Origin of the sequence: Kitasatospora sp. NPDC056783 (genome assembly GCF_042789895.1) — a bacterium.
Taxonomy (GTDB): domain Bacteria; phylum Actinomycetota; class Actinomycetes; order Streptomycetales; family Streptomycetaceae; genus Kitasatospora.
The window spans coordinates 1-46,022 of sequence record NZ_JBHUAF010000019.1 but is presented as its reverse complement, the minus strand read 5'-3'; the positions used below and the strand labels follow the sequence as shown (position 1 = coordinate 46,022).

Below are 46,022 nucleotides of genomic sequence, written 5' to 3'. Positions count from 1 at the left end.
CGGCATGCTGCAGGCGCTCGGGGTGCGGCTGCGGGACGCCGACGGCGTCGAACTGCCGCCCGGCGGAGGGGCGTTGCGCCGGCTCGCGGAGATCGATCTCGGCCCGCTCGCCGGGGCGCTGGGCGGGGCCGAGGTCGTGGTGGCCTGTGACGTGGACAACCCGCTGCTCGGGCCGCGCGGCGCCGCCGCCGTCTACGGCCGGCAGAAGGGCGCCGACGACGGGGACCTGACGGTCCTGGAGGAGGGGCTGACCCGGTTCGCCGACCTGGTCGCCGAGGCCACCGGCCGGGACGTCCGGGAGGCGCCCGGCGCCGGAGCCGCGGGCGGGGTGGGCTTCGCCGCCCTGGCCCTGCTCGGCGCCACCATGCGGCCCGGCATCGAGCTGCTGCTCGACCTGCTGGGCTTCGACGGGGCCGTGCGCGGGGCCTGCCTCGTGGTGACCGGCGAGGGTTGCCTGGACGCGCAGACGCTCCACGGCAAGGCCCCCGCCGGGGTCGCCGCGGCGGCCGCTCGGGCCGGGGTCCGGGTGGCCGCCGTGGCGGGCCGGCTGGAACTGTCCGAACCCGAGTGGCGGGCCGCCGGCTTCGCCGCCGCGATCGCCCTGACCGACCTGGCCGAGCAGCCGGGGGACAGCGTCACCAGGGCCGCCGAGCTGGCCGAACTCGCGGGGGAGCGGCTGGCCGGCCGGCTGCTCCCGTGCTGAACCCGGCCGATTCCATCCATTGACGTTTTGTTGAAGGCGGGCCTAGGCTCCCGGCAACCGCTCACCACCTCCCGCGTTCCACGGCCAGAGAGCCGGCCCCGGAAGCGGCCTCCGAAGCGATCCCCGACGCACCCCCCGACGCACCCCCGACGCGTCTCCACGCACTCCGGCGCGTCCTCGGTACATCCCCGTAGAGCCCTCGCAGCACCCCCGCAGCACCCCCGCAGCGCCCTCGAACCATCCTCGACTCCCAGGTTCCGGAGGTCCTCATGCCTTTCAGCCGGCCGACGGTGATCCGCTCCCGACGGGTGGTCCTGCCCGACGGCGAGCGTCCCGCGGATGTGCTGATCCGGGACGGGAAGATCGCCCGGACCGCCCCGCACGGCTCGCTCACGGCCGACGGGGGCGATCTCACCGATCTCGGTGACACCGCCCTGCTGCCCGGCCTGGTCGACACCCACGTGCACGTCAACGAGCCCGGCCGCACCGAGTGGGAGGGCTTCGCCACCGCCACCCGGGCCGCCGCGGCCGGCGGCGTCACCACGATCATCGACATGCCGCTCAACTCGATCCCGCCCACCGTCACGGCGGCGGGACTGGGGGTCAAGCGGAGGGCCGCGGAGGGCCAGGCCTGGGTCGACCTCGGCTTCTGGGGCGGAGCCGTCCCCGACAACCTCGCGGACCTCGAACCGCTGTACCGGGAAGGCGTGTTCGGCTTCAAGAGCTTCCTCGCCCCCTCCGGGGTGGACGAGTTCCCGCATGTCGAGGCCGCCGATCTGGAGGCCGCGCTGGCCGAGCAGGCCCGGATCGGAGCGCTGGCGATCATCCACGCCGAGGACCCGGCCGTGCTCGCCGCCGCCCCGCGGCAACCCGGCGTCCACTACCGGGACTTCCTGGCCTCCCGGCCCGCCGGCGCGGAGACCGCGGCCGTCGCCCGGCTCCTCGACGCGGCCCGCCGCACCGGCGCCCGGGTGCACATCCTGCACGTGTCCTCGGCCGCCGTGCTGCCGCTGCTGCGGCAGGCCCGCGCGGACGGCGTGCGGGTGACCGCGGAGACCTGTCCGCACTACCTGACCCTCGCGGCCGAGCAGGTGCCGGACGGCGACACCGCCTTCAAGTGCTGTCCGCCGATCCGCGACGAGTCCAACCGGGACGCGCTCTGGGAGGCTCTGGCGAACGGCGAGTTCATCGCCGTCGTCTCCGACCACTCACCGTCCACCCCCGATCTCAAACTGCTGCCCGAGTACGGCGGCAGCGGCGACTTCGCGGCCGCCTGGGGCGGCATCGCCTCGCTCCAGCTGGGCCTGCCGGCCGTCTGGACCGAGGCCCGCCGGCGCGGCCACACCCTGGCCGACGTGGTGCGCTGGATGTCCGCCGGGCCGGCCCGACTGGTCGGCCTCACCGGCACCAAGGGCGCCATCGCCGCCGGCCACGACGCGGACCTGGTCGCGTTCGACCCCGACGGCGAGTTCGCCGTCCGGGCGAGCGGGCTGCACCACCGCAACCCGGTGACGCCCTACGCGGGCCGGACCCTCACCGGCGCGGTGCGCGGCACCTGGCTGCGCGGCCGCGAGGTGGACCCCGCGGCCCGGCCCCACGGCCGGCAGCTCACCCGGCCCGCCGCCCAGGGCGCCACCGCCTCCTAGGCCTCGTCCGACGCCGTTCCCTCCCCATCGTCGGTTCGCCCGCACCGTCCACTTCGCCACCCCCGTTCCCAGCACCACCGCCCTCCGCGCCACCGCCCTCCGCGCCACCGCCCTCCGCGCCACCGCCCTCCGCGCCACCGCCCTCCGCGCCACCGCCCTCCGCGCCACCGCCCTCCGCACCACCGCCCCGTCCGATCGCGTCCCAAGGAGAGTCCGTGACCACTGCCGACACCCCGAGTGCACCGTTCACCGAACTGGTCGACCTGGCTTCCCGACTGCTCGGCGCGGGCGTCGTCGCCACCAACGAGGACACCTTCGCGGACGCGGAGAACCTGCTGGTCACCAAGCCCGCCGAGTTCCGGCCGCACACCTTCGGGCACAAGGGCCAGATCATGGACGGCTGGGAGTCCAAGCGCCGCCGCGGGGTCCGCGCCGAGCGGCCGCACCCCACCGACGAGGACCACGACTGGGCGGTCGTCCGGCTCGGCGCCGCCGGAGTGATCCGCGGCGTGATCGTGGACACCGCCCACTTCACCGGCAACTACCCGGAGTCCGCCTCGGTCGAGGCCGCGTCCGTCCCCGGTCACCCCTCGCCCGAGGAACTGCGGGACGCCGACTGGACCACGGTCGTGCCGCGCACCCCGCTGAAGGGCGACACCGCCCACGAGTTCGCCGTCGCGGACGGCACCCGCTACACCCACGTGCGGCTCAACATCTTCCCGGACGGCGGCGTCGCCCGGCTGCGGGTGCACGGCGAGGTGCTGCCCGACCCGCGTGACCTGGCCGGCCTCACCTTCGACCTGGCCGCCCAGGAGTTCGGCGGCGTGGCCGAGGCGGCGTCCGACCGCTACTTCTCCTCCCCGCACAACCTGAACGCTCCCGGTCGCGCCTCCGTCATGGGCGACGGCTGGGAGACCCGGCGTCGGCGTGACAAGGCCAACGACTGGGTGCGGATCGCCCTGGCCGGGGGTGGTGAGGTGCTGGCCGCCGAGGTGGACACGTCCTACTTCGTCGGCAATGCCCCCGGCTGGGCCGACCTGCTCGGCTTCGACGCCTCGACCGGGGCCGACCCGGCCGACGGCGAGTGGTTCGAACTCCTGCCCCGCACACGCCTCCAGCCCGACACCCGGCACCGCTTCCGGCTCGCCGCCGGCCGTCCGGTGACCCATGTGCGGATCAACGTCTACCCCGACGGCGGGCTGGCCCGCCTGCGGCTCACCGGCCGCCTCACCGGGGCCGGTCTCGCCGCCCTCGCGCTGCGCTGGTTCGACGCCCTCCCGGTCGCCGAGGCCGTCGGGGCCCTCACGGGCGAGGGGCTCGACGCGGACGAGGCCGTCGCGCTGACCGGTGCCCGCCCGCTGGCCGGCCGGGCGTCCGAGGCCCCGGCCGTGGCCGTCGTGCGCGCGCTGCTCGCGAACTGACGATTCGTCACATCCTCCACGTACCGCCTTATCGACACCTGAAGGACCCCCCATGTCCAAGATCCTGACCACGGAGTCCGGCGCCCCGGTCACCGACAACCAGAACTCGGCGTCGGCCGGCGAGTACGGCCCGCTGCTGATCCAGGACCAGCAACTGCTGGAGAAGCTGGCCCGGTTCAACCGCGAGCGCATCCCGGAGCGCGTCGTGCACGCCCGCGGCTCCGGCGCCTACGGCTACTTCGAGGTCACCGACGAGGTCGCGCGGTACACCCGGGCGGGCTTCCTCTCCGAGGTCGGCAAGCGCACCGAGGTCTTCCTGCGCTTCTCGACCGTGGCCGGCAACCTGGGTTCCGGCGACGCGGTGCGCGACCCGCGCGGCTTCGCGCTGAAGTTCTACACCGAGGACGGCAACTACGACCTCGTCGGCAACAACACCCCGGTGTTCTTCGTCAAGGACCCGGTCAAGTTCCCCGACTTCATCCACTCGCAGAAGCGCGACCCCTACACCGGCGTGCAGGAGGCGGACAACGTCTGGGACTTCTGGGCCCACTCGCCGGCCTCGACCCACCAGATCACCTGGCTGTTCGGCGACCGCGGCATCCCCGCCTCGTACCGGCACATGAACGGCTACGGCTCGCACACGTACCAGTGGGTCAACGCCGAGGGTGACGCCTACTGGGTGAAGTACCACTTCAAGACCAACCAGGGCATCCGCTGCCTGGACGCCGGCCAGGCAGCCGAGGTGGTCGGCGGCGACGCCGACTCGCACCAGCGCGACCTCCACCAGGCCATCGAGCGCGGAGTGTTCCCCTCCTGGACCCTCCACGTCCAGCTGATGCCGGTCGCCGAGGCCGCGGACTACCGCTTCAACCCCTTCGACCTCACCAAGGTGTGGCCGCACGCCGACTACCCGCTGGTCAAGGTCGGCCGCCTGGTGCTCAACCGGAACCCGGAGAACGTCTTCGCCGAGGTCGAGCAGGCCGCCTTCTCGCCGAACAACTTCGTGCCCGGCATCGGCCCCTCCCCGGACAAGATGCTCCAGGGGCGGCTGTTCGCCTACGCGGACGCCCAGCGCTACCGCCTCGGTGTCAACCACACCCAGCTGCCGGTGAACGCCCCGCGCGCCACCGAGGCGAACAACTACGGCCGGGACGGGCTGATGGCGGCCAACGGCGCCGGCCGCGGCAAGAACTACGAGCCCAACTCGTTCGGCGGCCCGGCCCAGACCGACGAGGCGCTCGCCGCGCCGGTTCGGGTGAGCGGCCACACCGGCTCGTCCACCACGCCGGCGCACACCAAGGACGACGACTTCTTCCAGGCCGGCGAACTGTACCGGCTGATGTCGGCGGGCGAGAGGAGCCGGCTGGTCGACAACCTCGCGGGCTTCCTGGCGCAGGTCTCGCGCGACGACATCGTGGAGAAGAACCTCGCCCACTTCCACGCCGCGGACGAGGAGTACGGCGCCCGGCTGGCCGCCGCCGTCGCCAAGCTCAGGGCGGGCGAGGAGGGCTGACGGTCCCGCGCGACGAGCCCCACTTCCCGCGCGGTCGGGGAGGGGGCCGTCGTGGTGTCCGCCCGGACCGTCGTGGTGTCCGTCCGGACCGGCCGACGGCCGCTGTACGGAACGTCCGCGGATATGCACGGACGGCAGTCGTCGCGGTCGCCGGGTCGATAGGCTGGTGCCTGCCCGCGGGCGCTCCGTGGGGGACATCGGAAGGGGACGACATGTCGACACCAGCCCCGGGTCGTCACGCCGCACTGGACCAGGGTCCGGCGGGCCCGTTCACCTCCCTCCAGCACGCCCTCAGACTGTTGGAGGCGGTCGACCGCCTCCCCGACGGCGCCACCCTGGTGGCCCTCGCCCGGGAGACCTCGCTCGGGCTGCCCACCGTACGGCGACTCGCCGAGATCCTGGAGGTCGAGGGCTATCTCCAGTGCCAGGACGGGGGTTGGCTGCTGGGCGGCACCTTCGCGCTGCTCGGCCAGCACAACCGGGAGCAGTTGGTGAAGGCCCGGCTCAACTGCAAACTCGCGGAGCTCCGGGACGAGTTGGGCGCTGCGGTGTACTTCAGTCGCTACCACGACGGCGAGTTGACGGTGGAGGCGGTCTCGGCCGCCGACCACGCGCCGGCGGTGCTGGAGTGGGTGGACTTCCGGGCCACGGCGCACGCCAGCGCGATCGGCAAGTGCCTGCTCAGCCAGCTGGACTCGGACGCCCGGCGCGACCACCTCTCCCGGCACCCGGTCGCCCGGCTCACCTCCCGCACCGTCACCGACGCCGACCAGCTGATGCACCGGCTGGAGCGGCAGCCGGCCACGGTGCCGGTGCTGGACATCCAGGAGTACGCGCTGGGCACGGTGTGTGCGGCGGTGCCGATCACGGCGGGCAGCACGGTCGGCTGCCTGGCCACCTCGATGCCGGTGGGGAACGTCCATAAGCTGAAGGCCGCCGCCGAACTGCTGGCGGCCCGGGCGGCGCCGCTGATGCTGGCGATGGCGGTCTGAGCGCCGCCCGGCCGCGGGGCCCCGGTGGACGCGTGCCGTCCGGCGGGGCCTTCGGGCTTTCCGGCGGCCCGAGCGCGCGTTTCGAACCAGCGTTCCGAACCTGTGTTCGTCAGGTCGTCGTATGGTGCGCGTCACTTATTAGACTCGATGTCGATAAGACCCGCCGAAACCCTTGTCCCCGCGGCTACCCGCGAGTACGTTTCCCTGAGTCGAGCCCCCGCTCCCAGGTCAGGAGGGTCTGCCATGTCCCGTTCCACTCCCGTCCCCACCCTCGCCGCCCCCGCCGAGCGCGTGCACGACGGTCTCGTCCTGGAGCCCCGGGACGTCCGCTTCGACTGGGCCCGGCTGCCCCTGCACTGGATACCGGACGAGCCGATGGCCACCCACGTGATCAACGTGCTGCACCTGCTGCTGCCCGAGGGGGAGCGGTGGTTCGTCAAGGTCTTCAAGGAAGCGCTGCCGCTCATCCGGGACGAGCAACTGCGCGAGGAGGTCCTCGGGTTCATCGGACAGGAGGCCATCCACGCGGAGGCGCACCAGGAGGTCCTGGAGCACCTGCTCGGCCAGGGGCTCGATCCGCGGCCGTACGTCCGGCAGGTCTCCTGGCTGTTCCGTCGTGTCCTCGGCGACAAGCCGGGGCTGACGCCGGCCCAGCGGCGGGAGAACATCATCGAGCGGGTCGCCTTCATCGCGGCGATCGAGCACTTCACCGCCTTCCTCGGCAACTGGATCCTCAACTCCCCGGGGCTGGACCGGGCCAAGGCCGACCCGACGATGCTGGACCTGCTGCGCTGGCACGGCGCGGAGGAGGTCGAGCACCGCAGCGTCGCCTACGACCTGATGGTCCACCTGGACCCGGGCTACCTGCGCCGGGTGCGCGGGATGGCGATCTCCGGGCCGCTGCTGGTCCACCTCTGGGTCCGCGGGGCCCGATTCCTGCTCGCCGCGGACCCGGCCCTGGGCGGGCGGCTCAAGCCCACCTGGCGGGAGGCCGGCCGGATCTCCAAGCGCGGACTGCTGCCGGACCCGGTCAAGTCCCTCCGCTCCGGGCTGCGTTACCTGCGGCCGGGCTACCACCCGACGCAGGAGGGCTCCTCCAGCCAGGCGCTGGGCTACCTCGCCACCTCCCCGGCCGCGCGCGCGGCGGCGGGGCGCGGGTGAGGGGGGCGCGGGTGAGGGATGAGGGGCGGCGGTGACGGGGGGACAGGGTTCAGCGAACAGAAAACGTCATCTGTTCGCTGAACTCTGAACTCTGAACTCTGAACTCTGAAAGCTGTCCGCTGAACTCTGAACCCCGCCCCCCGTCGACCCCCCCCGTCGACCCCCCGGCGGACCCGCCTCCGTCAGCTCCGCTCCTGCCCCGCCCGCCGCCCCGCCCTCCCAACGCCCAAGGACCCCGCCGGATGGACCTGCTCACCCCACCCCCCGACCTCTACGGCCGCCCCCGCGCCGACGGCTTCATGCGCTTCATCACCGCCTTCGCCGACCGCTACTCCCCGGCCCTCGGCGGCCCGCTGCTGCGCCGCAACCCCCGCCGCCCGCTCAGCCGCCCCACCCCCTCGCTCCACCTGGTCGTCACCGAGCGCCGCCGACTGGCGGCCGACGTCGTCGAGCTGAGCTTCGCCGACCCCTCCGGCGGCCCGTTGCCCGGTTGGCAGCCCGGCGCCCACCTGCGCCTCGCCCTGCCCTCCGGCCGCGAGCGCCACTACTCCCTCAGCGGCGACCCGGCCGACCGCACCACCTACCGCATCGCCGTCCGGCGACTTCCCGAGGGCGGCGGTGGGTCCGTCGAGGTCCACGACACCCTGCACCCCGGCACCCGGCTCACCGCCCGCCGCCCGCGCAACGGCTTCGCCTTCTGCGCCGAGCCGACCGTCCTCCTGCTGGCCGGCGGCATCGGCATCACCCCGCTGCTCCCGATGGCCCGCGAGGCGCGGCGCCACGGCCTGGACTGGAGACTGGTGCACGTCGGCCGCAGCGCCGACACCCTCCCGTACGCGGACGAGCTGCGCGCCCTCGACCCGCGCCGGGTGGTGCTGCGCACCGACGACGAGCACGGCGGTGCCCCCACCGGCGCGGAGCTGCTCGCCCACGCCCCGCGCGGGGCCGCCGTCTACTGCTGCGGCCCGGCCCCGATGCTGACCGCCGTGCAGCGGGCCCTGGACGGGTCCCCGGCCGCCTCCCTGCACTTCGAGCGCTTCGGCGCCGCCCCGGTCACCGGCGGCGAGCCGTTCGCCGTCCGCCTCGGCGCCGACGGCCCGACCCTCGACGTCCCCGCCGACCGCTCCGCCCTGGACGTGCTGCGCGAGGCCCGCCCGGGCCTCCCCTACTCCTGCCACCAGGGCTTCTGCGGCACCTGTGAGGTCCGGGTGCTGGCGGGTTCGCCCGACCACCGGGACCGCCGCCTCACCCCCGAGCAGCGCGCGGCCGGCGCCCTGCTGCCCTGCGTCTCCCGGGCCGCCGAGGGCGAGACCCTCGTGCTCGACCTCCAGTAGAAGGAGCCCCGCCATGGCGACCGCGACCCCCGCCTTCCGCTACACCGAGCACGACCTCGCCCGCTTCCGGGAGACCCAGCAACTCGCCTACCACTGCGCCGAGCAGGTCGCCGCCTGGATCGAACCCGGTGTCACCGAGCGGCAGGCCACCGCCGAACTGCGCCGCCGCCTGGTCGCCGCCGGGGTGCAGGACTTCTTCCACGTCCCCTTCGCCTGGTTCGGCGACCGGACGGCCTTCCGGCACTTCCGCACCCCGCTCCAGTTCTTCGCCGGCAACCGCCGCCTGGAGGAGGGCATGCCGTACGTGCTGGACTGCGCGCCCGTGGTGGACGGCTACACCGCTGACATCGGTTACGGCGGCAAGGTCGGCGAGAACCGGGTCTGGGACCGGCTGGCCGCCGACCTGGAGGTCTACCGGAGGCTGATCCTCGACGAGGTGCGGGCCCGAAAGCCGCTCTCCGAGGTGTACGCGGCGGTGGACGCGCAGATCGCCGCGCACGGCTACGACAACCGCCACCAGGTCTACCCGGGCCGGGTGATCGGCCACCAGGTGACCCGCAACACGGCGCGCGGCCCGGCCGGGGTGAACGTGTTCGGCTTCGGCGTGCGCACCCTCCAGACCCTCGGCCGCGAGCTCGTCTCCGAGCGGCTGCACGGCCGTTCACCGCTCTGGGCGGACGGCCGCTCGTCCCGGCACGCGCCGACGCCGGGCCTGTGGGCGGTCGAGCCGCACATCGGCTTCCGGGGGGTGGGTATCAAGTTCGAGGAGCTGCTGGTGGTCACCGAGGACGACGCCTACTGGCTCGACGACGATCTGCCGCACGTCCGCCGCTGGAGCGCCGGCGCCGCGCGGACCGCCGCGGTCCGGACCGCCGTCGCCCTGAGCGCCGCCGCTCCGACCACCGTCACGTCGACCACCTCGGAGGCCACCCGATGAAGCGCCCGTCGAAGCCCGAGACGCTGCCCGAACAGCTCTCCGGGGCACTGCCCGTGACGGCACGACAGGTCAGCCGCCGGACCGTCCGCTCAGGCGGCCTCCCGCTCGCCGTCTTCGAGCAGGGCGACCCGGCCGCCCCCACCGTCCTCCTCGTGCACGGCTACCCCGACACCCACACCGTCTGGGACGACATCGCCGCCGACCTCGCCCGCGACCACCACGTGGTCCGCTACGACGTGCGCGGCGCGGGGGAGTCCGGCGTCCCCGCCACCCGGGACGGCTACCGCCTGGAGCAGCTCGCCGAGGACCTGTTCGCCGTCGCCGACGCGGTCAGCCCGGACCGCCCGGTGCACCTGCTGGCCCACGACTGGGGCTCCATCCAGTCCTGGGAGGCCGTCACCGCGCCCGGCGCCGAACGCCGGATCGCCTCCTACACCACCCTGTCCGGCCCCAGCCTGGACCACATGGGCCACTGGCTGCGCCACCGGCTGCGCCGTCCCACCCCGCGCCACCTGGGCCAACTGCTGCACCAGGGCCTGCACTCCTGGTACATCACCGCCTTCCACCTGCCCTACCTCGCCCCGGGCATCTGGCGCCTCGGCCTCGCCCGGGCCTGGCCGCGGGTGCTGCGCGACCTGGAGCACGTCACCCCGCGCGCCGACCACCCGCAGCCCACCCTGCGCCGCGACGCGGTCCGCGGCATCGAGCTGTACCGGGCCAACTTCCGCCCCACGCTGGGCAGTCCGCGCGAGCGGCGGACCGAGGTGCCGGTCCAGCTGATCACCCTCACCCGGGACCGGTACGTCGGCACCTACCTCTCCGAGGGGCTGGAACGCTGGGCGCCGAAGCTGACCCGTAGGACGCTGCACGCCGGCCACTGGTCGGCGCTGCTGGAGAAGGGATCCACCGTGGCCGCACTGGTCCGAGAGTTCACCGCCAGGGCCGACGAGGGGCAGGCCCGGCCGGACGGCGACGACGGCCGGCTGGTCGTGGTCACCGGCGGCGGCAGCGGCATCGGACGGGCCACCGCGCTCGCCTTCGCCGAGGCCGGAGCCCGGGTGGTGGTCTGCGACCTCGACCTCGAAGCCGCCGAGCGCACCGCCGAACTCGCCTCGCTGATCGGCCCGAAGGCGCACGCCTACCGGGTGGACGTCTCCGACGGCGCCGCGGTGGACGCCTTCGCGCAGACCGTCGCCGCCGAGCACGGGGTGCCCGACGTGATGGTCAACAACGCGGGCATCGGCCACTCCGGGACGTTCCTGCAGACCACCGAGAAGGAGTGGCAGCGCATCCTGGACGTCAACCTCTGGGGCGTGATCCACGGTTGCCGGGCCTTCGGCACCCTGATGGCCGACCGCGGCCAGGGCGGTCACATCGTCAACGTCTCCTCGGCCGCCGCCTACCTGCCCTCCAAGGCGCTCACCGCCTACGCCACCAGCAAGGCCGCGGTGTTCATGCTCTCCGACTGCCTGCGCGCCGAGTTCGTCGGCCACGGCATCGGCGTCTCGACCATCTGTCCCGGCATCGTCAACACCAACATCACCCGCAGCTCCACCTTCTCCGCCACCACCGCCGACGAGCAGGCCGCCAAGCAGGCCCGCGCCGCCAAGCTCTACGCCCGCCGCGGCTTCCCCCCGGAGAAGGTCGCCACCGCGATCGTCACCGCCGCCCGCACCGGCAAGCCCGTCGTCCCGGTCACCCCCGAAGCCAAGGTGGCCCGCCTCCTCTCCCGCCTCAGCCCGGGCCTGCTGCGCCTCGCCGCCCGGCTCAACGTCACCTGACCGGCCGGGACCACCCGGGCGGGCGGCACCGTGCGCCCCGCCCGTCCGACGGGGGCCGCTCGGGGCTGTGAGAGCATCGAGGTCCATGGAGATGACAACGGCTCTGTGGTCCTTCGCCCTCGTCGTGGGACTGCTCACACTCACCCCCGGGCTCGACACCGCGCTGGTGCTGCGCACCTCGGCGCTGGGGCGGCGCAGCCAGGCGTGGGGGGTCGTGCTGGGAATCCAGACCGGCACGCTGATCTGGGGGACGCTGACCTCGGCCGGGGTGACGGCGCTGCTGACCGCCTCGCAGGTGGCGTACGACATCCTGCGCTGGGCGGGTGCGGCGTACCTGGTGTGGATGGGCATCGGGATGCTGCGCGACCGGGGCGGCCGGGCGGCGGCCGAGGAGGAGCCGGAGGAGGGCGGGTTCGCGCACGGCTGGCGGCGGGGCACCTTGACCAACCTGTTGAACCCCAAGGTCGGGGTCTTCTACGTGGCGGTGCTGCCGCAGTTCATTCCGGCCGGCGCCCCGCACTTCGCCGCCGGAGTGGCGCTGACCTGCGTGCACGTCGTCGAGGGCGTGCTCTGGTCGGCCGTCCTGGTCGGCTTCGCCCAGGTGCTGCGCGGCTGGCTGCGCCGCCCGTCCGCGCGGCGGCTGATGGACCGGGTGACCGGCACGGTCGTGGTGGGCTTCGGCCTGAAGCTGGCACTGACGAACTGACCCAGGGCCCGGACCGGGCTCAGGCCAGAGGCCCGGCCCGGCCCGGGCTCAGGCCGCGTGAGGGCGGGACGTCGGGCCGTCCGCCGTCTCGCGCCCGTCGTTCCCGCTCCCCGCCCCGTCGTGGTGGATCGCCCCGTCCGAGGCGCTCAGCGGCAGGCAGCCGCCGCCACGCCGGTGGGCGATGATCTCGGCGGCGACCGAGACCGCCGTCTCCTCCGGAGTGCGGGAGCCGAGGTCCAGGCCGATCGGGGAGCGCAGCCGGGCCAGTTCGGCCTCGGTGAGTCCGGCCTCGCGCAGCCGCGCCGCGCGTTCCCGGTGGGTGCGGCGCGAACCCATCGCCCCGACGTAGCCGACCGGCAGCCGCAGCGCGCGTTCCAGCAGCGGGATGTCGAACTTGGCGTCGTGGGTGAGCACGCACACCACGGTGCGCCCGTCGATCCGGCCGAGCTGGGAGTCCAGGTAGCGGTGGGGCCAGTCGACCACCACCTCGTCGGCCTCGGGGAAGCGGCGGGCGGTGGCGAAGACCGGCCGGGCGTCGCAGACGGTCACCCGGTAGCCCAGGAACCTGCCGATCCGCACCACCGCGGCGGTGAAGTCGATCGCCCCGAACACCAGCATCCGCGGCGCGGGCACGTACGACTCGACGAAGCAGCCGACGGTGCCCGGTCGCCGGTCGTCGCAGGGGCGTCCGTCCAGGCCGAGCACGAGGCGTCCGGTGCGTCCGGCCTCCAGCATCGCCCGGGCCTCGGTGACGAGCGCCCGCTCCAGCCCGCCGACCGTCGAGGGCGCGGGGGAGAGCGAGCCGACGGCGCCGGTGGCGGTGACCGCCAGGGTGGCGCCGAGCGGCCCGACCGGCCCGTCGGTCACCCGGACCAGCGCCACCGGGGTGCCGGCCGCGATGTGGGCGATCCCGGCGTCCAGCCCGGCGTCGGCCCCCGGCACCACCGGCTGGACGAGGATGTCCAGGACGCCGCCGCAGGTCAGCCCCACCGCGAAGGCGTCCTCGTCGCTGTACCCGAAGCGCTCCAGCACCGGTTCACCGCTCGCGATCGCCGCCCGGCACAGCTCGTACACGGCCCCCTCGACGCACCCGCCGGAGACGCTGCCGACCGCCTCGCCGTCGGCGTCCACGGCCAGTGCCGCCCCGGGGTCGCGCGGTGCGCTGCCGCTGACGCCGACCACGGTGGCCACGGCGAAGGAGCGCCCGGACGCGTGCCAGGCCAGCAACTGCTCGGCGATGTCCTGCATGGGGAGAGGCTCCTTACACGGTCTCGACAGTAGCGGGAGGCGCCGCGGTACGGGAAACGGCACCGTACGGCAAGCGCCGCCGTACGGGAAACGATCCCGCACGGCGGCGGTCGCGCCCCGGTGCTTTCCCGTACCGGCCCCGCCCTCGGCCTTCGCCCTCGGCCCCGCCCTCCCCTGCCCCTCCCCGGCCCCTTCCCGTCCTCAGCCCGGCCGTTCGGTGGTCAGGTGCTCCGGCCGGACCGGAATCCGGTGGAGCGCCAGCCCGGTGGCGTCGCGGATGGCGGCCACGATGGACGGCGTCGCCGAGACGGTCGGCGCCTCGCCGACCCCGCGCAGCCCGTACGGCGCGTTGGGGTCGGGCAGTTCGAGCAGTTCCACCGGGATCGGCGGGGTGTCCAGGATGGTGGGGATCAGGTAGTCGGTGAAGGAGGCGTTGCGCACCCGGCCGTCCCGCACGATGATCTCCTCCATCACCGCGAGGCCCAGCGCCTGGGCGCAGCCGCCCTGGATCTGGCCGACCACGGAGAGCGGGTTGAGCGCCTTGCCGACGTCCTGGACGGCGCTGAGCTCGACCACCTTGACCAGGCCCAGTTCCACGTCCACGTCCACCACCGCGCGGTTGGCGCAGAAGCTGTACTGGACGTGGCCGAAGCCCTGGCCGGTCTCCTTGTCGAACGGCTGGGTGGGCCGGTGGCGGTGCTCGCGGGTGGCCTCGACGGCTTCGTCGCCGAGCAGGTCCACGATGGGGACCAGGGCGCCGGCGCTCCGAGAGACCACCGTGCCGCCGGCCAGCGCCAGGTCGTCGTGGGTCCAGCCGTAGCGCCGGCGGCCCCGGTCGAGCAGTTCGCGGCGCACCGCCTCGGCGGCCAGCTTCACCGCGCCGCCGGTCATGTACGTCTGGCGCGAGGCGGAGGTCGAACCGGCCGACCCCACCCCGGTGTCGGCCGGGTGGATGGTGACCTGCTCGACGCCCAGCTCGGTGCGGGCGATCTGGGCGTGCACGGTGACGCCGCCCTGGCCGACCTCGGCCGCCGCGGTGTGCACCAGCGCGACCGGCTCGCCGCCGATCGCCTCCAGCCGTACCCGCGCGGTGGAGTAGTCGTCGAAGCCCTCGGAGAAGCCGACGTTCTTGATGCCGACCGAGTAGCCGACACCGCGCACGATCCCCTCGCCGTGCGAGGTGTTGGACAGCCCGCCGGGCAGCCGGCGCGGGTCCGGGCGCCCGGCGTCCAGCGGCGGCGGCAGCGGCATCTCCTTGGCCCGCCGCAGCAGTTCGGCCACCGGCGCGGGCGCGTCGACCGGCTGTCCGGTGGGCATGAGGTCGCCCTGGGACATCGCGTTGAGCTGCCTCAACTCCACCGGGTCCATGCCGAGTTCGGCGGCCAGCTTGTCCATCTGCGACTCGTAGCCGAACGCGGCCTGCACCGCGCCGAAGCCGCGCATCGCCCCGCAGGACGGGTTGTTGCTGTAGAGCGCCAGGGCGTGCATCCGCACGTTCGGGACCACGTACGGGCCGTTCCCGAGCGAGGCCGCGTTGCCGGCCACGGCGGGGGAGGTGGAGGCGTACGCGCCGCCGTCCAGCACGATCCGGCAGTCGGAGTAGACCAGCTTGCCGTCCCGGGTGGCGCCGTGCTCGTAGTGCATCCGCGCCGGGTGGCGGTGCACGTGGCCGAAGAAGGACTCGTCCCGGGAGTAGACGATCTTGACCGGCCGGCCGGTGCGCAGGGCCAGCAGACAGGCGTGGATCTGCATCGACAGGTCCTCGCGGCCGCCGAACGCGCCGCCGACGCCCGCCAGGGTGAGCCGGACCTTCTCCTCCGGCAGGCCGAGCACCGGCGCCATCTGCCGGCGGTCGGCGTGCAGCCACTGGGTGGCGATGTAGAGGTCGACGCCGCCGTCCTCGGCGGGCACCGCGAGGCCGGACTCCGGGCCGAGGAAGGCCTGGTCCTGCATGCCGACCTCGTAGTCGCCGCTGACGACGACGTCCGCCATCGCCCGCACCTCGTCGGTCACCCCGAGGCCGGCCACCAGCCGCTGCTCGTGGCAGATGTTGCCGTGGGCGTGGGACTTGTACTCGTGCGGCTCGTGCACGTAGCCGTACGTCCCCGGGTCGAGGCACTGCTCCTCGGTGACGATCGGGGTGAGCACCTCGTACTCGACCGCGATCCGCTCCACCGCGCGGCGGGCCGTCTCCGGGTGGTCGGCGGCGACCAGCGCGATCGGCTCCCCGTGGTAGCGGACCTTGTCGACGGCCAGGGCCGGCTGGTCCTGGACCTCCAGCCCGTAGTACTTCGTGCCGGGGATGTCCTCGTGCGTCAGCACCGCGTGCACGCCGGGCAGTTTGAGCGCCTCGGAGACGTCCACCGAGAGGATGTTCGCCCGGGGGTGCGGCGAGCGCAGCGCGGTGCCCCAGAGCATGTCCTCGTGCCACAGGTCGGAGGAGTAGGCGAACTCGCCGCGGACCTTCAGGTGGCCGTCCGGGCGCAGCGGCGAGCCGCCGATGCCGTCCTTGGAGGCCTGGTCGATCTTCTGGAGGTTCTTCTGCCCCTGGATGGTCCGCGCGTTCATTTCCCGGCCTCCGTCCCGGTCCCCGCTGCCGCCCCGGTCCCCGCTGCCGTCGCCGTTCCCGCCCCCGCGCTCGCGCGGGCCGAGGCCAGCCGCACCGCGTCCATGATCTTCTCGTACCCGGTGCAGCGGCACAGGTTGCCGGACAGCGCCTCGCGGATGTCCTCGTCGCTCGGCCGGGGGTCGTCCGCCAGCAGCGCGTCGGTCTGCACCAGCAGGCCGGGCGTGCAGAAGCCGCACTGGACGGCCCCGGCGTCGACGAACGCCCGCTGGACCAGGCCGAGTTCGCCGTCCCGCCCGCCCAGGCCCTCGACCGTGCGCACCTCGCGGCCCTGCGCCTGGCCGGCCGCGACCAGGCAGGAGCAGACCGGGACGCCGTCCAGGTAGACCGTGCAGGAGCCGCATTCGCCCTGCTCGCAGGCGTTCTTCGAGCCGGGCAGGCCGACCCGCTCGCGCAGGACGTAGAGCAGGCTCTCGCCCTCCCACACGTCGTCGGCCTCGACCGGTTCGCCGTTGGCGGTGAACGTGACCCTCATGCCGCGCTCCTGATCTGCTCGCGGTAGTCGTTCCAGGTCCAGGTGAGGGTGCGGCGGGCCATCACGGCGAGCGCGTGCCGGCGGTAGTCGGCCGTGCCCCGGACGTCGTCGATCGGCGAGGCCGCGTCCTTCACCAGCTCGCCGAAGCGCCGCACCACCTCGGAGTCCAGCGGTTCGCCGGACTCCCACAGACCGCGCCCGGCGAGCACGTCCTGGAGGTACTCCTCGGCCTCGGCGGCGCGGCGCGGCGTGGGCGCGGCCGAGCCGATGCCGGTACCGACGGTCGCGCCGCGCGGGTGCAGGGCGAGGCCGAACGCGCAGACCGCGATCACCATGGCGTTGCGGGTGCCGATCTTCGAGAACTGCTGCGGCCCGTCCGCCACCGGGACGCGCACGGAGCGGATCAGCTCGTCCGCCGCCAGGACGTTGCGCTTCACCCCGACGTAGAACTCGTCGATCGGGATCAGCCGGGTGCCGCGCACCGAGGCCGCCTCCACGAACACGTCCCGCCCGGCCGCCAGCAGCGCGGGGTGGGCGTCGCCGGCGGGGGAGGCCGCGCCGAGGTTGCCGCCGACGGTGCCGCGGTTGCGGATCTGCGGCGATCCGACGGTGCGGGAGGCCAGCGCCAGCCCGGGCAGCGGACCGGACAGCTCCGTGATGATCCGGGCGTACGGGACGGCGGCGCCGAGCCGCACCACACCGTTGTCGTCCGACCACGCGGCGAGCTCGGCGACCCGGTTCAGGTCGAGGAGCGCGGACGGCCGTCGCACGTCGAAGTTCAGCTCGACCATGACGTCCGTGCCACCCGCGATGGGCAGCGCGGTCGGGTGCTCGGCCTTCGCCGCGAGCGCCTCCTCCCAGGTGGCGGGCCGAAGGAACTCCATGCGGATGCCTCCTCACGTCGTCGCCGCCCGGGGTCCGGCGGCGTGTCGCCAGTGAACCGCCGCGACCGGGCCCACCGGCAGTCACCGATGGCATGAAGCCCCGGCGGTGAGCCCGTCCGGCATCCTGTACGTTCCTCTAAGGAGGAGAGTCCCGCAGCCCGGGTGTCCGCCGGGTGCCACCTTCGACCGTAATCCGGCCGTGGTGCGCGGGCCACGGCCCGGGCACACTCCGTTTCGGCCAAGCCCTATCGTTACCCCCTTCGCCCCTCCCCCCCCAGCCCCGTTAAGGAGTCCGCGGATGCGCGTCCGTGACCTGCTCGCCCCCGGCGCCCCGCGACTGCGCCTGCTCGCGGCCGAGGAAGAGCTGGACCGGCAGATCGGCGGCGTGATGACGACGGACCTCCAGGACCCGGGCCGCTACCTGCACGGCGGCGAACTGGTGCTCACCGGCATGCTCTGGCGCACCGTCCCGGCCGACTCCGAGCGCTTCGTGCGCACCCTGGCGGCCGGCGGCGCGGTGGCCCTGGCGGCCGGCGAGGCCGAGGTCGGCCCGGTGCCCGAGGACCTGGTCGAGGCCTGCCGCCGGCACCGGATGCCGCTGCTCGCCGTCCCCGACGACATCGCCTTCGGCACCGTCACCGAGTTCATCGGCCGCCAGGTCTCGGCGGACCGCGCCGCCGACCTCTCCGCCCTGGTCGACCGGCACCGCCTGCTGGTGTCGGCGGCCGGCGCCGGGGGACTGGACGCCGTGCTGGACCTGCTCGGCGGCGACCTCGACCTGGACTGCTGGGTGCTCACCCCGACCGGCGCGGTGATCGCCGGCCCCGCCGACCGGCTCTCCGCCCAGGACCGCGACCAGCTGGTGCGCGCCCACCTCGCCGCCCAGCGCCAGCGCCGCCGCCCCCCGCACCGGGTCCGGCTGGCCGCCGGCGCCTACTCGCTGCTGCCCGCCCCGGCCTCCGCCGAGCAGGACGTCCCGCGGGACGCCGCGCGGACCGGGTCGCTGCTGGCGGACTGGGTGCTCGCGGTGGCCGGCGACGTCACCGAGTGGACCGCCAAGCGCCGCCAGCTCGCCGAGAACCTGGCCCGGCTGGTCGCCGCCGAGCGCCACCGCCGCGACGAGGGCCGCCGGCTGCGCCGCCGCCTCGCGGACGAGGTGCTCGCCCTGCTGCGCCGCGACGCCGACCCGGCCGAGATCGGCCGCACCCTGTACGCCTCCACCGCGATGGCCGCCGGCTACGAGGGCCCCGAGTCCGGCGTCCCGGGGGCGGAGGGCCCCTGGCTGGTGCTCAACGCCGAGGGCACCGGCCTGCCGGAGGGCACCGTTCGGGCCGTCCTGGAGGAGGCGCTCGGCGGCACCACCGACCGCGCCCTGGTCGCCGGGGCGGGGACCGGCGCCGTGGTGGTGCTGCCCGCGCCGGACGGCCCGGTGCCCGCCGACGTCCTGCGCGACCTGCTCGCCCCGCTGGATGCCGGGCTCGGCCCGGAGGGCCGGATCACCGTCGGCGTCTCCGCCCCGGCCGCCGGGGCCGGGGGCCTGCGCGGCGCCCTGGAGGAGGCCCGGCACGCCGGGCGGATCGCGGCCTCCCGGATCGGCCGGGTCTGCGTCGCGGGCCCCGAGGAACTCGCCTCGCACGTGCTGCTGCTGGCCGCCGTCCCGGACGAGGTGCGCCGCGCCTTCCGCGGCCGGCTGCTGGACAAGGTGATCGCGTACGACATCGAGCACCAGGCGGACCTGGTCCGCACCCTGGAGGCCTTCCTGCGCTCGGACGGTTCCTGGACCCGCTGCGCGGCGCAGTTGCACGTCCACGTGAACACCCTGCGGTACCGGATCGGCCGGATCGAGGAGCTGACCGGGCGTGACCTCTCCCGGTTGGAGGACCGGGTGGACTTCTACCTGGCGCTGGAACTGGCCTGACGGCGGGCCCGCGAAGGCTCCGCCCCCGCGACACCCTTGCGCACCCCGCGACCCATAACCCCCGCGACGCGGAAGGGCCCGCCGCGAAAGCTTCGCGACGGGCCCTTCCCCTACGGTCCGCTACCGCGGGCCGACCTGGCGACTACTGCGCGGGGATGATCGAGGTCAGCCACTGGAAGGCGCTCGGGACCATCTTCTTCCACTGCTCGGTGGTGTGCGGGCCGGTGCCCTCCTCGACCTGGACGGTGGTCGGGGCCTTGGCCGCGGCGCGGATCGCCTCACCGTCCTCGTAGCCGTCGCCCTTGGAGCCGCTGACCAGCAGAGCGACCTTCGGCGGCTGCGGGGCGGCCTTCAGGATGTTGACCGGGTTGTTGGCCTCGCGCAGCTTCGGGTCCTTGCCGACCAGCGAGTCCGGCTCCTGGGCCGGGTCGTTGTAGCCGGACATCGCGATGGCCGCCCGGTAGCGGTTGGGGTGGGCCAGCGACAGCTTGGCCGCGCAGTGCGCGCCGGCCGAGTAGCCGGCGATCGCCCAGCGGTCCGGGGAGGGGTCGGCGCGGAAGTTGTCCAGCACCATCTGCGGGACGTCGCGGCTGACCCAGGCGTCGGCGTTGACCTTGCCGGGGACGTCGGTGCAGCCCGCGTCCTGGTTCAGCAGTTTCGTGCGGGGCGAGACCAGGATGAACGGCGCGACCTTGCCCTGCTGCATCAGCGGCTTGAGCTGGTCGGAGACCTTGAGGGTGCCGTACCAGGTGGAGGAGGAGCCCGGGAAGCCCGGGATCAGCTCGACCACGGGGAACTTCTTGTCCTTGAACGCCGGGTCGTTGTACTGCGGCGGCAGCCAGACCAGCACCTCGCCGTCGACCCCGGACACCTGGCCCTTGAGGTCGGTCTTCAGCACGTCGTTCGGGACCAGCGGGTCGTTCACGCCGCCGAAGCTCTGCTTGACCTTCGGCGGCTCCTTGGCGGCGTCGGCGCTCTGGCCCGGGGTCGCGGCCGGGTCGACCGGCGCCACCACGGGAACCGCGCGGACGTGGTCACCGGTGCCGAGCAGGTCGTCCCAGTTGCCGTAGATCAGGTTGGCGTTGTTGACCATCACGAAGACCATCAGGACGGCCGTGACCTGGCAGAACATGATCATGACGATCCGGGTGAGGTAACGCACCGGCTGCGGGCCGCCGACCCTTCCCCAGAACAGCAGCGCCACCGTGATGGACACCGGCACAAGGATGACGGTGAGGAGGAAGAATGGCGTACCTGTCAGTTCCATCGATTCTCGTTATCGGGTCGCACGTCGCCCGGGGCCCACTCGCCCGAACGCACGTCAATGGCATCAGACGTGGTGAACCGATGATCGGTTGCCGTCCGAATCTGTGCGGAACCTGAGAGGAACATCACGTTCTCGTGATGAACCTCCTTCGGAGCGGCGCCTAGTCTGCCACCCGGACACGCACGGTCCGGACCAGGTGTCCAGCGAACTACCAGGAAGGGTCCCCCGTGGCACCATACCTCCCAGGCCGTTCGGGCCGCCGGGCGAGGCGGTGCGAGCCCGCACGGCCCGGGCAGGGAGACTATGGGGATGAGCATCACCCGCTTTCGCCCGTCCCGCCGCTTCTGGCCCGTCTGCGCCGTCCTGGCCGTAGCGGTCACCGCGGCCGGTTGCAGCAGTACCGGAGGCAGACGCGCCGAGGAGGCCCGCGCCAAGGCCGCGGCCACCGGCGGCAGCGCCGTCACCACCCCGCGCTGGAAGGTCGCCATGGTGACCCACGCCGGCGCCGGCGACGCCTTCTGGGACACTGTTCGCAAGGGCGCCGAGCAGGCCGCCGCCAAGGACAACATCACCTTCCTGTACTCCAACGACGCGCAGACCCAGAACCAGGTCCAGCTCGTCCAGGCCGCCATCGACCAGAAGGTCGACGGCCTGCTGGTCACCCTCGCCAAGGGCGACGCCATGGCCGACGTCCTCGGCAAGGCCAAGGCCGCCGGCATCCCCGTGATCACCATCAACTCCGGCCAGGAGTACTCGCAGAAGTTCGGCGCGCTCACCCACGTCGGCCAGGACGAGGCCACCGCCGGCCAGGCCGCCGGGGCCGAGCTCGCCTCGCGCGGCCGCAAGAACGTGCTCTGCGTGATCCACGAGCAGGGCAACGTCGGCCAGGAGCAGCGCTGCTCCGGCGCCCAGTCCAAGTCCGGCGGCGCCTTCCAGGTGCTCTACGTCAACGGCGTCGACATGCCCGACGCCCGCGCCGCGATCTCCGCCAAGCTCCAGGCCGACCCGGCCATCGACACCGTGCTCACCCTCTCCGGCCCGATGGCCGCCACCGGCCTCCAGGCGGTCCAGGACGCCCACCGCGGCGTCGAGCTGGACACCTTCGACCTGGGCACCCAGGTGGTGTCCGGGCTCAAGTCCGGCAGCGTCGGCTTCGCCGTCGACCAGCAGCCCTACCTCCAGGGCTACACCGGCGTCGACCTGATCTGGCTGTACAGGTACAACCTGAACATGCTCGGCGGCGGCCGGCCGGTCGAGACCGGCCCGCAGATCCTCACCAAGAACGACGCCGACGCGCTCGCCGAGTACGTCGCGAGGGGGACCAGGTGAGCACCCCCGACCTCCTGGCCCACGACGGCCTCGCCGGCGGGCGCCCGGCGGCGCTGCGGCGGCTGCTCGCCCGCCCCGAGCTGGGCTCGCTGATCGCGGCCGTCGCGGTCTTCCTGGTGTTCGCCGTCGTCGCCGAGCCCTTCCTGCGGGTCTCCTCGCTGGGCACCGTGCTGTACGCGGCCTCCACCATCGGGATCATGGCGGTGCCGGTCTCGCTGCTGATGATCGGCGGCGAGTTCGACCTCTCGGCCGGTGTGCTGGTCACCACCGCCGCGCTGACCTCCTCGATGGTCTCGTACCAGTTCACCGCGGTGACCTGGGTCGGCGCGCTGGTCTCGCTGGCGACCACGCTGGCCGTCGGCGGGTTCAACGGCTGGATGCTGGGGCGCACCAAGCTGCCCAGCTTCATCGTCACGCTCGGCACCTTCCTGATGCTGACCGGCGCCAACCTGGGCGTCACCAAGGCGATCTCCGGCACCGTCTCCACCAAGTCGATCGCCGACATGCGGGGCTTCGCCTCCTGCCGCTGGCTGTTCGCCTCCGAGGTGAACATCGGCGGGCTGGCGATCAAGGCCACCGTCTGGTGGTGGCTGGGCCTGCTGCTGGTCGGCAGCTGGGTGCTGCTGCGCACCCGCTTCGGCAACTGGGTCTTCGCCGTCGGCGGCGACGCGGACGCGGCCCGCGCGGTCGGCGTGCCGGTCGCCCGCACCAAGACCGTGCTCTACCTGGGTGTCGGCTTCGGTGCCTGGGTGCTCGGCCAGCACCTGCTGTTCTCCTTCGACACCGTGCAGTCCGGCGAGGGCGTCGGCAACGAGCTGATCTACATCGTCGCCGCGGTCATCGGCGGCTGCCTGATCACCGGCGGCTACGGCTCGGTGGTCGGCTCGGCGCTCGGCGCGCTGATCTTCGGCATGGTGAGCAAGGGGATCATCTACGCCCAGTGGAACCCGGACTGGTTCAAGTTCTTCCTCGGCGCGATGCTGCTGCTGGCCGCGCTGCTGAACGCCTACGTCAAGCGCCGGGCCGAACGGGGGCCGCGATGAGCACGGACCTTTCGACGCTCCCGACGGCCTCCGCGGGGGACGAACTGCTGTCCCTGGACGGCGTCGGCAAGAGCTACGGCACCGTCCGGGCGCTGCAGGACGTCTCGCTGACCCTGCGGGCCGGCGAGATCAGCTGCGTGCTCGGCGACAACGGGGCCGGCAAGTCCACCCTGATCAAGATCATCGCGGGGCTGCACCAGCACGACGAGGGCCGCTACACGGTGGACGGCGAGGAGGTCCGCCTCGACTCCCCGCGCCAGGCCCTGGACCGCGGCATCGCCACCGTCTACCAGGACCTCGCGGTCGTCCCGCTGATGCCGGTCTGGCGCAACTTCTTCCTCGGCTCCGAGCAGGGCATGCGCCGCTGGGGCGGCCTGCGGCTGGACGCCGAGGGCATGCGCGCCACCACCCGCGAGGCGCTCGCCAGGATGGGCATCGACCTGTACGACGTCGACCGGCCGATCGGCACCCTCTCCGGCGGGCAGCGCCAGTGCGTGGCGATCGCCCGCGCGGTGCACTTCGGCGCCAAGGTGCTGATCCTGGACGAGCCCACCGCCGCGCTCGGCGTCAAGCAGTCCGGGGTGGTGCTCAAGTACGTCACCGCCGCCCGCGACGCCGGGCTCGGGGTCGTGCTGATCACCCACAACCCGCACCACGCCTATCTGGTCGGGGACCACTTCACCCTGCTCAAGCGGGGGCGGATGGCGGGCAGCCACCCGCGTGCCGAGATCGGCCTGGAACAGCTCACCACCGAGATGGCCGGCGGCTCCGACCTCGCCGAGCTCTCGCACGAGCTGGCCCGGCCGGCCCTGCCCGGCGTCCGCGACACCGATCGCGGCTCTTCCGGCCCCGGCTCTTCCGGCCCCGGCTCTTCCGATTCCAGCGATTCCGATCCCCATGAGGAGCGTCCGCGATCGTGACCGGCTCCCAAGGCAGCACCCGTCCGCCCGTCCTGCCCACGCTGCTCGGCCTCGGCCCGCGCGCCGAGCGCCGCCGCCGCGCCCTGCCCGCGGGGATACTGCGGCTGCCCACCATCGGCGTCGACATCGGCGGCACCAAGGTGGTCGCCGGGGTGGTGGACGGTGAGGGCAAGGTGCTGGAGAAGCTGCGCACCGACACCCCGCACAAGAGCAAGAGCGCCAAGGTGGTCGAGGACGTCATCGTCGAGCTGGTGCTCCAGCTCGCCGACCGGCACGACGTCCACGCCGTCGGCATCGGCGCGGCCGGCTGGGTGGACGCGGACCGCTCCCGGGTGCTGTTCGCCCCGCACCTCAACTGGCGCAACGAGCCGCTCCAGGAGGCGCTCAGCGAGCGGCTGCGCTTCCCGGTGATCGTGGAGAACGACGCCAACGCGGCCGCCTGGGCCGAGTGGCGCTTCGGCGCCGGGCGCGGCGAGGACCACATGGTGATGCTCACGCTGGGCACCGGCATCGGCGGCGCGGTGGTCCGGGACGGCTACGTGGACCGCGGCAAGTACGGCCTGGCGGGCGAGTTCGGACACATGCAGGTGCTGCCCGGCGGCCACCGCTGCCCGTGCGGCAACCGCGGCTGCTGGGAGCAGTACTCCTCCGGCAACGCGCTGGTGCGCGACGCGCGCGAGCTGGTCGCCGAGGAGTCCCCGGTGGTGCAGCCGCTGCTGGCCCGGGCGGGCGGCACGGTCGAGGGCATCACCGGACCGCTCGTCACCGAGGCCGCCCAGGACGGCGACCCGACCGCCACCGAGTTGCTCTACGAGGTCGGCACCTGGCTCGGCGTCGGCATCGCCAACCTGGCCGCCGCGCTGGACCCGGGCCGCTTCGTGATCGGCGGCGGGGTCTCCGAGGCGGGCGACCTGCTGCTCGGACCGGCCCGGGACACCTTCCGCCGCACCCTCACCGGGCGCGGCTTCCGTCCCGAGGCCACCATCGTGCACGCGGCCCTCGGCAACGAGGCGGGTCTGGTCGGCGCGGCCGACCTCGCCCGCCAGGTGGCGAGGCGCTTTCGCACCATCAAGCGGCGGCGGGTGGAACGCAGCTCGCTGTAGCGGGGAACGGGGCGGGGCGGAGTCGGCGAACAGCTGACGGCTGACAACTTTCAGCGAACAGATTTCGTCATCTGTTCGCTGAAATCCGTCGGTTGTCAGCTGTTCCTCTTTGGTCGCGGGCGCCGCCGCCAGGACCGCCCTCCCTCCGTTCCCGTCCCCTCCGTTCCCGACCCCTTCGGCCCGTCAACTACCGATTGGTAGCGGCGCGGTGTGGTTGTCGTATCACCCCCTCTGTGGAACAACTGAGTTGACGCCGACTCAGGAGGAATCGGATGAGGGCTCTCACCCGTCTCGCACCACCGCTGATGCTCGCCACCGCGCTGGTCTGGTCCAGCGTCGGACCGGCCGCGGCCGCCGGCGCCGCGGCCCCGCCGCCGAAGGTGCCGGAGGCGGTGGGCTGGGGAGGGGCGGTGGCCACCGTCGACGCCGACGCCACCGCTGCCGGGATCGCGGTCCTGCGCGACGGCGGCAACGCGGTGGACGCGGCCGTCGCCGCCGCCGCGGCTCTCGGAGTCACCGAGCCGTACTCCTCCGGCATCGGCGGCGGCGGGTACTTCGTCTACTACGACCACGCGACCGGCCGGGTGCACACCATCGACGGCCGCGAGACGGCCGGCCGCACCGCCGACACCGGCCTGTTCCTGGAGGACGGCAAGCCGCTGGCCTTCGCCGACGCCGTCACCAGCGGTCTGTCCGTCGGGGTCCCCGGCACCCCCGCCACCTGGGACGCGGCGCTGCGCCGGTGGGGCACCCGCTCACTCGCCCAGAGCCTCGAACCGGCCGAGCGGATCGCCGACCAGGGCTTCGTCGTGGACGACACCTTCCGCAGCCAGACCGCCGACAACTACGCCCGGTTCAAGGACTTCCCGGCCACCGCCCGGATCTACCTGCCGAACGGAAAGCCCCCCGAGGTCGGCAGCGTGCTGCGCAACCCCGACCTCGCCGCCACCTACCGGCTGCTCGCCAAGGACGGCGTGAAGGCCTTCTACCAGGGCGAGTTGGCCGGGGAGATCGCGGGCACCGTGCGGCACCCGCCGGTCGACCCGGCTTCCGGCCGCGACGTTCGCCCCGGCAAGGTCGACACCACCGACCTCGCCGCCTACCAGGTCCGCGACCAGGCGCCCACCCACGTCTCCCACGGCGCGTACGACGTCTACGCGATGGCCCCCTCCAGCTCCGGCGGCACCACCGTCGGCGAGGCGCTCAACATCCTGGAGGACGGCGGCGACGTCTCGGCGTACAGCGGCACCCAGTACTACCACCACTTCCTGGAGGCCTCCCGGATCTCCTTCGCCGACCGCAACCGCTGGGTCGGTGACCCGGCCTTCGACGACGTCCCCACCAAGCAGCTGCTGTCCGAGCGCTACGCCGCCTCCCGGGCCTGCCTGATCAGCCCGGACCACGCGCTCACCAGCCCGCTCGCCCCCGGCGACCCGCGCCACCCGGCCCGCTGCGCCGACACCGGCCAGGCCGTCGCCGAGCCGTACGAGGGCCCCAACACCACCCACCTGACGGTCGCCGACCGCTGGGGCGACATCGTCTCGTACACCCTCACCATCGAACAGACCGGCGGCAGCGGCATCACCGTCCCCGGCCGGGGCTTCCTGCTCAACAACGAGCTGACCGACTTCGACTTCACCCCGCTCGCCCCGGGCGTCCCCGACCCCAACCTGCCGGGGCCGGGCAAGCGGCCGCGCTCCTCGATGTCCCCGACGATCGTGCTGCGCGACGGCGAGCCGCTGCTCGCGACCGGCAGCCCCGGCGGCGCGACCATCATCACCACCACCCTCCAGGTGCTGCTGGGGCGGCTCGACCGGGGCCTGAGCCTGGAGCAGGCCATCGCCGCGCCGCGCGTCAGTCAGCGCAACACCGCCGCCAGCCAGGCCGAGCCCGCCTTCCTGGCGCTGCCCGAGCGGTCCGCGCTGGAGGGCCTCGGCCACAGCTTCGTCAGCACCGGCGAGATCGGTGCCGCCACCGGGGTGGAACGGCTGCCGGACGGGCGCTGGGTGGCCGCCGCCGAACCGGTGCGGCGCGGCGGCGGCTCGGCCGCGGTGGTCCGCTCCACGCGCTGATCCACGCGCTGATCCACGCGCTGATCCACGCGCTGACCGGGCCGGTCTGTCGGTGCCGGGCGGTATGTTCGGGGTGGGCCCGCCTCCTGCGGAGCGGCCCACCCCGTTCGCATGTCCGTACGCCCGTCCGCACCGAACCACCGGGAAGGCCGCCCGCCGTGACCGTCCGCATCGCCACCTGGAACATCAACTCCGTCACCGCCCGGCTGCCCAAGCTCCTGGAGTGGCTGGAGAGCGCCAAGCCCGACGTGCTCTGCCTCCAGGAGCTCAAGTGCGCGGCCGACGCCTTCCCGTACGAGGCGGTGCGCGAGCTCGGCTACGAGACGGCCGCGCACGGCACCGGCCGCTGGAACGGCGTCGCGATCGTCTCCCGGCTCGGCCTGGACGACGTCGAGCGCGGCCTGCCCGGCCAGCCCGGCTACCTCGCCGACGGCGCCCTGCTGCCCGAGGTGGAGCCCCGCGCCATCGCGGCCACCTGCGGCCCGGTCCGGGTCTGGTCGGTCTACGTGCCCAACGGCCGCGAGGTCGGCCACGCGCACTACCGGTACAAGCTGGAGTGGCTGGAGGCGCTGCGCGAGGCCACCACCGAGGACGCCGCCGGCTCCCGCCCGTTCGCCGTCCTCGGGGACTTCAACATCGCCCCGACCGACGAGGACGTCTTCGACACCGCCGCCTTCGAGGGCCTCACCCACGTGACCCCGGTCGAGCGCGCCGCGCTGGCGGCCCTCGGCGAGATCGGCCTCCAGGACGTGGTGCCGCGCCCGCTGAAGTACGACCGCCCCTACACCTACTGGGACTACCGCCAGCTGGCCTTCCCCAAGAACCGGGGCATGCGGATCGACCTCACCTACGCCAACAAGGCCTTCGCCGACGCCGTCACCGACAGTTATGTGGACCGCGAGGCCCGCAAGGGCAAGGGCACCTCGGACCACGCCCCGGTCGTGGTGGACCTCGACCTCTGAGTCACACGTCTGAGTCACACGCCTGAGTCACGCACCCGGGTCACGCACCCGGGTCACGCGCGGTGGCGGGCGGTAACCCGAACGGCCGTGAGCGCTGGCCGAGCGGTGAGCGGCTGCCTACCTTCGGTGAGTGACCGGGTGTGGTTGATCGACCAGTGGACATGGGAGTCCCCGGCCGCGCCCGAGAATCCCGGAGGTTCCGGCATGCGCCCCACGCGTACGGCCGCCGCCGCTCTGATCGGCGCGACGGCGCTGACCGGCCTGACGGCCCCCCTCGCATCCGCCAGGGACGGCTCGGCCTCGGTCAGCCCGTCGAAGGCCGCACCGGGCCAGACCGTGACGGTCACGGTCTCCTGCGAGAAGTCGGACAAGCCCGACGCCAAGACCATCACCGCCCACTCCGCGGCCTTCGACGGAGGCCCGGCGACCCTCACCCTGGGCCCCGACGGCAAGCACAGCGGCTCCGCCCGGCTGGCCGGCCGGTACGCCGGGGACAGCAAGGTCGACGGCACCTGCCCGGACGGCGGCGCCTTCACCACCAGCGTCACCGTCACCACCGCGGCCGCCACCACCCCCGACCGGGGCTCCGACAAAGGCTCCGACAAGGGCCTCGGCGGCTGGGGTCAGGCCGCGGGGGAGTGGGCCGGCTCGCTCGGGCAGTCCGGCGCCGGCGGTCAGCAGGCCGCCCCGCACGGCTCCGTGGAGACCGGCCTCGGCGGTTCGGTCACGGCCGACCCGGCGGAGCTGGCCGGGGGCTTCGCCCTGGTCGCGGGCGGCGTCGGCGGCTTCTGGCTGCTGCGCAGGCGCGGAGCCTGACGGCTCGGCCGTCGCACGCCGGCCGCCGCACGTCTGCCGTACCGCGCCGGCCGTACCGCGCCGCCGGAACCCTGACGGGGCCGGCGGCGCGGCGGCGCGTCAGGCGCCGAGCGGCTCGGTCCGCTCCTCGTCCGCCTGGTGCCGCAGGGTGCCGTCGGCCAGCAGGTACTGGGCCAGGACGTAGGTCGCCATGATCCAGAACTGATGGCCCGGCAGCTCCCGCCACTTCGCCAGTTGGGTGGCGATCAGGGTGTCGGAGAGCAGGAACAGCGCCCCGCCCAGCCCGGTGCGCCAGCCGAGTCCGGCCGAGGTGACGGCCGTCGAGGCGAGCAGCAGGCTGTAGCCGGCCACCGGCACGCGCAGGTCCCCGAGGTCCGGCCAGAGCTGCCCGACCAGCGCGGCCCAGGCCGTCGCGTAGGCGGCCGCGACCACCAGGGCCCGGCGCCGGTCGGTGAGCGCGCCGCGCTTGACGAACATGGTCACGTAGCAGACGTGCGCCGCCGCGAACGAGCCCATGCCCGCGAGGAACGCGGTGTCGTCCTTCAGCTGGAGCAGCACGTCCCCGCCCGCGCTCAGCAGCAGCGCCGGCGCCAGCAGCCTCGGCGCCCGCCGCTCCGCCGTCCTGGCCGCGACCACGCTGTGCGCGGCCAGCAGCGGCATCAGGGCCGGCTTGGTGGCGTTCTGGAGCACCGAGGCACCGGACACGATCGCGCCCAGGTGGGCCGCCGAGGTGGCCGCGAAGCCGCCCAGCAGGCCGGTGGCCGAACGCAGCCGCGCGCCGAGGCCGGCCCGGGTGGTGGTGCGGATGCTCATGCGTGCGCGCCTCTCGATCGTTCGCTGGTCCGGACCGACCCTAAGGGAGCCGAACCGCCCGGCGGAAGGGCCGGTTACCGGCGCGTAACCCGGGTGGGGGGCGGCGGATGACGGGATGGCCGGCAGACGGAGCGCGGGCGCCCGCTTCGAGGGCTCTTGCGGAGACTTCCTCAGGAGGGCGGTTGCTGCCGTCGGGTGGCCCGGGCACCGTCTAGTCTGGACCCCGACATGAATCAGCAGGACTACGCGGTCGGTGCCACCCGGGTGGCCGCCGACAGGCCGGACGGACGAACGGGCGGGTCGGGACGGGGAACCGCCGACGCCGTCCTCGCCGTACGCGGAGCCGGTCCCGCCGGCCGGGCGCCCGGGGCGGCCGCGGGGGGCGGTGCCGACGGCCCGCGGGTGACGGATCGCCCGGTCGCCGACGCGGCCCTCGACGTGACGCTCTCGCCCGACCCCGGGTTGCTGCGGCTGGCCCACTGGTTCGCCGAGGCGGGCCCCGACGGTGCCGACGACCTCTGCATCGCGTCCTTCGGTCTCTACCCCGCCCGCCACCTGGGCGCCGCCGCCGAGTCCGCCGCCGACCCCGGCGTGAGCTGGTGGCACGGCCCCACCGCGCACTCCGCCACCTCGCTGCGCGCCCGCGAGGACCGCGCCGAGGGTGGCCTGCGCCGGGCCCGGCGGGACGGTACCGAGCTGCCCGTCGTCCGGTCAGGAGCCAAGCCGGGCAGGCCGGGTCGCCATCGCAGGCCCGAGCCCGCCCGGGTGGCGCCGCCGGTCGTGCCGGCGCAGGACCGCGGTGGGGAGGAGCTCCCGGCCGCCGAACGCCGGATCGCCGCCCGGCTGTTGCTCGCCCACCCGTTGGTCACCGCCTCCGGCCCGCACGCCGACGGCTTCCCGCTGATCCGCCGTCACCGCGACTGGCTCGCCGAACGCTTCGACGCCCTGCTCGGCTACCGTCTCGTGGTCGGCCCCTGGCACGCCCGGCTCCGCAAGGCCGGCCTCGGCCCCGGCGCCGGCCGCCGCCTCCGCCACCCCGTCACCGGCGCCCTGTTCACCCCGGCCGGGTACGCCCAACTCACCCTCGCGCTGGCCCTGTTGGTCGATGCCCCGGAGGAGTTGGGCTACCGGCGGCTGCTCGACGCGATGCGCACCGCCGCCCCCGAACTCGCCGCCGAGCCGGCCGACCTCGCCATGGCGCTGGCCGCGCTGGCCGACTGGCAGGTGCTCGGTGAGCTGCCGGCCGACGCCGACGACTCCTTCGTCCTGACCGTCGACCGCGAACTCGCCCGCGCCGTCCCGGCCGGCCCGCCCGCCCTCGCGGACGACGCCGACGACCTGATCCGCCGTGCCGCCGAGGCCGATCCGGCCACCGCCGTGCGCCGCCTGCTCGCCGAGACGCCCGCCGTGCTGGCCGCCGACCTCCCCGAGGACCACCGCGCCTGGCTGCACGAGCACCGGCTCAGCGGCCCGGCGGCGCTCGCCGAGTTCCTGGGCCTGGAGGCCGAACTGCGCGCCGAGGGCGTCGCCCTGCTCGACCCGGCCGCCGAGCTGACCGACCTCGCGCTCCCCGGCGCCGGCACCCTCGCCCAGGCCGCCCTGCTGCTGGTCGAGCGGCTGGTCGAGGAGGTCCGTCCGCTGCCCGGCGAGACGGTCACCGGCGACGTCCCGATCCCGGACGCGCTGATAGACGGCGTCCTCGGCGACATCGCGGACGAGTACGGGCTCCCGGCCCGCTACCTCTCCGACCGCACCGCCCTGCGGCGCGACGCCCTCGACCTGCTCCACCGCCTCGCGCTGATCGCCCCCACGCCCCACCCCACCCGCCCCCCGGCCTGGCGCCTGCGCCCCCCGGCCGCCCGCTACGCCCAGGCCCCCGACCTCCAGCCCGCCCCGGGTACCGGCCGCCACTCCCGCCCCGACCCGCTGATCCCGTCCCCGGCCGCCCACCGGTCGGAGCAGCGGGCGTAGCGGCGGGCGTGGCGGCGGGCGTGGCGGGGTCGCGCCCGCGCGCGTCGAGTGCGCGGAGGGGGGAGCGGCAGCGGAAAGCACCGGGTCCCGAGCGGGGACCGCGGTGCCGGGCGGGCGGGTGTCAGCCGCCGGGTGTCACTTCCGGTGTGTCACTTGCCGGCGGAGGCACTGGTGAGGGGGCCGTGCGCGACGGTTTCCACGGTGGCCCCGACGCCCAGGGTGCCGAGGGCGATCGAGGCGAGGACGGCCGTGACGGCGAGGAGGCGGCGGTGCCGCTTGGGCAGGGGGAAGCGCGGGTCCTGGTAGGGCGCCTGAGGGCTGGCGTTCATGACAGGGAGGCTTCCAGGGCGGTGTGAACGGTCGGTACGCGCGGGTGAAGTCCGGACGGGGGTTGGGCGTCGGTTGGCCGCATACGCCCCACCCGTCACCGGGTGGGGCGTATGTGCTGGTCAGCGGCGTGTGTCCGACTCTCCGACGGCGGCCCGGACGGCGTCCCGCAGGCCGTGCGGGGGGTGGCGGCGGGAGGGGGCGGCGGCCGGGTCCTCGCGGAGTTCCTTGACCAGCGAGACGCACAGCAGCAGCATCACCACCACGAACGGCAGCGCGACCAGGATCGTCGCGTTCTGCAGCGCGGTGAGTCCGCCGGCCAGCAGCAGGGCCGCCGCGACCCCGCCCATCAGCACGCCCCACACCACCACCAGCCAGGTGCGCGGGTGCAGCGAGCCCCGGCTCGAGAGCGAGCCGAGCACCAGGGAGGCCGAGTCGGCGCTGGTGACGAAGAAGGTCATCACCAGCAGCACCGCGACCACGCTGGTCACCGAGCCGAGCGGCAGCGAGCGAAGCATCTCGAACAGGGAGGCCTCGGCGCCCTGCGGAATGGTGGCGACCAGGTCGGCCGCGCCGGTGGTGTTCAGCCGGATCGCGGTGCCGCCCATCACGCAGAACCAGATGACCGTCGCGCCGCTGGGCACCAGCAGCACGCCGAGCAGGAACTCCCGGATGGTGCGGCCGCGGGAGATCCGGGCGATGAAGGTGCCGACGAAGGGCGCCCAGGAGAGCCACCAGGCCCAGTAGAAGATCGTCCAGGAGCCGAGCCAGTTCTCGTCGGTGAAGGCGCCGGTCTGGGTGGACATCCCGAGCAGGTCGGAGAGGTAGCCGCCGACCGAGGAGGGGATCGCGTCCAGTGCGAACACCGTCGGGCCGAACACGAAGACGAAGAGCATGATCAGCGAGGCCAGCACGACGTTCGCGGTGGAGAGCCACTTCACGCCCTTGTGCACCCCGGAGAAGGCGGAGACCACGAACGCGGCGGTCAGCGAGCCGATGATGATCAGCTGGGCGTTCTGGGTGTTGCGGACGGAGGAGATGTAGCCGAGGCCGTCGGCGACCTGGAGCGCGCCGAGGCCGAGGCTGGTCGCGGAGCCGAAGACGGTGGCGAACACGGCCAGCAGGTCGATGGTCCGTCCGGCCCAGCCGTCCGCGCCGCGCTGCCCGATCAGCGGGACGAAGGCGGCGGAGATCCGGTTGCCCCGGCCCTTGCGGAAGGTGGTGTAGGCGAGCGCCAGGCCGCCGACCGCGTAGATCGCCCAGGGGTGCAGGGTCCAGTGGAAGAGCGAGAACTCCAGGGCCTGCCGGCCGGCGGCCGCACTCTGCGGCTCCAGGCCGGAGCCGGGCTGCGGGGTGGCGAAGAGCTGGAGCGGCTCGCCGACGCCGTAGAACATCAGGCCGATGCCCATGCCGGCGCTGAACATCATGGCGATCCAGGCGAGCGTGGAGAACTCGGGCCGGTCGTCGTCGCGGCCGAGCCGGATCCGGCCGAAGCGGCTGAACGCGAGCACCACGCTGAGGACCAGGAAGACGTCGGCGGCCACCACGAACAGCCAGCCGAAGTTGTGCAGCACCCAGCCGAGGGCGGTGCCGGAGGTGCGGCCGAGCGAGTCCTCGGCGAAGACGCCCCAGGCGACCACCGCCAGGACCAGGACGGCGCCGGTGCCGAACACCACCCGGTCGGCCGGAAGGGTCTCGGCGGGTTCGTCCGGCTCCCCCGTGGGCTGGTCGGGCTGCGGCGACTGGCTGCTCATCAGGTGAACCTCTCGACATACGCGGCACGCTCGGCGCGCTCGGGGTGAAGCCGTATGTCGCACTATGTCCAGTTCGCTCCGCGAGCGGCGGGACGGCGCGCCGGGGAGGCGCGGGGTGGGGACCTTCGTCCCGTCAGGCCGCGCGCACCTCGGCGGCGTCGTGCCCGGAGCCGTGCCCGGAGCCGTGCGCGACGGCGGGGCCGGTGGCGAACCCGGAGTCGTGCGCGGTGTCGAGGTAGTGGGAGAGCGCCCGGCGGCTGCGGGTGAGCTCCTCGATCCTGGCGTCCAGATCGGCGAGTTCGCCGCGCAGGGTGGCGAGCAGGTCCGGGCAGGCCGCCAGGACGGGGGCGGGGCCGGTGGCGCAGGGCAGCAACTCGCCGATGACCCGGGTGCTCAGACCGGCCGCCAGCAGGCTGCGGATCTGCCACACCCGGACGGTGTCCTCCTCGCCGTACTCGCGGTAGCCGACCGTCGTGCGGTCCGGTCGGAGCAGGCCCTGCTCCTCGTAGTAGCGGAGCAGACGGGTGGACACCCCGGTCAGGTGGGCGAGTTCTCCGATGCGCATGACCGGTCGAACGCGCCCGCCCGGCGGGGTGTTCCCGGGCGGGCTCGGCTCTCTTGAGGAACTCCAGTGGCACGTCCCGCAGTTCGGGCGGCGCCTCGACCACCGGCAGGTGGCCGGCGGGGAGTTCGGCCAGGCGCGCGCCGGTGCGCCGGACCGCGCGCCGGACCGCGCGCCGATGCGCGCGCCGGTGCGCCGGACCGGCCTAGCCGGTCGACTGGACCTCGTACGGGGCCGGGTAGCGCGTCTCGTACGGGGTCAGCAGCAGCCGCACCACGTCCTCCAGTCGCCGCCGGGCGTCGCCGAGGGTGGTGCGGCCGGTCACCCAGGCGGTCAGCTCGCCCTGCCAGGCGTGGGCGACGATGTGCCGCACCAGGTCGCTCGCGGAGGCCGGCACCTCGGCCGTCACCGCTTGGAGGGCGGCGCTGTCGGCCCGGGCCATGCCCTGGAGCGCCTCGCTGGCGAACGGGTCGGTGGAGGCGGCCACGGCCACCCGCAGCCGGGCGAGTTCCGGCTGCCGCTGGTAGGCCCGCATCCCGCCCCGGACGAACCGGACCGCCCGGTCGGTGGCCCCCAGCCCGGCCCGTGGCCCGCGCAGCTCGGCCACCAGGTCGGCCAGCAGCAGGCGATGCCATTCGGCGATCGCCGCCGCCAGCAGGTGGTCCTTGGAGGAGAAGTAGCGGTACGCCGTCCCCAGGGCGACTCCGGACCGCTCGCAGACTTGCTTCATCTGCATCCGCTCGACGCCGATCTCGTTCACCAGAGCGAGTGCTGCCGCGATCAGGCTTTCGCGGCGTTCGAGCTGACGCGGAGACATCGCCTCCACCGGCCGTGGTGACAGGTCAACCTTGGTCACCCGCACCATGATACGGGCCGGGGCCGCTCAGGAGTATGACGCCGTCCGGCCTCCGTCCGTTCGTCCGCCGGTCACCGGGGGCCGGGACCGGCGGCCGGGGCGTCACGCGGGGTCGCGGATCAGCGCTTCCTGGACGGCGGAGGCGACCAGCCGGCCGTCCAGGTCGTAGAACTCGCCGAGGGCCAGGCCCCGGCCGTCCGAGGAGGACGGGCTGCGCTGGGCGAACAGCAGCCACTCGTCGGCGCGGAACGGGCGGTGGAACCACATCGCGTGGTCCAGCGAGGCCATCACCAGGCGGGGCGGCGCGGTGCGCTGGAAGAAGTTCGGCTGCACGTTCAGCCCGGCGGTGGAGGCCAGGGTGAGGTCGGACAGGTAGGTGAGCGCGCCGGCGTGCAGCAAAGGCTCGTCCGCGGGCAGCGGGGAGGCGGTGCGCATCCAGACGAACTGCTGGAGCAGGCCGGGGACGGTCGGCGGCAGGCCCGGCGTGTCCGACGGGACGAACCGTACGTCGAGGTCGTGGAAGCCGCCGGTGGCGGCGATCGCCCGGCGGACCTCCTCGGTCCCCCCGGCGAGGGCGTCGGGCAGCGACTCCGGGCGGGGCAGCGGCGGCACCTCGCGCTGGCGGTCGGCGGCCGGCTCGGGGTGCTTGAAGGAGACCGAGAGGGTGAAGATCTCGTTCCCCTGCTGGAGCGCGGTCACCCGGCGGGTGGTGTACGACATGCCGTCGCGGACCCGCTCGACCGCGTAGTCGATCGGCCGGGCAGGGAAGCCCGGCAGCAGGAAGTAGCCGTGCAGCGAGTGCACCGGACGCCGGTCCTCGCAGGTGCGCCCGGCGGCGACCAGCGCCTGCGCGGCGACGTGCCCGCCGAAGGCGCGCATCGGGGCGCCGGCGTGGCAGTGGCCCCGGAACGTGTTCTCGTCCAGCCGCTCGATCTCCAGCAGGTCGGCGAACGGGCCGGCCGTCCGGGCCCGCCGTTCGGCCCGGACGTGAGGTTCGGTCAGGTCAGTCACCAGGCCATAGTGGCAGAATCCGGCCGGATGGCGGTGTGACCTGGGTAACGCCCTCTCCGGCCCCGTTCGATGACGTAGAACACGTTCCAATCCGTGGCTCGTCCCGACGATTTGTCAGACCCCTCACCTAGCGTGCTCGGCATGACGCAATCCGCACACGCGTACGCCTATCTGCGCCCCTCGGCGGTCCTGGAGGGTGCCGACGGCCGGCACCTCGACCTGGCCACCTCGGGCGGTGCCACCCCGCTCGGCGCCGCCGCCAACCCGCGCTTCTTCGCGGGTTTCCTGGCCGATCCGGCACCGGCCGCCGCGGCGCTGCTGGCGGTCGCGGACGTCGCGGCCGCGCGCTACCACCAGCCACAGCTTCGGGCCTCGCTCGACCCGGTGGTCACCGCCAACGGGGACCGGCTGCGCTTCGAGTCCTTCTCGGGCTGCTGCGGCGTCTACGCCCGGCTCGACGTGCTCCGGTCCGGGCTGGACGGGGACGAGATCGGCCACGGCACCACCAACGTGGACGTCAACAACCCGCTGCGCGAGGCGCTGACCAGGATCGGTCCGGCCGACCCGCTGCACCTCGCGGTCGGGCCGGACGCGCTGGAGGTCACCACCTTCGACGGTCCGCTGGTCGAGAAGAAGGTCCCGCTGCCGGAGCGCTGGCTGCGCGGCTTCGCCGAGACCCAGGTGGTCGCCGCCGGTTTCGAGCCGCGCGCCGAACTGCCCGCCGCCGAGGCGGTCCGCTTCCTGCGGTCGCTGCCGCGCGGCGGGCGGGCCGGCGTCGGCTGGGTCGTCCCGGCGGGGAGGACGCTGCGGCCGACCACCCGGCCGGTGCCGGGCGCGGTCTGCCTGCCCGGGCCCGAGCGGCTGGTGGCGCTCCAGCGGGTGCTGCGGCACGCCCTCGCCCTGCGGGTGTACGGGCCGGTGGCGGCCGGGCAGCCGACCGCCTCGGCCTGGGAGGTGGTGCTGCCCGGCATGCGGGTGACCCTGACGCTCTCCCCGGACGCCTCCCGGGGCTTCTCCGGTGAGGGCGGGGTGCTCGGCTCGCTCGCCACCGGGACGGCGGAGCGGGACGCCGAGCTGGTCTCGGTGCTGCTCGCCTGGGAGCCCCGGATCGAGATCGGGGACCTCGCCGCGCAGTCCGGGCTGAGCCCCGAGCGGGTCCGCGCCGCGCTCACCCGGCTGGGCACCGCCGGGCAGATCGGCTACGACGCCGCCGAGGCCGCGTACTTCCACCGGCAGCTCCCCTACGACTCCGGGCGGGCCGAGGTGGCCAATCCCCGGCTGCGGGCCGCCCGGGCGCTGGTCGAGGCGGGCGCGGTACGGCTGGAGGAGGGCGGGACGACGGCCGTCGTCACGGTGGACGACCACATCCAGCGGGTGCGGGTGGACGCGTCGGGGCGGCTGAGCTGCACCTGCCTGTGGTGGGGCAAGTACCGGGGCGGGCGCGGGCCCTGCAAGCACGCGCTGGCGGTCGGGATGGTGCGGGAGCCGGCCGTCGCGGCTCCCGCCGCGGAGTCGACCGCTCCGGTGCGGCCGGCTGCCCCGGTGGAGTCGGTCGGTCCGGTGGAGTCGTTCGGTCCGGTGGAGCCGCCGAAGGGGGCCGGAGCGTGAGCGCCGCGGGGGAGTCCGACCGGCGGGACCCGGTCGAGGAACTGCTGACCACCGTCCGGTCCGGGCGGCTGGCGCGAATACCGGAGCTGCTGGCGGCCTTGGACACGGCCCGGCGGCGAGCCTGCCTGCCCGGGCTCAAGGCGCTGCGCAAGGAGCTGAGGGAGGACTGGTCGCGGGAGGCGAACGAGGTCAGGGCCCGTCTGCTGGTGGCCGGGGCCGGCTGCCACACCGGACCGGCCGGCGCCGCCGTCTGGCTGGCCGCCGGCGACCTCGGCGTGCGCGACTGGGCCCGGAACTCCGCGCTGCACCGGGTCATCGAGGCGCAGCCGGTGGAGTGGCAGGTCGAGGTGGCCACCAGGCTCGCCGCCGGGCGGGTGCGGAGCTGGGGCTGGTCGATGTACCCGGTGGTGGAGTCCGTGGTCCGGCGCACCGGCTGCGAGGTGCCGCGCACCGAGTACGTCGTCCGGAACTGGATGGACCGCACGACCGACCTGGGCGGCCCGCGCCCGACGCTGGCCGAGGCGCTGCGCGAGGACGCCTTCACTCCGGTGCTGCTGCCGGAGCTGTTCGAACTCGCCGACATCGGCTACACGCTGACCCTCCGGCTCAGCCCGCGCCGCGGCGACGTCTGGACGGAGGCGGTCGGCGAACTGGCGGCGGCCGGGGTGGTGGCGCGGGCCGAGATGCTCGACCGCTGCCTGGCCAGGCTGTTGCGCGGCGGCAAGCCGGTCGACCAGCGGGCCTTCCTGGAGGTGCTGCGGGCACTCGACCCGACGCCCGAGGAGTACGCGGCCCGGGCGCGCGACCTGGTGGCGATGCTGGACGGTCTGTCGGTGCCCGCCGGGCACGCTCAGGAGGTGCTCGCCGGGCTGGACGCGGCCGGGCTGATCGAGCCCGAGGTGGTCGCCGAGGCCTCGGCGGTGGTGCTGTTCCGGACCGAGACGAAGCTGGTCCGCGCCCAGCTGGCCTGGCTGGACAAGGCCGCCCGGCGCACGCCAGACCGCTCCGGCCCGGTGGTGCTGGCGGCGGCCGAGGCCTTCGGGCACCCGGACGCGGCCCTCCAGGAGCGGGCGCTGAACGTGGTGGCCCGGCACCTGAAGGCGGCGGGGGAGGCGGTGCTGCCGCGGCTGCGGGCCGCCGCCGAGACGCTGAACCCCGCTCACCACGGGCGCGCGGGCGAGCTGTTCGGGGCGCCGGTCGGCGGTGACGAGGACGACCCGGACGCCGGGTGGAGCGAGTTCCTCCCGCCGGCCCCCGAACCGCGGCCGCTCGGCGCGCCGATCGGCTCGGCGGCCGAACTCGCGGAGGAGCTGTCCGCCCTGCTCGCCGCGAGCCGGCCCGAGGTCGCCGTCTTCGAGCGGGTGCTGGACGGGCTGGTGCGGCTGACCCACCGGGACCGGCGGGCCCTGGCCGAGGCGGTGGAGCCGGTCCGCCGGGTGAACCCGTGGCACGGCGGTGGAAACCGGAGGGACTGCACGCCCTGGGACATCCTCTACGTGGTGGCCGCGGTGGAGGGGCGGACACCGCCGTGGAAGATCTGGGACTACCTGGTCGGGAAGGGGCGCTCCGCGCTGCACGGCTCGCGGACCTCGGTGCACGGGGCCGTCCTCGCCGCCCGGCTGGAGGAGGCCGCCCGGCAGCTGGTCCAGGGGCCGCCGCCGTACCTGCTCGCCACTCCGACCGACGCCACCGGCGCCCTGGACGCGGCCGTCCTGGTCGAACGGCTGGCCGGGTACCGGGCGGTGGGCGCCACCCCGGGGAAGGCCGACCTGTCGCAGGCCCTGCTGAGGGTCGGGCCGACGGCGGACGAGACGGTGCCGAAGGCCGCCGAGGCGCTCGACTCCCCGGCCGGGCGCCGGCTCGCGCACTGGCTGCGCACCGGCGGCCTGCCCGGGCAGCCGTCCGAGCGGGTGGTGTTCGCGCCCGGCACGGGCGCGCGGCGCGCCAACGCGTACGGGGACCGCTGGTGGGAGGAGGTCCAGCGGACCGCCGTCTCCCAGCCGGGCATCGGCGCCGGGCCGAAGGGGCCGGGCGGGGAACGGCTCGGGTCCGAGTTCCGGGCCCTGCTGGACGGCACCGAGCCCAGTGTGGCCCGCGCCCGCGAGGCGTACGGCTGGACCTGGCGGCCCGTCGAGCACTGGTTCGCGATGCTGCCCTGGCAGCGGGAGGAACTGGCCGCGCGCTGGCTCGACCCGTTCGCGGCGGGCGCCGACCGGGACGAGTCCGGCGCCGCCCGCCACCTCCCGCTGCTCGCCGAGGCCGGCGGCCCGGCCGGGCTCGCGCTGCACCTGGCACTGGCGTACGGTCTGGGCGCCCGGCAGCCCGAGGACCGGACGGCGGCGGTGGACGCGTTGCTGGTGCTCGCCGCGCGCGGCGACCTGGACGGCGAGCTGCTCGGGCGGGAGCTGGGCGCCCTGGTGGCCTGCGGCACGGTCATGGCCACCCGGTTGGCGGCGGCGCTCGGCACGGTGGCGGAGACGGGCGCCCGGGCGACGGTCTGGACGGTGCTCGGGGCGGCGCTGCCGGCCCTGCTCGGGGAGGCCGATCAGTCGACGCGCGGGCTGGGCGACGTGGTCGCGCTGGCCGCCGACTGCGCTCGGCGCACCGGGGCCCGCGGGCCGGTCGCCGAGGTGACGGCGACGGCCGAGCGCGCGGGGTCGGGGCGGCTGGTCAAGGAGACCCGGGCGCTGCGGGACGTCCTCGCGGGGTGAGGTGGTGGGGGGCGTCGGGTGGGGGCTGTCGGCCGACCGTTGTCGGGCTTCGGCTTTCAGCTTTCAGCTTTCAGGTTTCAGCAGACAACTTTCAGCGGACAATTTTCAGCGAACAGATTTTGAAATCTGTTCGCTGACGGTCGTCACCCGTCCGCGCGCCCCCGCGCCCCCCGGACCCGCCGTCTCGTCCGGCCCGTCGGCGACCGGCGGCGAGCCCTCCGGCGTGCCGGCGGCGACGGCGCGCCACCACGGTCGCAGCGCGGGTGGGGCGGCGGGCTCGAAGGGCTCGCCGGGGCGGGGTGCCACCAGCCGGGCCCCGAGGGCCTGGGCGGCGGCGACCACCCGCTCGGCGGGCTCCTCCCAGGGGTGCAGCGAGAGGTTGAAGGTGCACCAGTGGATCGGCAGCAGCAGGGCGCCGCCCAGGTCCAGGTGCGCCCGCACGCCCTCCTCGGGCGTCATGTGCACCTCGGGCCAGAAGTCGCTGTACGCGCCGACCTGCATCATCGTCGCGTCGAACGGGCCGAGCCGGCGCCCGATCTCGGTGAAGCCGGGGAAGTACCCGGTGTCCCCGCTGTGGAAGATCCGGTGCCCGCCACCGGCCACCACCCAGGACGCCCACAGGAACAGCGCGCTGGTGCGCGGGCCGCGGCTGCAGTAATGGCGGGCCGGTGTGGCGGTCAGGGTCAGCCCGGCGACCTCGGCCGACTCCCACCAGTCCAGTTCGACGATCCGCTCGGCCGGCACGCCCCAGTGCTCCAGGTGCGCCCCGACCCCGAGCGGGACGGCGAACACCGCGCCCGTCCCGATCAGCGCCCGGACGGTGTCCATGTCGAGGTGGTCGTAGTGGTCGTGGGAGACCACGACGACGTCCACCGGCCCGAGCTCGGACAGCGGCAGCGGCACCGGGTGCAGCCGCTTGGGCCCGGTCCAGGAGAACGGGGAACAGCGCTCGCCCCAGACCGGGTCGAGCAGCACCCGCCGGCCGCCGATCTCGGCGAGCACGGTCGCGTGCCCCAGCCAGGTCAGCCGCAGCCCGGACTCCGGCGGCGCGGCCAGGTCGACCGGGAGCAGCCGGTGCACCGGCACCGCGGTGGCCGGGGCCCGGCGGGTCTTGTCCCCGGTCAGCTGGGCACGGGTGATCTCCAGCGGGCTGCGCTCGTACACCAGGCGGCGGGTCGGCACGGGGTTGCGGAAGGCGCCGTCGGCGAAGTTCGGGGAGCGGCGGACGCGTGCCAGTCGCTCGCCCCGGGGCTCGGCGCCGAAGGCCTCCGTGCGGACCCGGTGCCACAGCGCCCTGGGAAGCCCGGCGAGGCCTGGCACGGCACGCTCGGCGGGCGGTGGGACGAACTGCGAGGACAGACCGACGAGGCGGGAGAACCACGGGGCGGGGCGGGGCACGGCTCCTCCAGGGACGGTCACGGCTACCGGGCGGGCCGGGGCGCGCAGCGCAGCGGCGGACGGGGCTGCTGCGAGACGACAACCATCTCGTCGGAGGTTACTCGCCGTGGGCCGTCCGGACCCGGTGAAGGGCCCCGCACGGTCCAATCGGCGTACCCGGGGCCCGGGGACCGCGCCCGGCCCGGCGACCGGCCCGCCCGTCAGGCGTAGAACCGGGTGATCGTCTCCGCGACGCAGTGCGGCTTGGCGCTCCGCTCGCTGGTGAGGGTGAAGCGCACCACCGCCTGGACCCCGCCCGGCACCTCGGTGGCCGAGAGCAGTTCGGCGGTGGCCCGGATCGCCGTTCCCACCGGTACCGGCGCCGGGAAGCGGACCTTGTCGGAGCCGTAGTTCAGCGCCATCCGCACGCCCTCGACGGTGTAGCACTCCTTCGCGAGCACCGGGATCATCGACTGGGTCAGGTAGCCGTGCGCGATGGTCGAGCCGAACCGGCTCTCCTTGGCCCGCTCCGGGTCCACGTGGATCCACTGGTGGTCGCCGGTCGCCTCGGCGAACAGGTCGATCCGCCGCTGCTCGATGGTGTGCCACTGACTGGTGCCCAGTTCGGTGCCGACGGCGGCGGTCAGCTCGGCGAGGGAGGCGAAGGTCGTCACGGTGCGCTCCTGGTGGGGGACGGGCCCGGGGAGGGATCAGGACGCCGGAAGCGTATGCCTACCCACCGGTATCTGTCAGGAGCCGAGTGGAAAACCGGTGTTCACGGGCCTGGCGGCGCCCGGCCCGGTCGGGAACAGCCGACGGCCGCTGACCAGCTCCGGCACCAGCGCGACGAACAGCGGCTCCGGATCGCCCACCCAGGGCCGCAGACCGGAGCGCAGCACCCGGCGGAGCTGGTCGGGTTCGCTCACCACGTCGGCCCGCCCGTGCACCAGCACGCTCCACCCGGTCCGGGTGATCGGGTCCAGCAGATCCGCCTGGAAGGCGACCACCGTGCCGTCGAGCCCGCGCGCGGTGGCGCTGCCCCGGCGCACGGCGAGCACCAGCCGCCCGTCCAGGACCTCGAAGGAGACCGGCAGGACGGCCGGCAGTGCGTGCTCGGTGTACACCACGCGCCCGACGGGCACGGTGCTGAGCAGCCGCAGGCACTCGGCCTCGCTCAGGGTCTCCACACGGTCCTCACGCTCCATGCGTCCGATCGTCCTCGGTCGGTGCGCGCGCCGATAGGGCCCATGGTCCCTGAGCGGACGGGCCGGGAGCCCCGTCGGCGGCCGCCCGGGGCGGTAGCCTGCCCGGCGGGTGGAGGAACGGTGGAGGAGGGGGACGGATGGCGGGCGGGGTCGATCTGGTCGTGATCGGGGCGGACGGCGGGCCGGACCGGGCGTTCGGCGGTGCGGCGCTCGCACCGGACGGCGCCCGGCTGCTCGCCGAGGTGCTGCCGGGGATGTGCTTCGACACCGGCGCGGCCGGTTGCCGGGTCACCGTGGTGCCGCCGGACGCAGACGCCAACGCGATGCTCACCGCCGTCCGGGAGGCCGCCCAGCGCCCCGGCCGCTGGCTGCTGGTCTGCCTGGTCGGCCAGCTGGTGGCCGATCCGCGCGGCCGTCGGCTCGCCCTGGTCACCGCGGGCAGCACCGCCGACAACGCCTACCGCCGGGGCCTGGCCTGGGACTGGGTGGTCAGCGCGATGGTGCACGGGGACCAGGAGGAGGCGCTGCTGCTGGTCGACGCGGTGGCCGACCGGGACACCTGGTCGGCGCTGGAGCGGGGCGAGGACGGCGCGGGCGAACTGCTGAGCTATTCGAGGGTCCCGCTGTGGGGCCGGATCGGCCGTTACACCCCGGGCAGCCGCTACACTCCGGGCAGACGGGGCCGGGACGCCGTACGGCCGGGCGGGGAGGGCTCGTTCGGCGCGGCCCTGACCACCGTCCTGCGCCAGGGCGTCCCGGGTGCCCCCGCGGCGGTCGGCCCGCACGATCTCCAGCCGGCCGTGGCCGCGCTGACGGACGGCGGTGAACCGGCCGGTAGTTCGGGCGCGCCCGGCGCGCGCCTGCTCGTTCCGCCGTACGCCGGGCGGCTCTTGATGCGCAATCGGGCCGCGGTGAGGGGCGCATTGGCCGGATTGTCGCTTTCCGAAGAACTGTTGGCCGTTCTGTGGCGGGAAAGTGCCCCGACGGAACCGCCTTCCGCGTAAGGTCAGGGGGCCTGAGGTGTTGCCGTGATGGGGTGGGTTGGCGAAGAATCGATCCCCAGCGGAAACACCGGCGGGACGGCGGAATTCTTCTGGCGGCCGTGGATCACGGATCGGACCGGTCGCGATGAGGTGGGGCCATGCGGCAGCGCGGAAATGTGTTGCGCCCTGGGGCGGTTGGGGTCGGCGGGGCGGTTCTGTTGTTGCTGCTCGGCGGCTGTGCGAGCGGCGGTGCCGGCGGTTCCGTCGATCGCATCGGTTCGGGTGCGCCCACTGTTGCCGGAGTGAACCCGGCACTCCCTTCGAGCGGTGCGACAAACGACTCGATCGCGCCGACCGAGGGTCCGGAAGGGGCGATGGGCCGTCTCGCCCTGAGCACGTATCAGGACTGGTGGCAGGCGCAGGCCGAGGCCTACGGGCGAACGGATTCGGACGGATTCTCGCTGGAGGCTTACTCCTCCGGCCGGGCGCTGTCGGACACCCTCGTGGGCCTGCGTCAACTCCACGACGCCAAACTGGTGATGACCGGATCTCCGCGCAATTCCGCGGTGGTCAAGGCCGTTGATCTCAAAGCCGATCCGCGGACCGCCGTGATCGAGGACTGCGTCGACGTGTCGGGCTGGCGCCGCGTCGATGCCGCCACCGGGGCCGCGAAGGAGCCGGACCGGCGAATCGACCGTTACCTGGCGACGGCGTCCCTGCGCTGGTTCCAGGCACGTTGGCTGATCTACGACTTCAAGCGTGAGGTGGACCGCACATGCTGAACGGACGTCATCACGCGCCGGACGGGCGCCATCGGGTCCGGAGAATCGCGTTCCTCGCACCGTTGTCCGCCGGACTGCTGCTGTCCTCGGCGCTGACGGCGGCGGCGGAGGAGCCGCCGAGCGGCGGGGGGGCCACCCAGTGCGCCCCCGACAAGATCTGCTCGGACGTCCACACCGGAGGCAGCACGACCGGTCCCGGGTCCACCCAGCCGGGCGGCGGCGGTTCGGGAAGCGGCCCGCTGGTGTGCGGCTACCACGGGGTGGAATGGGCCTGCCACGACCCGGAACTCGGCTGGTTCAACAGCGACCAGGGCTGCTACTACAAGGTGCTGGACCCCCAGCTCCCGGCGGGCGCGCCGGAATGGGGCGACCACAAGCCCTCGGACGGCGCGCTCTACTCGAAGGTCTGTCCGCAGACCGGCGGCGGCTCGGACGGCGCCCAGATCGTCTTCGAGTCCAACGCGCCGGCCGGCCCGCCGGTGCTGGACCTGCGCGCGATCGGCATCAGCCTCGCTCACGAGATGAGGTTCCCCAAGCCCGCCGCGGGCGTCGCGCCCAAGGGCACCGCCGTGGTGAAGTCACCGGTCTGGCTCTGGCTGGACGGGGTCAAGGCGCCCGAGCCGAAGACGCTGGCGGTGCCCGGTGCCTCGGTCACCGTCACACCCGTGCTCAAGAACGTGACCTGGACCTTCGACCAGGGCATGGGGGTGACCTGCGAGACCGCCGGGACGCCGTACGACCCCAAGTACGGCGGCGCGAAGTCGCCGGACTGCGGGTACGAGTTCGCCGCCGGCTCGGGCACCAAGAAGGACGGCGTCTTCGACGGAACGGTGACGGCGCACTGGCAGGGGCACGTGGTCGTGACCGGGCCGAACGCCAAGGTCTTCGACGTCGACCTGCCGCAGTCCGCGGGCTTCGCGCTGAAGGTCGCCGAGATGCAGGTGCTCAACTGACCGCGCCCGCGTGACCCGTGGCCCGGGACGCCGGGCCCGGACCCGTACCCCCGCGGCCGGACCAGCCGCATCGGCCGCACCGGCCGGACCATCCGGCGCACACGGCCAGAGCCACCAGAGCAGTCAGAGCAGCCAGAGACGAACAAGGGAAGGGCGGAACCCGGTGGAGAACCGTACGTTCGCGACGCCGGGAACCGGCACCGCCGCGGGCGCCGCGGCGCCCTCCCGGACGGCTTACTGGAGTTCATCGGC

The 46,022-nt window shown here is 74.3% G+C and carries 38 protein-coding genes; 24 read left to right on the top strand and 14 right to left on the bottom strand.

Translation table 11 applies throughout. From position 1 onward, the window contains the following. The 10 genes from ACFRMQ_RS05455 to ACFRMQ_RS05410 all read left to right on the top strand — a co-directional run. Positions 1-703, top strand: a 703-nt coding sequence (locus ACFRMQ_RS05455; protein ID WP_380727193.1) for a glycerate kinase, incomplete at its 5' end; no start/stop codon positions are given. A gap of 269 nt (positions 704-972) precedes the next feature. Further along, positions 973-2,349, top strand: coding sequence for an allantoinase AllB (allB, locus tag ACFRMQ_RS05450; protein ID WP_380727191.1), 1,377 nt, complete (start codon positions 973-975; stop codon positions 2,347-2,349). A 215-nt stretch (positions 2,350-2,564) separates the two neighbouring features. Continuing rightward, positions 2,565-3,770, top strand: a complete 1,206-nt coding sequence (gene alc, locus ACFRMQ_RS05445; protein WP_380727189.1) for an allantoicase — start codon at positions 2,565-2,567, stop codon at positions 3,768-3,770. A 52-nt stretch (positions 3,771-3,822) separates the two neighbouring features. Beyond that, positions 3,823-5,283 carry a catalase gene (locus tag ACFRMQ_RS05440; protein WP_380727187.1) on the top strand — a complete coding sequence of 487 codons (1,461 nt, stop codon included), beginning with the start codon at positions 3,823-3,825 and terminating at the stop codon, positions 5,281-5,283. Positions 5,284-5,495: 212 nt separating this feature from the next. Further along, on the top strand, positions 5,496-6,275 hold the full coding sequence (locus ACFRMQ_RS05435; RefSeq protein WP_380727185.1) for an IclR family transcriptional regulator: 780 nt from the start codon (positions 5,496-5,498) through the stop codon (positions 6,273-6,275). 243 nt (positions 6,276-6,518) lie between these two features. Further along, on the top strand, positions 6,519-7,436 hold the full coding sequence (locus ACFRMQ_RS05430) for a metal-dependent hydrolase (RefSeq protein ID WP_380727183.1): 918 nt from the start codon (positions 6,519-6,521) through the stop codon (positions 7,434-7,436). A 242-nt stretch (positions 7,437-7,678) separates the two neighbouring features. Further along, entirely contained in the window at positions 7,679-8,770 is a 1,092-nt protein-coding gene (locus tag ACFRMQ_RS05425; protein ID WP_380727181.1) for a PDR/VanB family oxidoreductase, read from the top strand. A gap of 13 nt (positions 8,771-8,783) precedes the next feature. Beyond that, positions 8,784-9,707: a M24 family metallopeptidase gene (locus ACFRMQ_RS05420; protein WP_380727179.1), complete on the top strand. Its 924-nt coding sequence runs from the start codon at positions 8,784-8,786 to the stop codon at positions 9,705-9,707. Beyond that, on the top strand, positions 9,704-11,488 hold the full coding sequence (locus tag ACFRMQ_RS05415; protein ID WP_380727177.1) for an SDR family oxidoreductase: 1,785 nt from the start codon (positions 9,704-9,706) through the stop codon (positions 11,486-11,488). The genes ACFRMQ_RS05420 and ACFRMQ_RS05415 overlap by 4 nt, the downstream gene beginning before the upstream one ends. Positions 11,489-11,579: 91 nt before the next feature. Beyond that, positions 11,580-12,194: a LysE family translocator gene (locus ACFRMQ_RS05410; protein WP_380727175.1), complete on the top strand. Its 615-nt coding sequence runs from the start codon at positions 11,580-11,582 to the stop codon at positions 12,192-12,194. A 48-nt stretch (positions 12,195-12,242) separates the two neighbouring features. Here ACFRMQ_RS05410 and ACFRMQ_RS05405 read toward each other — a convergent pair whose 3' ends face one another. The 4 genes from ACFRMQ_RS05405 to ACFRMQ_RS05390 all read right to left on the bottom strand — a co-directional run bounded on the left by ACFRMQ_RS05405 (position 12,243) and on the right by ACFRMQ_RS05390 (position 17,427). After that, entirely contained in the window at positions 12,243-13,442 is a 1,200-nt protein-coding gene (locus tag ACFRMQ_RS05405; protein WP_380727173.1) for an XdhC family protein, read from the bottom strand. Positions 13,443-13,643: 201 nt separating this feature from the next. Beyond that, positions 13,644-16,010 carry a xanthine dehydrogenase subunit D gene (gene pucD, locus ACFRMQ_RS05400; RefSeq protein WP_380727170.1) on the bottom strand — a complete coding sequence of 789 codons (2,367 nt, stop codon included), beginning with the start codon at positions 16,008-16,010 and terminating at the stop codon, positions 13,644-13,646. Beyond that, the gene (locus ACFRMQ_RS05395) at positions 16,007-16,543 is read right to left on the bottom strand and encodes a (2Fe-2S)-binding protein (protein ID WP_380727167.1); all 537 of its coding nucleotides are present in this window, start codon (positions 16,541-16,543) and stop codon (positions 16,007-16,009) included. The genes pucD and ACFRMQ_RS05395 overlap by 4 nt, the downstream gene beginning before the upstream one ends. Beyond that, positions 16,540-17,427 carry an FAD binding domain-containing protein gene (locus tag ACFRMQ_RS05390; protein ID WP_380727164.1) on the bottom strand — a complete coding sequence of 296 codons (888 nt, stop codon included), beginning with the start codon at positions 17,425-17,427 and terminating at the stop codon, positions 16,540-16,542. The genes ACFRMQ_RS05395 and ACFRMQ_RS05390 overlap by 4 nt, the downstream gene beginning before the upstream one ends. 298 nt (positions 17,428-17,725) lie before the next feature. Here ACFRMQ_RS05390 and ACFRMQ_RS05385 point away from each other — a divergent pair, with 298 nt between their 5' ends. Continuing rightward, positions 17,726-19,345: a helix-turn-helix domain-containing protein gene (locus ACFRMQ_RS05385; protein ID WP_380727162.1), complete on the top strand. Its 1,620-nt coding sequence runs from the start codon at positions 17,726-17,728 to the stop codon at positions 19,343-19,345. A gap of 142 nt (positions 19,346-19,487) precedes the next feature. Here ACFRMQ_RS05385 and ACFRMQ_RS05380 read toward each other — a convergent pair whose 3' ends face one another. Next, entirely contained in the window at positions 19,488-20,561 is a 1,074-nt protein-coding gene (locus ACFRMQ_RS05380) for an alpha/beta hydrolase (RefSeq protein ID WP_380727160.1), read from the bottom strand. A gap of 360 nt (positions 20,562-20,921) precedes the next feature. Between ACFRMQ_RS05380 and ACFRMQ_RS05375 the strand changes: the two genes are divergently transcribed. The 7 genes from ACFRMQ_RS05375 to ACFRMQ_RS05345 all read left to right on the top strand — a co-directional run bounded on the left by ACFRMQ_RS05375 (position 20,922) and on the right by ACFRMQ_RS05345 (position 28,857). After that, positions 20,922-21,941, top strand: a complete 1,020-nt coding sequence (locus tag ACFRMQ_RS05375; protein ID WP_380727158.1) for a substrate-binding domain-containing protein — start codon at positions 20,922-20,924, stop codon at positions 21,939-21,941. After that, positions 21,938-22,984: an ABC transporter permease gene (locus tag ACFRMQ_RS05370; protein WP_380727156.1), complete on the top strand. Its 1,047-nt coding sequence runs from the start codon at positions 21,938-21,940 to the stop codon at positions 22,982-22,984. The genes ACFRMQ_RS05375 and ACFRMQ_RS05370 overlap by 4 nt, the downstream gene beginning before the upstream one ends. Further along, positions 22,981-23,904, top strand: coding sequence for an ATP-binding cassette domain-containing protein (locus ACFRMQ_RS05365; RefSeq protein ID WP_380727154.1), 924 nt, complete (start codon positions 22,981-22,983; stop codon positions 23,902-23,904). The genes ACFRMQ_RS05370 and ACFRMQ_RS05365 overlap by 4 nt, the downstream gene beginning before the upstream one ends. Next, entirely contained in the window at positions 23,901-25,007 is a 1,107-nt protein-coding gene (locus ACFRMQ_RS05360; RefSeq protein ID WP_380727152.1) for an ROK family glucokinase, read from the top strand. The genes ACFRMQ_RS05365 and ACFRMQ_RS05360 overlap by 4 nt, the downstream gene beginning before the upstream one ends. A gap of 272 nt (positions 25,008-25,279) precedes the next feature. Next, on the top strand, positions 25,280-27,079 hold the full coding sequence (gene ggt / locus ACFRMQ_RS05355; protein WP_380727150.1) for a gamma-glutamyltransferase: 1,800 nt from the start codon (positions 25,280-25,282) through the stop codon (positions 27,077-27,079). Positions 27,080-27,237: 158 nt separating this feature from the next. After that, complete coding sequence (locus ACFRMQ_RS05350; RefSeq protein ID WP_380727148.1) at positions 27,238-28,041, top strand: exodeoxyribonuclease III; 804 nt, start codon at positions 27,238-27,240, stop codon at positions 28,039-28,041. 204 nt (positions 28,042-28,245) lie between these two features. Further along, complete coding sequence (locus ACFRMQ_RS05345) at positions 28,246-28,857, top strand: hypothetical protein (protein WP_380727146.1); 612 nt, start codon at positions 28,246-28,248, stop codon at positions 28,855-28,857. A gap of 99 nt (positions 28,858-28,956) precedes the next feature. On the opposite strand, the gene ACFRMQ_RS05340 is transcribed toward ACFRMQ_RS05345, so the two are convergent. Continuing rightward, positions 28,957-29,670, bottom strand: coding sequence for a lysoplasmalogenase (locus ACFRMQ_RS05340; RefSeq protein ID WP_380727144.1), 714 nt, complete (start codon positions 29,668-29,670; stop codon positions 28,957-28,959). Between the two features lie 228 nt (positions 29,671-29,898). On the opposite strand from ACFRMQ_RS05340, the gene ACFRMQ_RS05335 reads away from it, so the two are divergent. Then, positions 29,899-31,641 (top strand): DUF2398 family protein, encoded by a 1,743-nt coding sequence (locus ACFRMQ_RS05335; RefSeq protein WP_380727142.1) that lies wholly within the window; start codon positions 29,899-29,901, stop codon positions 31,639-31,641. A gap of 149 nt (positions 31,642-31,790) precedes the next feature. Here ACFRMQ_RS05335 and ACFRMQ_RS05330 read toward each other — a convergent pair whose 3' ends face one another. The 5 genes from ACFRMQ_RS05330 to ACFRMQ_RS05310 all read right to left on the bottom strand — a co-directional run bounded on the left by ACFRMQ_RS05330 (position 31,791) and on the right by ACFRMQ_RS05310 (position 36,151). After that, positions 31,791-31,970, bottom strand: coding sequence for a hypothetical protein (locus ACFRMQ_RS05330; protein ID WP_380727140.1), 180 nt, complete (start codon positions 31,968-31,970; stop codon positions 31,791-31,793). Between the two features lie 120 nt (positions 31,971-32,090). Next, positions 32,091-33,722 carry a BCCT family transporter gene (locus ACFRMQ_RS05325; protein ID WP_380727138.1) on the bottom strand — a complete coding sequence of 544 codons (1,632 nt, stop codon included), beginning with the start codon at positions 33,720-33,722 and terminating at the stop codon, positions 32,091-32,093. 133 nt (positions 33,723-33,855) lie between these two features. Further along, a complete protein-coding gene (locus ACFRMQ_RS05320) occupies positions 33,856-34,287 on the bottom strand; it encodes a MerR family transcriptional regulator (protein WP_380727136.1) in 432 nt (143 codons plus the stop codon). A 202-nt stretch (positions 34,288-34,489) separates the two neighbouring features. Next, positions 34,490-35,140, bottom strand: a complete 651-nt coding sequence (locus tag ACFRMQ_RS05315; RefSeq protein WP_380727134.1) for a TetR/AcrR family transcriptional regulator — start codon at positions 35,138-35,140, stop codon at positions 34,490-34,492. 102 nt (positions 35,141-35,242) lie between these two features. Beyond that, positions 35,243-36,151, bottom strand: a complete 909-nt coding sequence (locus ACFRMQ_RS05310) for an acyl-CoA thioesterase (RefSeq protein ID WP_380727133.1) — start codon at positions 36,149-36,151, stop codon at positions 35,243-35,245. 141 nt (positions 36,152-36,292) lie between these two features. Here ACFRMQ_RS05310 and ACFRMQ_RS05305 point away from each other — a divergent pair, with 141 nt between their 5' ends. Then, positions 36,293-37,759 (top strand): SWIM zinc finger family protein, encoded by a 1,467-nt coding sequence (locus ACFRMQ_RS05305; RefSeq protein ID WP_380727131.1) that lies wholly within the window; start codon positions 36,293-36,295, stop codon positions 37,757-37,759. Continuing rightward, positions 37,756-40,470, top strand: a complete 2,715-nt coding sequence (locus ACFRMQ_RS05300) for a DUF6493 family protein (RefSeq protein ID WP_380727129.1) — start codon at positions 37,756-37,758, stop codon at positions 40,468-40,470. Before ACFRMQ_RS05305 ends, ACFRMQ_RS05300 begins: the two co-directional genes overlap by 4 nt. Positions 40,471-40,575: 105 nt before the next feature. Here the strand turns inward: ACFRMQ_RS05300 and ACFRMQ_RS05295 are convergent, their stop codons facing one another. The 3 genes from ACFRMQ_RS05295 to ACFRMQ_RS05285 form a co-directional block, all read right to left on the bottom strand. Then, positions 40,576-41,790, bottom strand: a complete 1,215-nt coding sequence (locus tag ACFRMQ_RS05295; protein ID WP_380727195.1) for an MBL fold metallo-hydrolase — start codon at positions 41,788-41,790, stop codon at positions 40,576-40,578. A gap of 278 nt (positions 41,791-42,068) precedes the next feature. Further along, on the bottom strand, positions 42,069-42,521 hold the full coding sequence (locus ACFRMQ_RS05290; protein WP_380727127.1) for a MaoC family dehydratase: 453 nt from the start codon (positions 42,519-42,521) through the stop codon (positions 42,069-42,071). 75 nt (positions 42,522-42,596) lie between these two features. Further along, complete coding sequence (locus ACFRMQ_RS05285) at positions 42,597-43,052, bottom strand: pyridoxamine 5'-phosphate oxidase family protein (RefSeq protein ID WP_380727125.1); 456 nt, start codon at positions 43,050-43,052, stop codon at positions 42,597-42,599. A 137-nt stretch (positions 43,053-43,189) separates the two neighbouring features. Between ACFRMQ_RS05285 and ACFRMQ_RS05280 the strand changes: the two genes are divergently transcribed. The 3 genes from ACFRMQ_RS05280 (at position 43,190) to ACFRMQ_RS05270 (ending at position 45,770) form a co-directional block, all read left to right on the top strand. Next, positions 43,190-44,056, top strand: a complete 867-nt coding sequence (locus ACFRMQ_RS05280; protein ID WP_380727123.1) for a hypothetical protein — start codon at positions 43,190-43,192, stop codon at positions 44,054-44,056. Positions 44,057-44,193: 137 nt separating this feature from the next. Further along, positions 44,194-44,817, top strand: coding sequence for a hypothetical protein (locus tag ACFRMQ_RS05275; protein WP_380727121.1), 624 nt, complete (start codon positions 44,194-44,196; stop codon positions 44,815-44,817). A 62-nt stretch (positions 44,818-44,879) separates the two neighbouring features. Then, positions 44,880-45,770, top strand: coding sequence for a hypothetical protein (locus ACFRMQ_RS05270; RefSeq protein WP_380727119.1), 891 nt, complete (start codon positions 44,880-44,882; stop codon positions 45,768-45,770). The last annotated feature ends 252 nt before the right edge of the window (positions 45,771-46,022 follow it).

Excerpts from the sequence above, each read along its gene's own strand:
- ACFRMQ_RS05320 (WP_380727136.1), bottom strand. The coding sequence starts at position 34,287 with ATGCGCATCGGAGAACTCGCCCACCTGACCGGGGTGTCCACCCGTCTG.
- ACFRMQ_RS05420 (WP_380727179.1), top strand. The coding sequence starts at position 8,784 with ATGGCGACCGCGACCCCCGCCTTCCGCTACACCGAGCACGACCTCGCC.
- ACFRMQ_RS05425 (WP_380727181.1), top strand. The coding sequence starts at position 7,679 with ATGGACCTGCTCACCCCACCCCCCGACCTCTACGGCCGCCCCCGCGCC.
- ACFRMQ_RS05305 (WP_380727131.1), top strand. The coding sequence starts at position 36,293 with ATGACGCAATCCGCACACGCGTACGCCTATCTGCGCCCCTCGGCGGTC.
- ACFRMQ_RS05405 (WP_380727173.1), bottom strand. The coding sequence starts at position 13,442 with ATGCAGGACATCGCCGAGCAGTTGCTGGCCTGGCACGCGTCCGGGCGC.
- ACFRMQ_RS05275 (WP_380727121.1), top strand. The coding sequence starts at position 44,194 with ATGCGGCAGCGCGGAAATGTGTTGCGCCCTGGGGCGGTTGGGGTCGGC.
- ACFRMQ_RS05430 (WP_380727183.1), top strand. The coding sequence starts at position 6,519 with ATGTCCCGTTCCACTCCCGTCCCCACCCTCGCCGCCCCCGCCGAGCGC.
- allB (WP_380727191.1), top strand. The coding sequence starts at position 973 with ATGCCTTTCAGCCGGCCGACGGTGATCCGCTCCCGACGGGTGGTCCTG.
- ggt (WP_380727150.1), top strand. The coding sequence starts at position 25,280 with ATGAGGGCTCTCACCCGTCTCGCACCACCGCTGATGCTCGCCACCGCG.
- ACFRMQ_RS05440 (WP_380727187.1), top strand. The coding sequence starts at position 3,823 with ATGTCCAAGATCCTGACCACGGAGTCCGGCGCCCCGGTCACCGACAAC.
- ACFRMQ_RS05285 (WP_380727125.1), bottom strand. The coding sequence starts at position 43,052 with ATGGAGCGTGAGGACCGTGTGGAGACCCTGAGCGAGGCCGAGTGCCTG.
- ACFRMQ_RS05345 (WP_380727146.1), top strand. The coding sequence starts at position 28,246 with ATGCGCCCCACGCGTACGGCCGCCGCCGCTCTGATCGGCGCGACGGCG.
- ACFRMQ_RS05365 (WP_380727154.1), top strand. The coding sequence starts at position 22,981 with ATGAGCACGGACCTTTCGACGCTCCCGACGGCCTCCGCGGGGGACGAA.
- ACFRMQ_RS05410 (WP_380727175.1), top strand. The coding sequence starts at position 11,580 with ATGACAACGGCTCTGTGGTCCTTCGCCCTCGTCGTGGGACTGCTCACA.
- ACFRMQ_RS05385 (WP_380727162.1), top strand. The coding sequence starts at position 17,726 with ATGCGCGTCCGTGACCTGCTCGCCCCCGGCGCCCCGCGACTGCGCCTG.
- ACFRMQ_RS05390 (WP_380727164.1), bottom strand. The coding sequence starts at position 17,427 with ATGGAGTTCCTTCGGCCCGCCACCTGGGAGGAGGCGCTCGCGGCGAAG.
- ACFRMQ_RS05395 (WP_380727167.1), bottom strand. The coding sequence starts at position 16,543 with ATGAGGGTCACGTTCACCGCCAACGGCGAACCGGTCGAGGCCGACGAC.
- pucD (WP_380727170.1), bottom strand. The coding sequence starts at position 16,010 with ATGAACGCGCGGACCATCCAGGGGCAGAAGAACCTCCAGAAGATCGAC.
- ACFRMQ_RS05340 (WP_380727144.1), bottom strand. The coding sequence starts at position 29,670 with ATGAGCATCCGCACCACCACCCGGGCCGGCCTCGGCGCGCGGCTGCGT.
- ACFRMQ_RS05325 (WP_380727138.1), bottom strand. The coding sequence starts at position 33,722 with ATGAGCAGCCAGTCGCCGCAGCCCGACCAGCCCACGGGGGAGCCGGAC.
- ACFRMQ_RS05280 (WP_380727123.1), top strand. The coding sequence starts at position 43,190 with ATGGCGGGCGGGGTCGATCTGGTCGTGATCGGGGCGGACGGCGGGCCG.
- ACFRMQ_RS05415 (WP_380727177.1), top strand. The coding sequence starts at position 9,704 with ATGAAGCGCCCGTCGAAGCCCGAGACGCTGCCCGAACAGCTCTCCGGG.
- ACFRMQ_RS05435 (WP_380727185.1), top strand. The coding sequence starts at position 5,496 with ATGTCGACACCAGCCCCGGGTCGTCACGCCGCACTGGACCAGGGTCCG.
- ACFRMQ_RS05330 (WP_380727140.1), bottom strand. The coding sequence starts at position 31,970 with ATGAACGCCAGCCCTCAGGCGCCCTACCAGGACCCGCGCTTCCCCCTG.
- ACFRMQ_RS05375 (WP_380727158.1), top strand. The coding sequence starts at position 20,922 with ATGAGCATCACCCGCTTTCGCCCGTCCCGCCGCTTCTGGCCCGTCTGC.
- ACFRMQ_RS05335 (WP_380727142.1), top strand. The coding sequence starts at position 29,899 with ATGAATCAGCAGGACTACGCGGTCGGTGCCACCCGGGTGGCCGCCGAC.